The following is a 56,121-nucleotide window of genomic DNA, read 5'->3' as shown; positions in this document are numbered from 1 at the left end:
TGCATCACCACCAACCGCTCGAGCGGAAATCTGAAATCCGTCATCGTGGCCGCGAAGCATCCCTTCCCGCCGTCAAGCCGCTGGCGGGGCGTCAGAGCGCGGCTGGCAATGCGGCCGTGAGCGCGGTGCACGCTTGGTCGCGGCAGGCTGCCGGCACCTCCTCCGACGAGGAACCGGCGCAGCGATCGGTCACGCCGGTCGTCGTGCGGCGCACTGGTTGCTTCGACGGCCTCAGGGCGATCCTCCATCGGTGGTCGCGGCGTCCGGCGACCGGCGCGGGTCCCGCCGTCACGTCCCTGGAGGCGATCTGGCGCGAGTACGGCGACGCGATGCTGCCGAATCTGGAGCGGCATGTCCAGGAGCCGCTGACGGCGGAGCAGCGACAGTCGTTCCAGAAGCGCTGGGAGGAGATCAGGAAGCGGGCTGACCAGGTCGCGGAGCTCGACCCAGAACGGTTGGCGAGGGCGTTGGAGGAGATCAGGGACATCCGGCTGAACGGATCCTCGACGGTGGCCGGTGCGGGGACCGCTCCCGGGGAGGACGCCCGTCCTGCGACGATCCAGTGGGACAGGGCAGATCGGATGGTGCAGGAATGGGCTCAACGGCGTGAGCATCCGACGATGCGGCGGGTCGAGGAGCTCCATCGCGTCCTGGCCAGGGGGCAGGCCAACAACAACGGAGAGGCGGGCCGGTTGCGCGATGCTCCAAGTCCCCCCATGGGCACGAACGCGTACTTCATCCCCGGGACGCACGTCTCGGGGGCGATGAGCGAGTTCGTCCGCTGGTACAACGAGGAGGTCGCCAAACCGGAGGGCGAGCGGATGCCGCCGGTGGAGCTGGCCGCCAAGGTTTACCAGTACCTAGTGAGCATCCACCCATACCGCGACGGGAACGGGCGGCTCAGCCGACTCGTCATGGACTGGGTCTGTCGTCTGTACGGTCTGCCCGCGCCGGCTCTCGGCGCGCAGGACACCGGCAAGATCGCGGCGTTCGGGAGAACGGCACCCGGTGAAGGAGTAGATCTCCAGGACTCCGCATCGGCCCTGGAGGTGGTCGAGACGGTGACGAGCCGTCTGGAGGCGGCTCTCGACAGGCTGCTTCGCGAGGCACCGGTCACTGCCTGAGACCGCCGCGGCGCGCGCTCCCGCCCCCGGGCTGCTGTCAAAGGCAGGAACCCTATCACTGACCGCTGCAATTGCACCGAAAGTGGTAGCGTGAGGGCCATGACTCCCCGAGAGCGACGCCTTCGCGAGCAGGGCCAGCGCCGCCAGTTGATCCTCAGCTCGGCGCGCGAGATGGCCGAGGCCGAAGGCTGGGACTTCGTCACCACCCGGCGTCTCGCGGAGCGCATCGAGTACAGCCAGCCCGTGCTCTACCAGCACTTCAAGAACAAGGACGCGATCGTGCACGCCGTGGCCCTGGAGGGCTTCGGCGAGCTCGCGGGCGCCCTGCACGCCGCGCGCGTGCGGCACGCGGAGGCGGATCCGCTGGAGGCGCTGGACGCGGTGGCGCGCGCCTACCTGGCCTTCGCCGCCAAGGGGCCGGTCCTCTACCAGGCGATGCTCACCCTGGACGCGGGCCTCGGCGCCGACGCCGCCGACGCCGAACGGGCCGCCACCCCGCAGCCGGTGCTCGACGCCCTCGCGGAGATACGCCTCGCCGTCGAACCGGTGGCCCTGGGCCGCGATCCGGAGCTGCTGACCGAGGTGTTGTGGAGCGCCTGGCACGGCCTGGCCACCCTCACCCGGGGACGGCGGCTGCGCCCCGACCTGACGCAGGAGCGCCTCGCCGCCCTGACCGCCGTCCTGACGGGACCCGCGGCCCGGGTCGGCTGACCGCTCAGCCGCTCAGCCGTACAACCGCTCAGCCGGACACCTTCCCGGACTCCGCGGTGCCGGCGGCCTGCCCCGGCAGCGTGGCCTGCCCGGCCTGTGCCGCCTGACCCGCCTCCCCTTCCACGTGTTCCTTCACGCGCTTGCCCAGCAGCGTGAAGAGCAGGATCAGGCCGACCGTCAGGATGATGTGTCCCAGGCCGCCCACCAGCGAGAAGAGTTCGGGCACCTTGTGCCCGAGCACGGTCTGGGTGCCGCGGTAGGTCATGCTCGCGCAGGTGATGGCGATGCCCGCGTTGTAGAACCAGAAGAAGTAGTCGAAGTGCTTCGTCCCCGACAGCGAGAACACCTTGTCGAGGCCGAGGACGATCAGCAGGCCCAGCATGCCCAGGGCGAGCAGGTGGGTGTGCACCACCGCGAGCTGGGTCTCCCCGGTGAAGTCGTTGGCCTTGGTGAGTTCCCGGTAGTACAGGCCGGAGATCACTCCGATGATCATGTAGACGTGTGCCGCGTAGAACGTCTTCCGCATGCCTGTGCCCCGCTCCCCTGATGATCCCGTCGCCCCGACGGGATCATTCAAGCACTCGGCGCAAGCCTCTTCGTGGAATCGCCCAGATCGCTCAAGTCCGTTTCCAGCACGCCTCTACCGTCCCTCCACCAGGGCCCCCCGGCGGCGGCGGGCAGCGCCACCGGGACCGGAGCGAGCTGCTCCGGGGTCAGCTCCGGCAGGTCCACCAGGGCCCCGAACCGTCGCGCCACCTCCCCCGCCTCCGGGTCCCCGCCGCAGACGAACCGCGGGCGCGGCAGCCCCTTGGTCCCCTTCGCCCAGCGCAGGTAGCGGGCCGCCTCGTCCATCAGCGCCGCCCCCGGGTCGAGGGTGAAGGTGGGCACGTGCGCGGTGCGCCGCAGGTACGCCCGGCCCAGCGGCATCGAGTCCATCCGCAGCAGGACGACCTCCACCTCGCCGCGCCCCAGGACGCTCTCGGCGAAGGCGGTGCGCGGGCTCTCGGCAAGCAGGATCGCGTTCATCGTCGGTCTCCCAAAGGCTCGGTGGCGGGGGCGTGGTGCTACAGGTAGTCGTTGGTGCCGTTGGTGCCGTTGACGTCGTCCAGGTCGAGGTCGCCGGCGAGCTCGCCGAGGTGCTCCAGGCACAGCTCGTACACGTCCTCGGAGTGCGTCTCGTGCCATCCCCGCGGTACGGGCGCCCCCGCGGGCCACATCGCGCGGTGCCCGGCGCCGTCCGCGACGACGACGAAGGTCGCGAACGCGTCGGCGAACGGGTCGTCCGCCCAGGGGTGGTCGAGGATGTGCAGGCTGCCGTCGGTCTCCACCCGGGCCGCGTGCCCGGTCCGCCACATCCGGGCGGTGGCCCCCTGCGGCCCGCCGCCCAGCGGGTCGGGCAGGAAGCTCGCCCCGCTGGCACCCGGCAGGCCCGCGTAGCCCTGGGCCACGCCGACCCCCGCGACGTACAGCGAACCGGTGTTCCCGGTGGCCACCGGCCGCAGCCGCGCGTCCAGGACGTAGGCCCGGTAGCCCGGCGCGGGCCGGGTCCGCCCGTCCGGGGTCTGCTCTATGACCAGGCGGCCCTCGGCCCACCCGGCGCTGTAGGTGAGCGCGGTCCCCTCGGCCCGGGCCAGCGCCACGAGCGCGTCGTCGGCCCGGCCGAGGATCGTCGAGGCGCCGTGCTCGCGCAGCCAGCCCAGCACCTCGTAGGGGGTGCCCAGGTGCGCGAGGGCCGGATCCGGGACGTTCACGCGGGCCCCGGAGACGAAGGCGCCCAGCAGCCCGACCGCCGCGTCCGCGTCCGGATATCCGGTCACCAGCCAGGCGGCGTCGACCTGCCCGCCGTGCCCCAGGCTGGCGGCGGCCAGCGCTCCGGTGCCGATCGCGACGGTGGCCTGCGGGGTGCTCGCCAGCACCACCGGGGTGTCGGGGTCGAGAGGGCTCGTCCGGTCGGCCGAGCGCACCGGCCACTTCCCGTCGGCCGGCAGCAGGTCGGCGGCCGGGTCCCGGACCAGCCGGGCCGCCCGCGGCACCGGCGGCAGCAGCCGGTCGGCCGCCTCGTCCAGCAGCAGGACGACGGGCCACACCGCGGCCGGCAGGCCGCGCACCGGATCCACCGGCAGGCAGGCGGCCCCCGTCTTGGCGATGGCGAGCGCGGCCACCGCGAAGCCGGTCGGCGAGGCGATCGCGGTGACCACCGTGGTGCCCGGACCCGCCTGGTGCGCGATCAGGGCGTGGGCCAACAGGTCGGAGCGCGCGTCGAGTTCGGCGTATTCCATGCCCGGAGTGACCGCCGCGCCCGGCAGTCCCGGGACCCCGGAGCCGCCGCCGATGCCGGTCAGGCCCGCGATCCCCGCCAGGCCCGCGAGCCCGGCCGGACCGGCCAGCGGCGCGAGGCCGCTCAGGTCCGTCAGCCCGGCCGCGCCCCCCGTGGCGCCGCCGGACAGTGCCGGAGCGCCGGGTGCACGGGCCACCTGGGCCGCGAAAAGGGAGGCCACGCTGCGCACCGGCAGCTCCAGGTGCTCCCCGAGCCAGGGGCCGACGGTCTCCGCCGACACCTCGCCCGGCAGTGGCCGCAGCCGGCTCAGGGCGCTGTGCGGTGCCTCCAGGGCCGCTTCCAGCAGCGCGACCAACTGCCCGGTCAGATGCGCGGCCGCGGTCTCGCCGATCGCCTCGTGCTGGAAGACCGCGCTCAGCGCCAGCCCGCCGGGCGCCCCGGCCGGGGTCTGCCGCTCGGTCAGGGTCAAGGCCAAGGCGGCCGCCCGGTGCGGGAGTTGCGCGTCCTCGGCGGATACGGTCAAGCCGGCGCCCTCGAACTCGCCGCCCGTCTCCTGGAGCAGCCCGAGCGCGATCCCGCCCGGCAGGGCCAGCGCCGCGTCCCCGCGCCGGTAGGCCGCGAGGTCCGCCGTCCGCACCCGGGCCAGCAGTTCCGTGAAGGCCGGATCCCCCGAGGTCTCGACCGACAGGGCCAGCACCCGCCCGTACGGCCCCACCGCGCCCCGCAGGGCCGCGCCGTCCCGGGCGGGCACCGGAGCGGCCAGCGTGACGGGGGAGCGCGCCCCGAGCCGGGTCAGCAGCGCCGCGAGCGCCGCGTGGACCACCATGAACAGGGTGGCCCCGTGCTCGGCGGCCAACAGGGTCAGCCGCTCGTGCAGGGCCGGGCCCAGCTCGCTCGCCAGCGTGCCGAGCGTGGAGTCGGCCCGGTCGGGCCCGCTGCCCGGGGCCGAGGTGGGCTCCAGGTCCCCGTACATCGCCCGGGGCGCGCCCTGCGGCGCGGAGGTCGGCCAGCGCGGGACGTCCCCGGTGGCGCGGGCCCCGTAGGCCAGGGCCAGTTCGGCGGCCAGCGGCGTGTGCGACCACAGGTCCACCGACTCGCCCGGCAGGGTCAGCTCCAGCACGTGGTCGTCGGCGGCCAGGGCGCGCAGCCGGGTGCCCGCCGAGCCCAGGCGGCTGTTGCGCAGCGCCTCGTGCCGCCCGCCCAGGTCCCGCAGCGCCTCCTCCAGCGCGCGCACGCTCAGCGCCCCGCGCAGCCTCAGGGGCAGGACGGCGCTGCCGGTGGCGTTCCCGGCGGGGCCGGTGGCGGTGGCCGGGCTGTCCCCGACGAGCGCGGCGAACAGGGCCGGGGTCGGGGCGTCGTACAGGGCGCGCGGGCCCGGGTCGACGCCGAGCGCCTGCCGGGCGCGGGCCAGCAGCCGGGCCGAGGCCAGCGAGTGGCCGCCGAGGGCGAAGAAGTCGCAGTCCGCGCTGACCGCGCGCCGCGGCAGGCCGAGCACCTCGGCGAACAGGTCGCGGACGATCTCCTGGACGGGGGTGCCCGGTTGGGTGCCCGGCCGCTCCCCGCCGAAGGCCGGTGCGGGCAGCGCCGCCCGGTCGAGCTTGCCGCTGGGGGTGAGCGGCAGCGCGTCCAGGACGAGCAGGGCGGAGGGGGTCATGTAGTCGGGCAGCCGCTCCTGGAGGTGGGCGCGCAGCACCACCTCGACGTCGACGGCGTGGTCGAAGGCGGTCGGGGTGTTCGCCCCACTGGCCGCCGCCGCGGACGTCGCGGTGTCGGGCGCCGCCGTCGCGGGGCCCGGGTACGTCGCGTGCAGGGCGCCGTACGGGATCCGTGTGGGGTCGAGGAGGACCAGGTCAAGGCTGCCGTCGGGCCGCGCCGACCAGGTCGGCACGGCGCGGTAGCCCGCGCCCTCCGCCGCCGTGCACAGCTCCTCCGGGTCCGGCACGCCGCCCGGCTCGGCGAGCCGGGCCAGCGCCGCGGCCACGCTGCCCCCCGCCTCCAGGGTGCGCAGGGCCGCCCGCTCGCCGTGCAGCCGTGCGTTGGGGATCCCGGTCAGTCGCAGCACGGGCGGGCGGTGCTCCCCGAGGTGCGCGGCCAGCTCGGCGACCGTGCCCACCCCGTGCCCCCAGGGCCGTGCGGGGGCCGCCGCGAGGTCGGCGACGGGCTCGGCGGTGCTGAGGACGACGTCGTAGCGGTAGCGGGTCAGCTCGTTGTGGTCGGCGCCGCGCTTGGCCCGTACGTCGACCGCGCGGAGCTGCGGGAACTGCCCGGCCAGGTCGGTGAACAGGGCCGGGTCCAGGAGCAGTTCGGTCTCCAGGGCGACCCGCCGGTCGACGGCGCTCAGGACGGTGGCGCTCGCGGTCGCGGTGGCGCTCGCGTCGAGGTGGGCCAGTTCCACGCCCGTCCGCAGGACCCGGGCCAGGCCGAGGTGGCGCAGGTCGCCGAGCAGGATCGAGCCACCGGGGGCGAGCAGGGGCAGCACGCGGCCGATGACGGTGCGCAGCCGGTCCAGGTCCGGGAAGTACTGGGCGACGGAGTTGAGCACGACGGTGTCGAAGTGCCCGACGGGCAGCCCCGCGGTGTCCTCGGCCTCCCGGCAGCTGAGCCGCACCTTGCCGCGCAGCCGCCCGTCCGCCCGGGTCTGCGCGTACAGGGCGTCGATGACGGTGGGGGAGAAGTCGGTGGCCCAGTACTCCTCGCACTGCGCGGACCGGGCCAGTGGGGCCATCAGCAGTCCGGTGCCGACGCCGATCTCCAGGATCCGGCGCTGGCCGAGCTCGCGGATCCGCTCCAGCGTCGCCGCGCGCCAGGCGCGCATCTGGGCCAGTGGCATCGGCAGCGCGTCGTAACTGCTGTCCCAGCCCACGAAGTTCTCGCCGAGGCCGCCCGAGCGGGCGTCCTGGTGGAGGGTCTCGAAGATCTCCCGCCAGGCGGTGACCTGCCCGGCCGGGTCCGCGGCGGGCGGCGCGAGCGGGGCGGGCACCACGTGGGCGACCAGGCGGCGCTCGCCGTCCTCGGCCTCGTGCACCGAGACCACGGACTCGGCGACGGCCGGGTGGGCACCCAGCACCGCCTCGATCTCGCCGAGCTCGATCCGGTGTCCGCGCAGGGTGACCTGCTTGTCGACCCGGCCGAGGAACTCCAACTCGCCGTCCTCGCGCAGCCGTACGAGGTCACCCGTGCGGTAGAGGCGGCCGCCGCCGGGGGTGAAGCGGTCCTCGACGAAGCGCTCCGCCGTGAGCCGCCCGCGGGGGCCGGGCTCGCTCTGCGAGAGGTAGCCGGTGGCCAGCCCCGGCCCGCCCAGCAGCAGTTCGCCGGAGCCGCCCGGGCCCACCCGAACGCCGTCGCGGTCCACGACGACGGTGACGGTGGCCCCCAGCGGCCGCCCGATCGGGATGGTGCGGGCGTCCTCGGCGGGCTCGGTGACCTCATGCCAGGTGGCGAAGGCGGTGGCCTCGGTGGGCCCGTACATGTGCAGCAGCCGGTTCGGCGGCCCGGCCCGGAACACCTCGCGCACCCGGCGCGGGTCGCAGGGCTCGCCGCCGAAGAGCAGCGCGCGCAGCGGGGCGAAGGCGGCCGGGCGCTCGCGGGCGATCCGGTGGAAGAGCGGGGTGGTCAGGAAGGCGACGGTGACGCCCTGGTCGCGGACCGCCCGCTCGAAGCGGGCCGGGTCGGTGACGGTGTCCCGGGTCAGCCCGGCGAGGCGGGCCCCGGCGGCGAGGGTCGACCAGATCTCGAAGGTGACCGCGTCGAAGGCGGGGCTGGCGGCCTGCGCGACCACGTCCCGCGGGCCGAGGCGCAGGAAGTCCCCCGAGCCGACGAGGTCGAGCACGGCGCGGTGCGGGACGACGACCCCCTTGGGGGTGCCGCTCGTACCGGAGGTGTAGCAGACGTACGCCGCGTCCTCGGGGCCCGGCACCGGCGCGCGCAGCGCGGCGAGTTCGGAGGGGCGCTCCGAGATGGAGGTGGCGTCGCCGTCCACGGCGATGACGACCGCGCCCAGGTCCGCGTAGTCGGCGGCGAAGGCGCCCTCGGTGACCACGGCGCGCGCCGCGCTGTCCTCGACGATCAGGCGCCGGCGCTCGCCGGGGTGCGCCGGGTCGACGGGCACGTACGCCGCGCCCGCGCGGACGATGGCGAGGAAGGCGGTCACCAGGTCCGGCCCCGGCCGCAGCGCGGTCACCACCCGGTCGCCGGGGCGTACGCCGAGGGCGCCGAGGTGGGCGGCGAGCCGGTTGGCCGCGAGGCTCAACTCGCGGTAGGAGAGCGAGACTTCGTCGCCCCCGCCGGCCGGGTGGGTGACGGCGGTCGCCTCGGGCCGCGCGAGCACGTGCTGTTCGATGAGGCCGGAGAGTGACATCAAGGCTGTAGCTCCTTCGACAGCGGCGACCGGACTGGCGGCGACCGGGCTGTGGGGCGACCGGGCTGTGCGCGACTGGGCTGTGGGGCTTGGCAAAATCTTGCCTCGATGTTGGCAAGCGGATCCTGAGCCTCTGTCCAAGAACGCATGAAGACTGGTGGAACCACAGGTGGGAGGGGGTGTCGCGGCGCCCTTGTACGATCACCACATGGCAGAGGATGGGTTGTCAGAAGCGCACGCCGTGGTGCTGCGGCCGGTGACGGCGGCGGATCTGGACCGGTTCGAGGCGGAGTTCGCCGGACCGGACGGCCCCGGGCCCTACCAGTGGTACGGCCACACGCCGGCCCTGCGCGCGCGGCAGGCGCTCGCGGACCGGGGGCTGCTGGGCGGCGACGAGAACATGCTGTCCGTCGCCGTCGGCGACACCCTCGTCGGGCGCGTCGAATGGCTGCGGCGGGCCTGGGGACGGGCGGACACCTCGTCCTGCTGGGAGATCGCGATCGGACTGTTCGCCGCGCACCGCGGCCGGGGCATCGGCACCCGGGCGCAACGGCAGCTCGTCGAGTACCTCTTCGAGCACACCCGGGCCGAACGCGTCCAGGTGTGCACCGACGTCGACAACATCGCGGAACAACGGGCCGTCGTGAAGGCCGGCTTCGAACTGGAGGGCCGCATCCGCCGCGCCCAATGGCGCGCGGGCGCCTGGCACGACCAGTTGATCTACTCGGTCCTGCGTACGCCCTGACCGGCCGAAGCCCACCGCCCCGAGACGCAGCCCCAGGTCCCTGACCTGGGGCTGCGTCGTCTTCCTGGACCTTGGAGCGCGCCCGGGGGGAGGTGATCGGCCGGTTGGTGTTCGGTTAGAGGCGCGTTGGTGGAGCACGACACGCTCGGGCCTGTCAAAGATCACGTTCCACACAGGGGAGACGCAATGACCAAGACCGTGCTGTCGATGGGTTCGAGGATCGCCGGGTCGCTGCTGCCGAAGAAGACGGCCTCGGCGGGGTGCGCTCCCACCTGCTGGCAGCAGCCCAAGTGCGGCGAGCGGAACCAGTGCGGCTACATCGAGTGCTGCTACACGCTGTCCTGCGGCTACAAGTGCTCCGTCTGATCACATGACCTCGTGCCGGTCGGCCGCAGCAACGGGTCGACCGGCACGGCCGTGCCCGAGAGGCATCCGATGGCCCTGTTCCTCTTCTCCGGACGAGTGCTCTTCTTCGCGGTCTTCGCCCTGTCCACCGCACTCAAAGTGCGCAACTTCGCCTCGTTCCAACGCCATGTGACCGCCACGCTGACGGGAGCCGGGCCCTGGGCATCCGCCGCCGCCCGGGCAGCCGTGGGCGCGGAGGTGGTCGCGTTCTGCTCCATGCTCCTGCCGGGGTCCCTCGTGTGGTGCGGCTTCCTCTGGACCGCCGCTCTCCTGAGCGTCTTCACGGCGTACCTGATCGCCCTCCTGCGCAGCGGCGGCGGCAGCTCCTGCGGCTGCATGGGGGAGTCGGACCGACCGGCTTCCTGGCCGCACGTCGTGCGCAACGCCCTGCTGGCCCTCGTGGCAGCGGGACTGCTGACGACGTGCCTGCTCACCGGGGGCGGGGGCACGGGAGCGCGGGCGGAGGAACTGCTCGCGGGGGCACTGCCGGCCCTCGCCGCGGCCGCGCTCGTCGTGTGGTTCGACGACGTCCTCACCTTCTTCCACGCACCCCTACCGGAGGCCAAGCGATGAACACCACCCTCTCCCTCCTGGCCCTGGCTTTCGCCAGCGTCGCCCTCCTGCTGTCCGTGGCCGTCGCCCGCAGGACGAAGCAGGTGCTCGACCAGCAACACGACGACACGGACGCGCGGCCCGTGGTTCCGGTCGGCAAGCAGTTCCCCCGGGACACGCCCCTGACGGGGCTGCGGGGAGAAGCCGTGCCGCTCGGTGCGGATCAGCGGGACCCGGTCCTGCTGGGCGTCTTCTCCGCGGGCTGCGCGGGCTGCGCCGATCAACTGCCGGTCTTCAAGGAGCGGATCCGGCGCCACCACGTGGACCGGAGCAGGGTCGTCTCCCTCGTCGTCGGCGAGGGGCCGCTGGCCGACGGGTTCGTGCGGGAACTGGACGATGTCGGCAGCGTCGTGCGCCAGGACGTCGACGGTCCGGTGCTCGAACCGCTCGGTGTCAGGAACTTCCCCGCCTTCGGCGTGGTGGACGCGAGCGGCCAGGTGGTCTTCTGGGCCAACCAGGCGCCGTCCCTGGACGACGTCCTCGACCAGTTCGCGAGTGACCCCGAGGTCGCGAGGTGAAACTGCGCGAAACCGGGCGCAACTGCCTGGCCGTGTCGGGCGTCGTCTTCCGCCACGGCGGGCCCCATCCCTACGTCCTTCTGGTGGCGAGCCTGCTGGCAGGGCTCGTACCCCCCGCCGCGGCCTGGGGGATGGCGCACCTCCTGGAGGGTCTGGCCGCGCCGGATACGACGGCGGCCCCCACCGCGGCGGTCGCCGTGATCGCGGCGGCGGGCGCCGGGGGACTGTTCGTGCCCCACGTCCTCCAGTACGCGCAGTCCTGCTTGAACCGATCCGTCGAGATGCACATGCAGAACGAGATCTTCGGCAAGCTCGGACGTCTCCCGTACCTGTCGTCGTTCGAAGACCCCACCCTGCTCAACCGCGTCAACCTCGCTCAGGAGACGGCGCACGCGGTACCGGGCCAGATCGCGGGCGGTGCCTTCAGCTCCCTCCAGTCGCTCACCACGATCATCGGATTCTCCGCCGCCCTCGCGGCCGTCGAGCCCCTGCTCCTCCTCGCGGTGCTCGCGGTCGCCGTCCACGTGCTGTTCGTCGAGATCGCCATGTCCCGGCTCGGCGCCGAGGCCATGCGGGAGACCATGACCGCAGCCCGCAGACAGACCTTCTACCGCGTGATGCTGACCGGTGCGAGCACGATGCAGGAGGCCATGATGCTGGGCCTCGGTAGGTTCTGGCTGGGCCGACTGCGGGCGGACCTGTCGCAGTCGCACCGGGCCCTCGGGGCGGTGGACCGCACGTCGCTCGCCCGGCAGGTACCGGTCCTCGTGGCGAACGCACTGGTGGTGGCGGGAGCCATGTACTGGGTCGCCACCGAAGTCGCGAAGGACCGGCTGTCCATCGGCGACGTGACCATCGTCCTGTCCGGCATCGCGGCTCTGACGGCCGGCTTCGCGGCCATGGCCAGTACCGCGGGCGGTACGGTCAAGGGACTGCTCCTCTTCGACGACTACCGCTCGCTCATGGCCCTCCCCGAACGCCGAGCGGCCGGCGCGCACCGCGCCGCTCCGCCGTTGACGGACCGCATCAGCATCCGCGACCTGTGGTTCCGGTACGCGGACGACTCCGACTGGGTGCTGCGCGGTGTGTCCTTCGACCTGGTGCCGGGGACGACGACGGCCCTCGTGGGTGTGAACGGAGCGGGGAAGAGCACCCTGGTCAAGCTGCTCTGCGGGCTGTACGAGCCGACGCGAGGAGCCGTCCGCTGGGACGGGACCGACATCCGCGCATTCGGTGCCGAGGGGTTCCGGGACCGCATCGCCACCGTCTTCCAGGATTTCGTGGCCCATGACCTGACGGTCGCGCAGAACATCGGCATAGGCGACCTGCCGCACGCGACCGACCGCGGGCGGGTCCGCGACGCGGCGCGGGCAGCCGACGTCGACCGCATCATCGACGCTCTTCCCCGGGGCTACGACACCTACTTGAGCAGGGCCTTCCTCTCCAATCCGTCCGGCGACCAGCAGTCGCCCGTCTCGCTGTCCGGCGGACAGTGGCAACGTCTGGCGATCGGGCGGGCGTTCATGAGGGCCGACCGGGACCTGGTGATCCTGGACGAGCCGGGGTCGGGCATGGACGCCGGAGCCGAGGCGGACATGGGACGCCGACTGGGCGAGTTCGCGCCGCAGGCCGCGAAAGTGCTCGTCTCCCATCGGATGAACGCCGTGCGCGCGGCCGACCACATCGTCGTCATCAAGGACGGGCTGGTCTCGGAGGCCGGTTCGCACGAGGCGCTGATGCGGTTGGGCGGCGAGTACCACCGGCTCTTCGAATCGCAGGCCAGCGGCTACCGGAGCGGCCCGGCCGAATCTCCGCGGGCCGAGACGCTGTCCGGGAGCGCCTCGTGATCGCACTCGCCGTCGCGGGTGCCACCGGCGCGTTGCTGGTCGCGCTCTGGGCGGTGTACAGGTACGAGCTCGTATCCCTCGTCGAGGTGAGCGGGTCCAGCATGGCACCCGACTTCCAGCCGGGGGACCGGGTCCTGGCCGTGCGGAAGGGGACGTGGGTACCCCTGCGCCGGGGCTGCGCCGTGATCGTGGACCGGACCGATCCGGACGGTGGACGGGGGGAACGCCCGCCCAGCCTCTTCCTCAAGCGCGTGGTCGCGGTACCGGGCGATCCCGTGCCGGCCCCGTTCGTGGACCTGCCCGGCTTCGGGCCGGGCGAACGGGTGCCCCCGGGGCGGTTCCTGGTCCTCGGCCGACACCACGCCAGCATCGACTCCAAGCAGTGGGGGTACCTGCGCCGCAGCGACGTCCGGGCGGTCGTCATCGGACGACTCTGACCCCTTCGCCCCCCCCGCATGACCGAAGCCCCCGTCGCGGTCGGATGACCGGCGGGGGCTTCGCGGTGGTTGGTCAGGCTACGGCCCAGGGGCCGAGGTCGCGGGTGTGGTGGCCTGCCGCGACGGGGCGCTCCTGGTCCCAGGAGGGCTGGAGCGCGGCGGAGAGTATGCCCCACAGCTGGCCGGCGGTGAGGGAGTGCACGGGGACGACGACCTGTCCGGCGAGGCTGGTGCGGAAGGCCCGCTCCAGAGCGCTGACGATGCCGATGAGGGCCATCGAGTCCAGCCCGTACGCGTCCATCGGGACGTCGGCCGCGGGCTGCTTGTCCTTGCCGAGCCCGGGCAGGCCCTGACGCAGGACGGTCTCGAACTTCGCGTTCCACGGTGCGTGGGCGATCTGGGCCATCGGGGACTTCCTTCCGGGCGGCAGTGCTGGTGCTCCTCGCAGCACCGTGCCGCATCCGGCTAGAGCCGCCGTGGAGGTTACGGCCAGCCGATGTTGGTGGTGGGGGCCGGGGTCGGCGCCGGGGTGGTGGGGGCCGGGGTGGTGGGCGGGGCGACCGGCCAGCCGATGTCGGTGCCGCCGTCGGCGACGGCCGTGACCCCGGTGGGCGGGGCGACCGGCCAGCCGATGTCGGTGCCGCCGTCGGCGTTGGCGATCCCACCGGCGGTGAGGAGGGCGGCGGCGGCGAGGGCGGCGGTGGCGATGAGGCGGGCGATGTTCTTCATGGTGTCCTCCGTGGCAATTGTTTGATCCGGCTTGGCAACCTCTCTGCCAAGAAGATTGGCAACACCCACTGGAAAACCGCTCGGAATGCGGTGGAGAAGGGGTGGAGAACCCCAGAAAAGGGCCCGTATTTGCCACTCCAGCTCGTGCTGTGTGCCTTGATGCACGGCTCTGACCTGCATGAATGAGGGTTCGGCAAGAGGAGCGGTGAATGTTGCCAAGAGTTGCCAAGGGGGGGTGGGCAAGGGTTGCCGGACTCGTTTCCTAGAGTCCTGCCTGAGCGGGTGTTGCCAAGCATTGCCAAGCTGGCTCGTTGGTGGGCAACATGTTGCCAAGTTAGTTGGCAAGTCTTGGTACACCCCAACTGTGGGGGGAGGCCCCTGAAATGAACACGGCTCACCTCAACACGGCGGGCACCGGCCGGATGCCGGCCGCCGTGCGCGCCGTACTCGCCGACGCCACCGCCCGCGACGACCTCTACGGCCCCTACGACCTGGAGGAGCGCCTCGGCGCCGTCCTGCACACCGAGGTCTACGCCCGACTCGGCGGCCTCCTCGGCGTCCCGGCCGCGCACACCGCGCTGTTCAAGGGCGCGGCCGCCGCCTTCGAGTTCTGCCTCTCGGGCCTCGCCCTGACCCCCGGCGACCGGATCTGGACCACCCCGTACGAGGGCGTGGCCCAGCTGACCGCCCTCCACGCCCTGCGCGACCGTACGCACTGCGCGCTGGAGGTCGTCCCGCTGCGTGCGGACGGGCAGCTCGACCTGGAGTGGATGGCCGCGCACCTCGACGAGGACGTCGCCCTGGTCTCCGTCACCCACGTCGCCGCCACCCTCGGCACGGTCAGCCCGGTCGAGGCCGTCGGTCGGCTGCTGGCCGGCCACCGGGCCCGGTACGCGGTCGACGCCTCGCACTCCGTCGGGCGGCTGCCCGTCGACGCCGCGGCCATCGGCTGCGACCTGCTCACCGCCGACGGTTGGCGCTTCCTCCGCGGCCCCGACGCGATCGGCTTCGCCTACGTCGCCCCCGCACTGCGGTCGCTGCTCGGCGGCCGGGCGCACCCGCGGCCCGCCCCGGCAGCCGTCGCCGCACTGCACGAGGCCCTGGCCCACCACGCGGCGGCCGCGCTGCTGCCCTGGCGCGACCTGGAGGCCGACCTGCGCGCGGTCCTGGAGCGCACCCCCGGCATCGAACTGCTCACCGCGGGCGCGGAAGGATCCGGCATCCTCGCCTTCCGGCACGCCGAACTGCCCGCCGCGCTGATCCGGCGCGCACTGGCGCGGCGCGGGGTCGTGGTGTGGAAGACGGTGGCGCAGGAGACGCCCCTCCACCTTCCGGGTCGGGGCGTCACCACCGCGTTGCGGGCCTCGGTCCACTATGACAACACCCCCGAGGACGTCACCCGCTTCGACGAGGCCCTCCAGGACGTGCTCCGGGAACTGCGGGAGGACCTGCGCAAGGAGGACCTCCGCACGCGGGAACCGCGCGCACGCGAACAGGGCTCCCCCGTCCGCCAACTCGCCGCGGCGTCCGGACCGGTCGCCGGGACCCGCACCCCGGCCCGCCGCGGCCACCTGACCCTCCTCCAGGGCGCGGCGAGCTGACCCGGAACCGTCGATTCGGCCGAGCGGTACCTACTGCTTGCCCAGCTCTTCGAGCATCTGCTGTTGGTGGCGGTGGCCGATCGTCTCGTAGCCGATCACGGTGACGAAGGGCGCGAGCATGACCACGAGCAGGCACACCGCGATGGCCACGCCGGCGGCGGCCAGGAGGATGGCCGTGAGCAGTACGGCGATGGTGAGCGCGACCAGAAGGATGTGGAAGCGGTCGGCCGTGGACAGCAGCAGGCTGTGCAGGAGGTAGATCATCAGCATGTAGAGGCCGACGGGCAGAGCGAGGGCCAGGACGACGGCGGTGCCGGAGATCTTGGCGTGGTGTTCCATGTACAGGCCCGCCACGTGCAGCCCGGCGCCGGCTCCGGCGACGCCGATGAACAGGGGGATGTGGCCGTAGCCGAAGAGGTATCCGCGGCCGCGGCGGTGCACCAGGATGTCGCCGAACGGCGTCAGGAAGTACATCCACCACATGCCGAAGGTCAGGCCCACGCCGGCGATGACCACGGCGATCGCGTTCCAGGTCCAGTGCGTGCCGTCCCCGCCGCCCAGGAGGTCGCCGGAGGACGCGACCGTACCGACGACGCCCTCACCGAGGACGATGATCGCGAAGAGTCCGTACCGCTCGGCGACGTGGTGCGGGTGCCAGGGCGTGCCGCCCGCGGAACCCTGCGTCAGTACCGGCAGGACGAGTTCGAGGGCGCCCAGGACACCGAACGCGACGAATACGACGCTGATGGGCATGTGCACGAAGGCCACGACGATCCAGCCGGCCTGGACGATCACCGTCCAGCGGATGTTGGCCATGCCCACGTCGTGGAACGACGGGGACTGCCGGGCGGCGCGCCGCCACTGGAGCACCATCGCGATCCGCATGACGACGTAGCCGATGACCATGGCACGCAGTTCGAGATGGCCGCCCTCCTCGACGGAGTGGAACATCGCCGGCAGGCCGAGCGAGAACACGACGACGCCGATCATCTGCAGCATCGTCATGGCCCGGTAGAGCCAGTCGTCGGTGGCGAAGGCGGACGCGAACCAGCTGAAGCTGATCCAGGCGATGCTGATCGCGAACATCGCCAGGACGAAGGCGATGACCGCCTGGCCGGCATGCCCCTCGGCGAGCATCTCGGCGAACTGGAACGCCGCCGTGCCGACGGCGACCACGAAGGTCAGGTCGAACAACAGCTCCAGCGGCGAGGACGTCCGGCCGTGCTCTTCCGGGTCACGCCCGGTCATGGGGACCAGCCGTCGCGACAGGCCGGGCCCGCCGGACGTACCGGTGGGTGGGGAATCGTTCATGTGCAGCAGTATTTCTGACATTGCCCGGCCCGCCCGGACGCACTGCCGACGCGGAGTCCTGCGGCGACAGCGACGAACGGGCGCGGGGCCAGGCGTCGCGGGCCCGGCAGGATCCGAAAGGGCGCCCTAACCCTCTCGGCGCTTCAGTCGCGCCGAGAGGTGGTGCTGGAGGGGTTGGCCGACCGCCGCGAGGTCGTGGACGAAGGTGAGCGTGCCGTCCTCGGCCAGGGTGTAGCGCCGGCGGGTGGCGTTGACCTCCTTGGCCGTGGGCGCGAGGGCCACCTCGTGGGTGGCCAGGTCGACCTCGGTGCCGTCCGCGCGGCCGACCAGGATCTCCGCGATGCCCGTCGGCTGGGTGATCAGCGCCTCCACCCGACCCTCGGGCTGGAGCCGCCACCAGCCGCTCTCGCGGGCCGATGGCCGCAGCGGCGCGTCGTCGGCGTCCAGCAGCCAGGCCCGGGTCTCGTAGTGGAGGAAGGGCCGGCCGTCGTGGCTGAAGGTGACCTCCTGCGCGTACGTGAACTCCCCGCCGAGCGTGGGGTAGCCGCCCCGCCCCCGCCCGTGCCAGGTGCCCAGGAACCCGAGCACCGGCCCCAACAACGGGTGCGGCGCGGGGGCCGCGTCCGGGTGGTGGGCGTCGGGGTACGGGTGCCCTGCTGCGGGGTCGAACACGGTGTGCGCTCCTGGTATCGGTGCCGGGTGGTGCGGTGTGGTGCCGCCGGAAGCCTAGGGGGTCGCGTGCCGGTTCGCGTGCCGGTTCGCGTGCCGGTTCGCGTGCCGGTTCGCGTGCCCTCCGGGGGCGCCTCAAACGCCGGCGGGGCTGGATCTGGCTCCGTGCGGGGCGCCTCAAACGCCGGCGGGGTTGGATCTGGCTTCGTGCGGGGTGCCTTTAACGTCGGCGGGGTTGGATCTGGCTTCGCGCGGGGTGCCTTTAACGTCGGCGGGGCTGGATTCGGTGATCGTGTCCAGTGCCGCGCTGAGCCGACGTAGTGCCCGTACCGTTTCGTCGAAGGCGTCCTGGCCGCCCAGTGCGTGTAGCAGCCGCGCCGCCAGGTCCGCGTGGCCCGGATCGATCCTGGAGATCGCCGCGCGTCCCTCGGCCGTGGGGCAGAGGAGTTTGGCGCGCCGGTGCGCCGGGTTGGGTGCGTAGGCGGCGAGGCCCTGGCCCACCAGGAGGTCGGCGATGCGCTGGACGCTCTGGCGGGTGATGCCCATGGCCCGGGCGATGCCGGCGACCGGCAGTGGTTCGTGGAGTACGGCGCCCAGGACCTGCCACCAAGCGGCGGTGAGACCGGCGGGCGCGGCCAATTCCTCCGAGACGGCGAGGAATTGGCCGTTCAGCCGGAAGACCGACAGCGCGGCGCCCGACAGCGCGTCCTGCGCGGCCCGGCTCACGCGTTGAGCTCCGCGTAGGCGGCCGGGTCGGAGTGGTGGAAGAGCCGGTACCAGGCGTCGAGCGCGGAGCCCTCGAACGCGCCCAGCCGGCCGAGGACTTCGCGGGCGAAGGCGACCGGCTCGGTCGGTCCCGCGGTGATGAGGTCGCCCGCGGTGACGGCGTCGGCGTCGGCGTAGTGGGCGGCGCCCCGGTAGCCGGTCGCGGCGAGGTACTCGGGCGCGGCGCTGGTGTGCGCGCGGTCGTCGAGCAGCCCCTCGCGGGCGAGGCCCGCCGTGGCTCCGCAGATGGCGGCGACGGGGACGCCCGCGCCCAGGAAGGTCCGGGCGGCCCCGGCGAAGGCGGCCAGATCGTCGCCCGAGTCCCACAGGTCGGCTCCGGGCAGCAGGAGCAGGGCGCTGTCCTCGGGGCGCAGCTCGTCGAGCGCGAGGTCGGGGGTGATCCGCAGGCCGCCCATGCTGCGGACGGGGTCCGTGGAGAGGCCGACCGTGCGCACGTCGTAGCCGGTGCGGGCGAGCCAGGCGGTGGCGTGCCCGGTCTCCCAGTCGGCCAGGGTGTCGTAGACGGCGAGGTGCACGGTGCGGGGCGTGGGGTTCACGGGATTCATGGGGTCCTCCGGGTCGCTGCCGGCCTGCGTATGGCAGCATTCTGTCAATTCGACAGTGTGCTGTCAATCTGCTGTGGCTTCCGTAGTGCCGTGGCCGGGGAGGTTTGCCGGGTCGCGGTGTCCGGTGCCCTGGGGCCTCCCCAGGCCCGCAGGGCCGAGGGGACGCATCGCAAGGCGGAGGACCGCGACTCGTACTGGACGTACCGTCGTGGTCCGACAACGCGGCGAGGTGCCGTGCCGGGCGCCGCGACACGGTGAACCTCCCCGGCCACGGCACTAGGTACCGCACCCCCTCGAGATGAGCACGATCGCTCAGGACGGGGCCGGGGCGCCGGCCGGACGATGGTGATCACGCACCGCTCCCCCCGTCCCGGAGGCTCCCTTGCTCAGCCGCACCGCCGCATCGCTGGTCCCCCTCTTCGGCAGGCTGTCCGTGACCGGGACGATCGCGGACGCAGGGGGGCAGGGCACGGTCCTCGTCGCCAATCACACCTCGCTCACCGACCCGGCGGTGGTGCTCGCCGCGCTGCACCGGCTCGGGGTCCGGCCGGTCGTCATGGCGACCGCGGGCCTGTGGCGCGTGCCGCTGCTCGGGCGCGCCCTCACCGCGGAAGGACACCTGCCGGTCGCCCGCGGCACGGCCCGCGCCTCGGCCGCGCTCGACGCGGCCGCCGAAGCGCTCGCGCGGGGGCGGGTGTTGCTGATGTACGCCGAGGGGTGCCTGCCCGCGCGCAGGGACGCGGCGGAGTCGGCTCCCGGCCCGTTCCGCAGCGGACTGGCCCGGCTCACCGAACGCACCGGCGCCCTCGTCGTACCGATCGGCCAGGCGGGCTCGCGCCGGCTCTCGTCCGGGAGCACCGCCAAGCAACTGGCCGGAGTGGCCACCGCGCCCCTGCGCCGCCCGTCGCTGCACGTCCACGTGGGCGCTCCCGTGCGGCTGACCGGCGACGTCGCGGCGCGCACCGCCCGGGCCCGCGCCGCGGTCACCGATGCCTGGCGCACGGCGGCCGAGCGGGTACGGGAGCCCGCTCCCTGCTCGTCCGCGAGCGCCCGGTAGCACCGCGCCCGTACCCGGCCGCGGCACCCGGTCAGTCGGCCGTCACGACCTCCAGCAGGTAGGGGCCGGTGGAGGCCAACGCGGCTTCCAGGCTGGGCGCGAGCTGCTCCGGACGGTCCACCCGGGCCGCGGCACAGCCCTGGGACCGGGCCAGGGAGGCGAAGTCGAGGTGGGGGAGCGCGGTGCCCACGGGCTTGCCCATCCCGAAGCGTTCGGCGAAGCGGTCCACCGTCGCGTACCCGCCGTTGTTCACCACGACGACGGTGATCGGCAGGTTCAGCTCGGCCGCGGACCACAGCGCTTGGACGGAGTACATCGCGGAGCCGTCCCCGACCACCGCGACGATCCGCTCCGTCGGACGCCCCAGGGCCATGCCGACAGCAGCGGGCAAGGAGTGCCCGAGGGAACCGCTGGCACACGTGTAGAAGCTCTCGGGTCGGGTGTTGGGCAGGTACGAGCACATCACCGGCCTACTGCTCGGCGCCTCCTCGACGATCACGCTGTTCGCCGGGCGCAGTTCGGCGAGCGTGCGCATGAGGAACGGCTGGGTGATCACGGAGGACCCGGCCACCGGGGCGGGTAGGGGCCGGGCGGGCGGCATCGGCCGCTCCCGCAACGGGGCGTGGCCCAGCAACTCGTCCACTGCGGGGCCGAGGCTGGTGACCACGGAGGTGCCCACCGGGGTCCAGGCCGCCGTCCGGGGGTCGTCCGTCAGCTGGTACAGGGCGGTGCCCGGCGGCACGTACGGACCCGTGCCCGCCACGTGGTACGTGAAGACCGGCGCGCCCAGCGAGAGCACCACGTCGTGCCCCGCGAGCTCCGCCACGATGCCCTCGCGCAGCGGTGGGAGGAAGCCGGCGAACAACGGATGGTCCTCGGGGAAGCTGCACCGGGACGACATCGGAGCCGCCCAGACCCTGGCGCGGTGGAGCTCGGCGAGCGCGACCACCTCGGCGAACGCCCGCTCCTGGTCCACTCCGGCGCCCACCACGAACGCCGGTCGGGCCGCGCCGGCCAGCGCCCGTGCCACCTCGTCGATCAGGACGGCGTCGGGGCGCAGGGTCCGGCTCACCCGGCGCGGGGACACGGGCTCGCAGACCACGTCCCAGTCGTCGGCCGGGACCGACACCAGGGTGGGGCCCGTCGGCGGCGTCATGGCGAGGTGGTACGCGCGGGCGATCGCCGCCGGAACGTCCTGCGGCCGGGCCGGTTCCCGGCTCCACTTGACGTACGGCCGGGGCAGTTGGGCGGCCTCGTCGTTGAACAGGTACGGCTCGCCCGCCAACAGCGACCGGGCCTGCTGCCCGGCCACGATGACCAGGGGGGTGCGGTTGCGGTACGCGGTGAAGAGGTTCCCCATGGCGTGCCCGACCCCCGCCGCCGAGTGCAGGCTGACCAGCGCCGCGTTGTGGGTGGCCTGCGCGTGGCCGTCAGCCATGCCGAGCACCACGGATTCCTGGAGCCCCAGCACGTAGTGGAAGTCCGGCGGGAAGTCGCGGAGCATGGGCAGCTCCGTCGAGCCGGGATTGCCGAAGACGGTGTTCACGCCGAGCTCCCGCAGCAGGGCGAAGGTCGCTTCCCGGACGGTCGGGCCCGTGCCCTGGTTCATCGTGGCTCCTCGGGGGTGACGTCGGAATCGGTCTTGGCGGCGGTGAGGGCGGCCCAGACGACCGCCGGAGACAGCGGGGACGCCGTCAACCGCTCCGCGATCTCGGGCACCGCGCGCGCGAGGGCGTTCGCGATGGTCGCGGGTGGCGGGATGGTGCCGCTCTCCCCGAGCCCTTTGAAGCCTCCGGGGATCACGGTGCTCGGCGTCACCCGGTCCTCGATGACCACCGCGGGCACGTCTCCCGCGGACGGCAGCGCGTAGTCCGCGTAGCCCGTGCTCAGCGGTCGCCCGGTTTCCGGGTCGTGCACGGACTCCTCCAACAGCGCGATGCCGATGCCCTGCGCGATCCCGCCGGTGATCTGTCCGGTCGCGATCAGCGGATTCACCAGCACCCCGCTGTCGTTGACCGCCCAGTAGTCCTCGACCCGGGTTTCGCCGGTCTCCAGGTCGAGGGCGATGGCCGCGCCGTGGGCGCAGTAGGAGTAGGTCAGGGCGGGCGGGTCGAACTCCACCTCCGCCTCCAGCCTGATGGGATCGCCGTCGTCGCGGCCCCAGCCCTTCCAGGCCCGGGAGGCCACCTCGCGCCAGGAGATCCCCGCCGGCCGCTCCGCGGCGCGGAACACCGCACCGTCCGCGGTGACGTCCTGCAGGGTCACGTCCGCCACGGGGGCGTCGAGGTAGTGGGCAGCAAGCCGGTGCATCCGTTCCCGCATCGACTCCCCCGCCTTCATGAGCGCACCGCCCGCGAGCGTGAGCGAGCGGCTGGCCTGTGAGGAAAGGTCCGAGTACGGGGAGGTGGCGGTGTCGCCCAGCTCTACCGCGACCCACTCCAGCGGTACGCCCAGCCGGTCGGCGACGATCTGCGCCAGCGTCGTCTCGATGCCCTGGCCGACCGGGATCACGCCGGAGAACACCGTGACCGTGCCGTCGTGGTTGATCCGCAGCCGCGCGCCTTCCCAGCCGCTCCACGCGATGCCGAAGGCCTCCAGCAGCACCGAGGGCGCGAAGCCGGTGATCTCGACGCTGGAGGTCACGGCGGTGCCGCGCCGCACGGTGTCCGTGGAGGGCCTGCGCCGCTGTTCGGCGAGTTCGGCGGCGCGCCGCAGAACCGCCGGGTAGTCCCCGTTGTCGTAGGTCAGCCCGGAGCGGGTGGCGAAGGGCATCTCCTCGGGGCGGATCATGTTCCGCAGCCGCAGTTCGGTCGGGTCCAGGTCCAGTTCGCGGGCCGCCTCGTCGATCAGGCGCTCACGGATCCACGCGGCCTCCTGCATCCCGTACCCGCGGTAGGCACCGGTGGGGACCGTCGTGGTGTAGACGGCGGTGACCGTCGTGCCCGCCCGTCCGAAGCGGTAGGGACCTTCCAGCGCCAGACCGGCGACCTGGAACGGGCCGGCTCCCGCCTGGATGGCGAAGGCACCCAGATCGCCCTCGATGTGGGCGCTGAGCGCGAGGAAGCGGCCCTCCCCGTCCAGGGCGAGCCGCGCCCTCGCCTGCTGGCCGCGCCCCTGGTAGCTCGCCGTCAGGTTCTCGGTGCGGTCTTCCGTCCACTTCACCCGCCGGCCCAGCGCGATCGCCGCCGCGCAGACCAGGGCCTCGTCGACGTACAGGGTGACCTTGCCGCCGAAGGAGCCGCCCACGTCGGGTGCGACCACCCGGATCTGGTCGACCCGCAACCGCAGCGCGGCGGCCAGCTCCTGGCGCACCGCGTGGGGCGACTGCGTGCTGCTGTGGACGGTCATCCGTCGGGTGGCCGGGATCCACTCGGCGAGGACGCCGCGGGGTTCCATGGGACTGTGGTTGATCCGCTGGATCCGCGACCGCCGTTCGACGACGTGCGGCGCCGCGGCGATGATCCGTTCCAGCTCGTCGACGGGGTCCCCGAAGTGGATCTCCCCGGCCACGTTGCCCGGTGCGTCCGGATACAGCAGGGGCGCGCCCTCGGCGCGCGCGGCGTCGATGCCGACGACCGCGGGCAGCGGCTCGATGTCGACCCGGACGGCTTCGGCGAGGTCCTCCGCGAGGGCGCGGCCGGCCGCCACCACGAGGCCGATGGGCTGGCCGACGTAGCGCACGACGCGCGCCTGCGGATCGATGTGGTGGGCGCCCTGCCCGGGCAGCCGCCACGAGGTGGGCAGCGGATCGAGCAGCTCCTCGATCTCCTCGGGTCCGAGCACCAGCCGCGCCCCGCGCCCCGCCAGCGCGGTGGCGTCGAAGCGGGTGACCCGGCCGTGCGCCACGTGACTGCGCACGACGACGGCGTGGAGGACGCCCGTCTCGTCGATGTCGTCGACGAAGCGGCTCTCGCCCCGCAGCATGCGCGGGTCGTGGGTGCGGGGGACCGAGCGCCCGATCACGGGGTCGCGCGGGCTCACCGTGCCTGCTCCTTCCGCTGCCAGTGGGCCTCGACGGCCGCGCGGATGCCCCCGTAGCCCGTACAGCGGCAGACGTGGCCCCCGACCACGCACTCGACGGCGTCGGCGGCGGTCAGTCCGGACCGGTCGGCGTACTCCAGGCCCATCAACAGACCGGGCGTGCAGAAGCCGCACTGGAGACCGTGCTCCTCCATCAACGCCCGCTGCATGCCGGTCAGTTCGCCGTTCGCTGCCAGGCCTTCCACGGTCTCCACCCGCCGGCCCTCGGTCTGTACGGCCAGCATCAGGCAGGAGCGTACGGGCTCTCCGTCGACGAGTACCGTGCAGGACCCGCAGACCCCCTGCTCGCAGCCGACGTGCGTGCCGGTCAGGCCGAGTCCGTGGCGTAGGAAGTCGCTCAGTAGGGTGCGGGACTCCGCCGACGCGGACCGTGCGGTCCCGTTGACGGTGACGGTGATCTCCCCGGTTCTCATCGACCACTCCTGTGTGCGGAAAGCCGGGCCGCTGCCCGGCGGAACACGGTGCGCAGCATGTCGCTGCGGTAGGCGCCGCTCCCGTGGAGATCCGACGGCGGATCCGCCGCGGCCACCGCGGCGTCCAGGGCGGTGGCGAGGGACACGTCGAGCGGCATACCGGTGAGGGCGGCCTCCGCCTCGCGCAGTCGCAGCGGTCGGTCGGAGATCCCCGTGGCGGCCAGCCTGGCCCCGCTGACCACCGGACCGTCGAAGGAGAGGCCGAAGCACAGGGACACCAGGGGCCGGCCCGCGCTGCCGCGCCGGTTGACCACCTCGAACCGGAAGGCCATCGACCGGTGGCGGGGGAACTCGATGCCGGTGAGGAGTTCGTCCGGGCGCCGGGCCGTGGCGTGGGCGCCGCGGAAGAAGTCCTCGGCGTCGACCACGCGCGCCCCGCCGCTACGGCGCAGGGTCAGCCGGGCGCCGAGCGCGACGGCCGTGGCGGGCAGTTGGGCGGCGGGGTCGGCGTGGCACAGCGATCCGCCGAGCGTGCCGCGGTGGCGGATCTGGAGGTGTGCCACGTGCGCGACCGTCTCGGGGAGGACGGGTAGCGCTTCGCGCACGGCGGCGTCGATCTCGATGGCGCGCAGACGGGTCAGCGCGCCGATCTCCACGGACCGCTCCGTGCACCGGATGCCCGCGAGGGCCGTGAGCCGGTTGAGGTCGACGAGGGTGTCGGGCCTGATGCGCCGCAGGTTCAGCAGCGGCACCAGGCTCTGCCCTCCGGCGAGCGGGACGGCGGCGGTGTCGGCCCCGTTGCCGGTCCCTCCCGCGAGCAGTGCGAGCGCCTCCTCGACGGAGTCCGGCGCCGCGTAGTCGAAGGCGGCGGGTTTCATGACGCGCCCTCGGGCGCGCCGCGCAGCGCACCCTGTTCGGTGCGTTCGCGCACGAGCTCCGCCGCTCGCCCCGGGGTGAGGTGGCACAGCGCTTCCAGCACGGTCGCGTCGAGCAGGGCGAAGACGCCCGAGCGCTCCGACTCCAGCCTCAGCCGCACCCCGTTGCCCGTGGGGTACGACGACACGCGCACGGCGGCCGATTCGCAGACGATCCTGCACAGTTCCGTTTCCTGGGCTTCCTGGATGCTCCAGGCGAGTCCGCTCATGACGCTACCTGCCGCCGATCGCTAGAAGATGATGGACAGTTGCTCGTGCGTGGGCACCTCGGTGTCCAGCAGGACCCGGCGCCGCAACAGGCTCCAGCGGCCCGCTCCGAGGTCCCGGACCACGTCCTGCCTGCTCACCGTGGCCAGGGCGCCCTCGCCGAACCCTCGGCTCCACGTGGCCAGCAGGCCGCTGTCGACGCGCCACGTACCGGGCGCGTCCGACGCGAACACGCGGACGGACCCGACGAAGTGCCGCAAGGTACCGCCGGGCCGGTCCGACCAGGCGTGGCGCAGCCCCACCCGGCCGAACTTCATGGCGAAGACCTGCTTGGTCGCCTCGAAGAGCATCGCCCGGTCGCTGTGCCGGGCCAGGCCGGCGTCCTCGCGCAGCAGCGGCACCGGAACCTGGTACAGGAAGAGCGGGTCGAGCAGGTCGAGCCACTCCTGGTACTCGCAGTCGTCCAGCAGCGCCGATTCTTCGGTGAGGAAGGCGCGCAGCGCGCCGTCCAGGTCGCGCTGCCGGGCGCGCCGCTCGGGGAAGGGCTGGTTCTCGGGCAGCGGGGTGGGAACCACTCCGTCCCGCCCCGGCCGCACGGGGTCAGGCACCGGGCTCCTCCATCAGCTCTGACCAACGTCGGTAGAACCCGCGCTGGTTGTGTTCGGACAGGGTGATGTGCTCGGCGCGACCGGGGCCGGGGAAGCCGGGAAGGTGCTCTCCGAGGCCCAGGCCGAGCGAGAGGTCGGCGGGCGCGTCGTCGGCGGTGCTTCCGCTGATGGCCGCGTCGATGCGGGCGAAGTTCTCGAAGTCGTCCATCTCGAAGAGGATCCCGCCCGCGGACTGGGACCTGGCCTGGAAACCGTAGGAGCGGCGCTTCCATTCCTCGCTCATCCCCTTGGGCACCAGGGTCCAGTACGTGCACTCCGTGCGGCGCGCGTCGATGGGGGTGTGCACCCGCCAGACGAAGTACCGGGTGAGGGGGTCGTCCTCGCGGCCGATCGCGCGGTCGTGGGAGACGCTGAGGAAGGCCGCGTTGGGGAAGACGCAGCCGTGCACGACCTCGCAGTGGGAGTTGAACCGCACCTGTTCCCCGGTCTGGGCGGCCGTGAAGCGCGGCCAGTCCTCGCGCGGATACCCGAGGTAGGCGGGCTCCGCGAGGTCGCGATCGAGGGTGGGATCCGCCTTCTCGACCACGTAACCGGCGCGGACCGCGTGCCCCTGCGGCGTGCTGATGTTGACGGCCATGAGATCGAGCTCGCCCTTGCCCAGCGTGCCGTCCGCCAGGCTGCTGCCGTAGATGCCCTGCTCGAAGGCGACCTGGTGGGTGGTCTGCATGTGGTAGCCGTCGCCGGCGAAGTTGTCGGTGGCGACCTTCCAGTTGCCCTTGACCACGGAGCGCTGCGGCGGGCCGTACACCTCCCAGTCGCCGCCCGTCAGGTCGAGGAGGGCGTCCAGGTACCACCGGAAGTCGCCGAGGTAGCCCTCCAGCTCGGGCGCCTCGTCGCTCCAGGTGGCGAAGACGAAGCCGCGGTACACGGTCGTCCGGGCCGCGGCCAGTGCGTGGGCGTCCTTGTCGAAGCCCTTCGGGTAGTTGCTCCTGAGGCTGGGCACGCCGACCAGCCGGCCGTCGTTCGCGTACGTCCAACCGTGGTAGCTGCAGCGGAAGTGCGCGGCGTTGCCGAAGGTGGCGCGGCACAGCTGGGTGCCGCGGTGGCTGCACGAGTTCAGGACCACGCCGATGCGGCCGCTCTCGTCGCGGGCGACGATCACGCTGTCGTTCCCGAGCCGGCGCACCACGTAGTCGCCGGCATCCGGCAATTCGGACTCGAAGCCCAACAGCTGCCACGTCGGACGGAACACCCGGTCGAACTCTTTTTTCAGTGTGTCTTCGTCGAAGAATGCGCGGCGGTCGAGCCGGTACGTCTGCTCGTCGCCCGGAGTCTGCGCTGCTTCAGTCATCTCCTGGTCCGCCTTTTCTCATCCAGCGGTAGGTCCCTCGGGGTTGTCGGCGGGAATGCTAGGACGTCCCGCTCCTGTCTGACCAGGTTCCGCGTCTTCGTGAACACCCTGCCTGTTCAACCGCGTCAAACCGGCGTTGTGGGGTCATCGCGAGTTTGGTCTAGTGAGGCTCCGCGGCACCTTCTCCGCCGCATCCCGCATTGCACGTATCCGGTTTGGAGGAAGTCCGTGACGACGCAGGAACTTTCGGCTGAAGAATTCACGCACAATGATCTGGAATACATTCCGGATCCCTTTCCGTTCTACGCGAGGATGCGTGCGCAGACCCCCGCCTACCGGTCGGAGCGCATATTCGGCGGTGCCTGGCTCTTCTTCGGATACGAGGACTGCCTGCGGCTCATGAAGGACGAGCGGCTGTCCAACGCCCGGGCCGCGGTGCCGCTGTGGTTCCTGCCCGAATCACAGCGGACCGAGTTCGCCGACATGCTCGGCGTGTACGAGCGCTGGCTGGCCTTCCACGACGGGAAGGAGCACACGAAGAACCGCCGGCAGGCGAACCGCAGCTACTCGCCCTTCACCGACGAACTGCTGGAGCCGCGCATCCAGCGCCTGGTGGACCGCCTGCTCGACGGCGTGGACCCCGCGGGCTTCGACCTGATGTCGGACTTCGCCTTCCCCCTGCCGGCCATGGTGATCGCCGACGTCCTGGGCGTTCCGGTCGAGGCGCACGCCGACCTGACGCGGTGGACCGACGACATCGCGCACCTCTTCGGCTCGACGCAGGTCACGGTCGAACACCTCAAGCGCACCCAGGCCAGCACCCGGGAACTGGCCGACTTCCTCGCCTCCCCCGAGTGCGCCGAGAGCTCCGAGCGGCAGGGCGGCCTGCTGCACCAACTGCGCACGATGGAGGTGCACGGCCACCGGTTCTCGGACGAGGACGTGGTGGCCCAGGCGTCCCTGCTGCTGTTCGCGGGCGTCGCCTCCATCCGCTACCTGATCGGCAACAGCGTGGACGTCCTGGACCGGCAGCCCGTGGCGGACCGACAGTTGCTGCTGGACCCCGAAACGGTCCCGGAGGCCATCGAGGAGCTGTTGCGCTTCTGCACCCCGGTCCAGTTCGTCGGCCGGGTGGCCCGCGAGGACTTCGCGTACACCACCGCGGCCGGACAGGACATCGTGCTGCCCGCCAACCGGCCGATGATGCTGTACGTGGCGTCGGCCAACCGCGACTCCGAGGCGTTCGGGCAGGCCGACGAGCTGGTGCTGAGGCGGCCCGCGCCCAACAAGCACCTCACCTTCGGCGCCGGTCGGCACCTGTGCTTCGGCGACCCGCTGGTCCGCCAGACGATGCGCATCGCCCTGGCCACGCTGTACCGGCGGATGCCGAACCTGCGCGTGGTCGCCCACACGCCCGACTACAACAACAACCTCGGCTTCCACGGATTCACCTCGCTGCCCGTGGCCGCGTGACGTACCACCGACCCAGGAGACCGTGATGTCACAGCCCAGACTGTCCAACTTCGTGGACGGCAAGCGAACGGATCCCGCCGAGGGCGGCTACCGCGACCTGCTCGACCCGTGCACCGGAGGGGTGTACGCGAGCGCGCCGGTGAGCGGCCCGCAGGACGTCGACGGCGCGATGCGGGCCGCCGCGACCGCCTTCGAGCAGTGGCGCGGTACGACCCCTGCCGAGCGCCAGAAGGCCCTGCTGCGCATCGCCGACGGGCTGGAGTCGCGCATCGGGGAGTTCGCCGCGGCCGAGGCCCGCGACACGGGGAGCGCGGCCGCGGCGGGCGAGGCCCCGCTGATGGTCGACCAGCTGCGCTTCTTCGCGGGCGCGGCCAGGATCCTGGAGGGCCGCTCCGCGGGCGAGTACGCGAGCGGGCACACCTCCTACGTGCGCAGGGAGCCCCTCGGGGTCTGCGCCCAGCTCGCACCGTGGAACTTCCCGCTGCTGATGGCGGTGCTGAAGAGCGCACCCGCCATCGCGGCGGGCAACACGGTGGTCCTGAAGCCGGCGCAGACCACGCCGACGACGGCCCTGATGCTCGCCGAGCTGGCCGCGGAGCACCTGCCCGCGGGCGTCCTCAACGTGGTCTGCGGCGGACCGTCGACCGGCCGCCTGATGGTGGAGCACCCGACGCCTTCGCTGGTCTCGCTGACCGGGTCCGTGGCGGCGGGCATGGACGTCGCCCGCACGGCGTCGACCGACCTGAAACGGCTCCACCTCGAGCTCGGCGGCAAGACCCCGGTGATCGTGTTCGCCGACGCCGACCTGGAAGCGGCGACGAAGAAGATCATCGATGGTGCGCTGGGCAATGCGGGGCAGGACTGCACCGCGGCGAGCCGGGTGCTGGTCGCGCGGGAGGTGCACGACGCGTTGGTCGCGTCGTTGGTCGCAGCGGCGCGGGCCTGCCGGCCGGGACCGCCCTCGGACGACGCGGCGTTCTACGGTCCGCTCAACAACGCCGACCAGTTGGCCCGGGTGTCCGGGTTCATCGACCGGCTGCCGGCACACGCCCGCATCGAGACGGGCGGCGAGCAGGTCGGAACGGCGGGCTACTACTTCGCTCCGACCGTGATCACCGGGGTCCGCCAGGACGACGAGATCAGCCAGGGCGAGGTGTTCGGCCCGGTCATCACCGTGCAGCCCTTCACCACCGAGGACGAGGCGGTCGCGCTGGCCAACGGCGTGGCACAGGGACTCGCGTCGGCGGTCTGGACGACGGACCACGCGCGCGCCATGCGCATGACGACGCGCCTCGACTTCGGCTGCGTGTGGGTCAACACCCACCTGGGCTTCCCGTCCGAGATGCCGCACGGCGGCTTCAAGCACTCCGGCTACGGCAAGGACCTCTCCGTCTACGGGTTCGACGCCTACACCCGGATCAAGCACGTGATGCACCACGTGGCGGGATGACGCGGCGCCGTACGACCGTACGGCCAGCACGCGGGAACCCGTGGCGCCGGAGGCGAGGGCCTCCGGCGCCGGCGCGTTCAACCGCTGCAATGCGGTGGTTGCCTGCGCGAGCGGGCTCAGCGAACGGCGAGGCCGCCGTCCGGACGCAGCACCTCGCCGGTCATGCCGGCCGACTCGGGGGACGCCAAGAACCGGTACAGCGGCGCCAACTGCTCCGGTTCCATGACGACGCCGAGCGGGTTGTACCGCCGGATCGTGTCGGCGATGCGCTCCGCGTCGTCGAAGACGCGCCGGGTGCTGCCGTCGGATCCGGTGACGGCCCGCAGTCCGGTCACGACTCCTCCCGGGGCCACCGCGTTGACCCGGATCCGGGGCGCGAGGTCCGCCGCGAGATGGCGTACGACGCCGAGCGCGGCGTGCTTGGCCGCGGCGTAGGCGATCCCCGCGCCGTTGCCGCTCACCAGGAACGAAGCGTCGGAGAGGGTGAACACCATGCAGCCGGCGGTCCGTTCCAGTGCCGGGACGGCGGCACTGGCGCCCAGCAGGTAGCCGACCACGTCGACGTCCAGCACCCGGCGGGCCACTGCGGCGAGGTCGGCCGCGGGCACGTCGCGCAGCCGTACGCCGGCGTCGTGGATCCCCGCGTTGCCGACGAACACGTCGAGCCTGCCGTGCGCCGCGAGCGCGGTGGCCACGGCCGCCGCGTTGTCCTCGGCACTGCACACGTCACCCCGCACGAGCGTCACCGACGCGGGCAGCGGGCGGTCCGGGGCCCGGCCGTCGAGCACGACGACCCGGTGGCCGTGCGCGGCGAAGTCCTCGGCGACGGCCCGCCCGATCCCGGAGGCGCCACCGGTGACCAGCGCCACCGGGGACGCGTCCGGGCCGAGCGCGCCGAGCGGTTGGGCCCTCATACCGGCGGGGCCGTCCACAGGCCCGGGTCCGGCCGACCGCACAAGGCGGTGGACACCAGCTCGTCACGGGCATTGGCGGTGCCCCACACGTCCGTTGTCTGGGCGTTCGCCGGGTACACCTTCGGGGTCCAGCCGTGCTCGTCGTCGATCGTCTGGGCGGCGGTGGTGTACTCCAGCACGAAACCGGACGAGGGGTCCTGGAAGTACGAGAAGGTGTTCTGACCGACCCCGTGCCGGCCGGGACCCCACAGGGGAGCCCGCCCGCCGCGCATCATCGCGCCCGTGGCCCGCATGAACTCGTCGAGGCCGCGCACCTCGAACGCCACGTGGTTGAGGGAGGCGTGCGGGGCGCGCGTGAAGGCGATGACGTGGTGCGCGGGGCCCGTCCGCATGAAGCACATGATGTCCTCGACCCAGTCCGACACCCGGAAGCCGAGCACCGTCTCGTAGAACGCCCGGGCGGCCTGCAGGTCCGGGGTGTTGAGCACCACGTGGCTGATGCCGATCGGCCGGGTCTCCTGCGCCTCCACGGGCCGGAACACCCGCCCGGCCACGTCCGCGGACACCTCCACCGTCCGCCCGTCGCAGTCCAGGAACCAGACCGCGTACCCGCCGCCGAGATCGTGCCGTTCGCCCGGTTCCCGGAGCACCTTGGCCCGGGGGTGGCGGGCGACCCGCTCGGTCACTTCGTCCACCTCCGTGCGCGACGAGGCCGCCAGGGAGATCAGGTCCACCCGAGGCTCGGGGGCCTGCCGCAACCGCAGGACGTGGCTCTCCGGGCAGCCCGCACCCAGGTAGAGCCGGTCGCCGTCGGTGTCGACGGCTTCCAGCTGCCAGCGCCGCTCGTAGAACTCCCGCGCCGCGGCGAGGTCGGGGACGCCGAACCCGACGTGTCTGATGTGCGTGACCATGCTGTTCCTCCGGTCTCCAGTGGGAAGGGCGGTGCCGTTCGGCATCACCCGTTGCCGAACACCGCGACGGCGGGCGGCGGGCCGCCGTCCCGGGCCAGCGCGGCCACCATCCCGTCCGGTGCCGCCAGATCGGTCAGGTGCACCGACCGGTCGCGGTCGGGCGTGCCCGGGCGCCCGGCCGAGGTGCGGTCGGACAGGACGCAGACCCGGCTCAGCGGCACCGTCAGCCCGACGCCGGTCGCCTTCACCGCGGCCTCCTTGCGCGTCCAACAGCGCGTCATCCACTGCTCGCGCCGGTCGGGGGGCAGCGCGGCGAACACGGGTCGCTCCGCGGTGGACAGGGACATCGACGCCAGTGCGCGCCAGTCCGTGCGCGGCCCCGGCCGCTCCGCGTCCACGCCGATCGGCCGACCCCTGCTCAGCGCCACCACGACCCAACGGTCGGAGTGCGCCAGCGAGAAGTGCACGTCCGCACCGCCCGGCAGCCTGGGTTTGCCGTGCGGCAGCGGGCACCGGGGGCAGGTGCGGTCCAGGTGGAGACGGTGCGGAGCCTGACCGAGGGCCGCCCCGAGGAGCAGCCGCGCCAGCCCGTGGGCCGCCAGGTAGCGGGAGCGGTCGGCCGCCGTGGGCAGCCGCCGCAACCGCGCCTCCTCGGCGCCGTCGAGCAGCCGCCTCCAGGAGGCGTCGGCCCGGTCCGCGCGCAACCACCACGCACCACATCCGCCGGCCCGCAGCGCCGGGCCGACCGATGCCGTGTCCACCACGGCGGTCACGGGCGGACCCCTGCTCCCGCGGTGGCCTCCTTGTGGTGGAAGGCCAGCCCCGACAGCTCGACCAGCGCCCGGCCGTCCGCTCCCGCCGCCGTCAGCCGGTGGACCGTACCGCCCGGGCCGGTGGCGTGGGCGTACAGGTCGATGCGGCGGTGCCGCAGCGCCAGATCGGCGTCGCCCCCCGGCTCGAACAGGCGCAGCCTGCGGATGCCGGTCGGTGCCAGCACGGTCGGCGGAGCATCGGCGCACGCCGTCGGGACGGCGGCGATCGCGGTCCGGGCGAGGCCGTCGATCAGCAAGGTGGGGGTGCGCAGCCCCGCGGGCCATCCGGGGCCGCTGGCGGCGTCCTGCACGTACCGGGCGTGACCGCCGCCGTCGAGGGTCCGCACGAGGCCCTCGGTACTGACGAACGGGCCGGTGAGCAGGATCGGCGAACCCGGTACGTAGTACGGATCGGTGAGCGGAGTGGGCGACTCGGCGACCCGTGGCTGGACCATCGGCGCGGGCGGGCGCCGGTGCGCGAGACGGACCGTCGTGGAGAAGTGCGGCCGGTCCGCCCGCAGCAGTTGCCCGGCCGGTGAACGCAGGTCGGACACCACCCGCATCCGCAGGGCGGCCCGCGGTCCGTCCTCCTCGATCAACTCGGCGTGGATGCGCACGGGGAGGGGACCGCGGCCGGGAAGCACCCGCAGGAACCGGGAGAAGACCATGTCCTCGCAGGCGGTCATCACCAAGTCGGGGCACAGCGCCGCCGCGGCCTCGGCCGCCATCTCGGCCACGAGGGCTCCGGGGAAGGTGGGGATGCCGTCCACGAGGTGGTGGCGCAGGTAGCCGTCCCGCTCCAGGTCCAGCTCGCAGCCGAACACGGCGTGTCCGGACCCGCGGGAGAGCTCCGTGCGCAGGAAGAACGGTGCGCGGCCGGTCCTCGCGGCCGTCGTGGCGGTGGCCGGGGCGACGGTGGCCGGGGCGGTGGGGGTGGCGGCCTCCGGCGCGAATCCGGGCCAGAGGGTGCGGGCCGTCTCCGTCTCCGCCTCGCCGAGGTGCACCATCGCACCCGCCGGGGAGCGGTGGGCGAGTTCGTCGACGAAGTGGCGGACGCCCTCGGCGACCGACATGGCCGTGTAGTTGCGCCCGCGCCGGAAGTGCTCGCGGGCCACGGGGTCGGCCGCCAGCCCCGTCTCCGCCCACCAGGTCCAGCCGAGCGTGCGCTCGTGGTCGTGACCGGCGGCGACCGCGGACGACCCCGCACTGGCCAGGAAGTCGTTGCCGCTGGCGTAGTCCGCCTCGCCCCGCTGGCCGAAGAAGCCCAGCAGCGAACCGAAGTTGAGCCAGGTGCGTACGGGCGGGGCGGCGCGCAGCGCGGACTTGAGGTTGAGGTAGCCGCGGACCTTCACGTCACGGATCGCCCGGAACTCGGCCGGATCCTTGGCCGACAGCGGGGCGGAGCGGTTCTGCCCCGCGGCGTGGACCACGACGTCGACCCGCCCGGCCACCCGGAGCACGTGGGAGACGGCCCGTTCCACCGCCCGGGCGTCACTGACGTCGCACGCCAGATAGGTGACCCGGTCCTCGCCGCAGTGCCGCCGCAGGAAGCGCAGCGTCTCGCGGGCCTCCCCGGCCGCCGCCTCGCGACCGAAGGCCGCGGCGATGTCGCGGACGCTGCGCGCGGGGTCGAGCCGCTTGTGGTGCGCGATGTAGCCCGCGCGGTCCGAAGGCGCCCGGTCGACCGCTGCCCCCTTCGCACCGGGGTCCTGCGGCGCACCGGGGTCCTCCAACCGGGTGCGGCCGAGCACGAAGAGCCGTGGTGCGCGCGCGGCCGCGAGGTGGCGCAGGACCTCGGCGGTGATGCCGCGCGCTCCTCCGGTGGCCAGCACCACGCTGTCGGTGTCCACCGGGGGCGCCGCGGCCGACGGCAGCGGGGCCGGTGTCAGCGCCGGCTCCAACCGTCGCCCACGGTGGTGGTGCACCACCGGCATCACGTGCGGGGCGGACTGCTCCGCACAGACCTCGGGGAGGCAGTCGCGCAGCGAAGCGGAGGTGGTGAAGACCGCGAGCGCCTGCGACCGGGGACGCTCCAGGCCCAGCACCTTGAACAGGCCGCCGTAGAGGCCCGTCCAGAGGTCGGGTGCGTACGTCACCGGATCGTCGGGGGCGTTCGGCGCGGCGCCGTCCGCGGGTCGGGTGTCCGACCCCGCGGACAGGAAGGCGCCCAGGACCGTGCGCGGCTCCGGGAGCCGCTGCAGGGCGGCGAAGAGCAACTCGTGCAACCGCAGACGCCGATCGACGTCGGCCAACTGCTCCTCGACCGGGTGCCCGCCGCCGAGTGCGCTGACCACGCGCAGGTGCTCGGGTGCGGGGCGCCGGGCCAGCAGCCGCTCCAGGTCGGCGGCGCCGGCCCGCACGGTCTCGGTAGCGGGGCCGGGACCTTCCCAGGGCTCGGTGGACACCACGAGCGCGTCGCGCGGCAGGTCCACGCCGTGCAGCAAGGCGACGTCGTCGGTGAGGACGAGGGTGCCCGCGGGGAACAGCTGGCCGTGCGGTGCCCGGCCCACGGTCCCCACCGGGCGGAAGGTCACCGCGTGGCGCCGTACGGCGTCGCTGCGCTCCTCCACCTCCACCCGTGCGTGCTCCGGCGCCGCGTGCTCCACCCGCGTGTGCTCCGGCGGCGACGCCGCCGTCCCGATGACGACGTCGGTGCCGTCGGCGCGGACCACCGCCCGCAGGGCCGAGACGGCACCGGACGCGCCGAGGTAGCGGCCGTCCGCAGCGCGGTCCGCCGCCGTGGCCGGTGTCGTACCCGACCCGATGCGGGCCAGGACCGGCAAGCCGTACTCCGCCGCGGTCCGCGCCCGCATGACCGCGAACATCACGCAGCCCTCCGCCAGGCCGGCGGGATCCGCACCGCCACCGACGAGCCCGCGGAACTCCGGCAGGACGTTGCCGTTCGCCCCGCCCACCAGGGCGAGGTCCACTTCGTCGAAGCGCAGGTAGCGGGCGGCCGCTTCGAGGGCGGAGGAGAACGAGTCGGGGCCGGAGTCCAGCGTCATGTTCGGGCCGTGCAGGTCGAACAGGTTCGCCACCCGCGCCGAGACGATGTTGGGCATGATGCCCGGGAAGGAGTCCTCGCAGGAAGCGGGGACCTCCTCGCGCACCCGCCGTGCCAGTCCCGCCAGCACCGCCTCACGGTGCTCCGGGGGCAGTGACGGGCGCAGGGCGGCGCTCAGATCGTCCAGGTAACAGCGCGTCGCGTAGGACATCCCGGCGCGCGTGGGACCCATGTGTCCGAGGAACACCCCGCTGGTCGCGGAGAGTTCCTGCCAGGCCGCGCCGAGCTCCTCGCTGAGCTGGCGGGCCGATTCGAAGGCCATCAGCTGGCAGCGGTCGATCGCCCGCAGCGTGCGCGGCGGGAGGCGCAGTTGCTGGAACGGCGGGGCCGGGTAGGAGGCGCCGTAGCTGCTGGCGGGGGCGTCGCCGTCACCGGTGAGCCAGGCCGCGGTCGCCTTCCGGTCGCTCATCCCGGGGAAGGCGGCTCCCCAGCCGACGACGACGAGTGGTGCGTCGGCCGGCGGTGCGCCCAGCTGCGGTTCCCTCCTGGTGGGGCGGGCCGCCCGGTCCTCCCGGTACTCCTCGACGAGCAGGTGCGCGTTCGTACCGCCGAACCCGAAGCCGGAAACGGCGGCGACGCGCGGCCGGTCGGGGGTGACGGGCCAGGGCGTGGGCGTGCGCGGGACGTGGAGTCCGGTGCCGGACAGGTCCGCGCCGGGAACCAGTTCGGTGAACCGGTGCTGCTGCGGGATCGTGCCGTGCCGCAGGGCCAACAGCACCTCGATGAGGGACACCACCCCGGCGGCCCATCCCGTGTGCCCGAACAGGGACTTGTTGGAGGTCACCGGCTTGGGGCGGCCGTCCCGGTACCGCCGGCTCAGGGCGGTGAGCTCGGCCAGGTCTCCTGCGGGGGTGCCGGTGGCGTGCGCGACGATCCAGTCCACGTCCGCGGAGGTGAGCCCGGCGGCGGTCAGCGCCCGGTCGACGGCCAGCTCCTGACCGGCCGAGCTGGGCGCGTAGATGGCCTTGCCCCGGCCGTCCGAGGACCCGCCGAAGCCGCGCAGCACCCCGAGGATCCGGTCCCCGTCCGCCCGGGCCCGGCTCAGCCGCTTCAACACGACCACGCCGGCGCCGTCGGCGAACAGCACACCGTCGGCCTGATGGTCGAGGGAGTGCACCCGGCCGGTCCGGGAGAGGCCGTTGAGCTGGGAGAACAGCACTGCGCTGCGCGGCGTGAGACCGAACGCACCGCCACAGACCGCCATGTCGTACTCGCCCAGGGCCAGCCCCTTCGCCGCGATGTCGACGGCGTACAGCGAAGAGGAGCAGGCGGTGTCCACGACGCGCACGTCCGTGTCCTGCGGCACGAGTCCGTCGCTCGCCGCCCGACCGATGCGGTGCGGCAGCAGTTCCTCGGGCGGGACGGCCGACACACCACCGAAGCGGATCCGCAGCGCCTCCTCCGCGCCGTCGAGGATCTGCCGGCGCGGCAGCCCCGCGAGTCCGGGCAGCTCCAGCGCTTCGCGCAGGTGTCGGCGCGCCGAACCCGCGACGCCCGCCTCCTCCAGGTGCGGTCCGCCGTCGGGCGTGTAGCCGAGCACGAACGCGCACCGGTCACCGGCCCGTTGCGCCACCCCCTCCACCGCCTCGCGCAGCGCACGGCGGAGCCACCGGGTGGTCGGTTCGGCCGGCTCCTGGGACGCGTGCGGCGCCCCGTCCGCATCCGGGGCCGCTCCGTCGGTGTCGATGTAGACGGCCGTGCTCTGGTACGCCTTGTCCTCGTCCGAGCTTGCCGACGCCTCGAAGTGCTCCCGGGTCCAGCGCCCCGCCGGCGTGGGGCGGAAGAGGTCGGGCCCCTCGCACCGGGCCTTCCAGTACGCGGCGGTGCCGTCCGCGCCGCCGACCACGACCCCCGTGCCGACGACCACCACCGGATCGTCCTCGGGCGGCGGCGCCGGGGTGGCTTCCCGCTCCGGGACCGGGGCCTCGGCGGGCGCCGGACCGGCGCTCCCCGCGGTCTGCGTGTCGTGCGGCGCGGGCGGCGAGAGCAGTGGCACGCCGAGGCTCAGGCCACCGTCGGCGAGCAGCATCTGGCCGGTGACCCAGCTCGCGCGGGGGGAGGCGAGGAAGAGCACGAGCGCCGCGAGTTCCTCGGGGCGACCCAGCCGGCCGAGCGGGGTGGCCCGCCTGACGGCCTCCTGCATGGCTTCGGCATCGGGGAACTTGTCCGCGACGACGGATTCCAGCATCCCCGCGGAAGCGGTGTTGACGCGGATGCCGTGGGCGGCGTACTCGGCCGCGAGATAGCGGGTCAGCGCCTCCAGCCCGGCCTTGGCCGGCGCGCAGGCCGCGTAGTTGGCCATCACGAAACGTGAGCTGCCGATGGACGAGACGTTGACGATGTTGCCGCCGGGGCGCCGGGCCAGGAGGGGTTCGGCGAGGCGCGCACAGTGCAGGGCGCCCTTGACCACGGTGTCCCACGCCCGGTCGAGGTCGCGGTCGGACACCTGCGGCAGGGGTACGAGCGCTCCGTCGGCGGCGTTGTTGACCAACACGTCCAGCGACCCGTACCGCTCGCGCACCAGGTCGAACATGCCCTCGACCTGGTCGCTGCGGGCGACCGAGGCCCGCAGCAGGTCGACCTCGGCCCCCAGGGCGCGCAGCTCCTCGGCGGTCTGCTTCGCCCGGTCGTGGGAGTGGAAGTAGTTGAGCAGGATGTGGGCGCCCTGCCGGGCGAAGCCCGTGGCGACCGCCCGTCCCACCCCGTGGGCACCACCCGTGATCAGCACCCGGCGGTCGGTGAACTCCCTGTCGTTCATCGCCGGGCCCGTACGGCTTCGAAGGGGTCCCCGGCCGTTGCGGCCGTTCCCGTTCCCGCCCCCGTGCCCCGGAGGCGGTCGCGGACCAGGTCGGCGACCTTTCCGAGGGTGTCGTAGTCGGCCACCGCGAGGTCGTCGCGGGCGTGCAGGTCGAAGTGTTCGGAGACACGGGCGAGGAGCTCCGTCTGCTTGACCGAGTCGATGCCCAGCTCCGCCTCCAGCAGGACGTCGTCGTTGAACACGTCCTCCGGGTACTCCAGCGCCTGCGCGTACAGCGCCCGGATCTGGCCGACGAGGGCGTCGTCCGGGACCTGGGGCGGCTCCTGGGCCGTGACGGCGGCAGTGTCCGGGGCCGCGGCGCTCGGGGCGGGGGCGGCCGGCGGCAGGTCGGGCCCGGCGGGAGCGGTCTGCTCTTCGAGGAAGTCGGCGTACAGGCCGCGCAGGTGCGCCGTGATCTCGGCGCGGTGGCGCGTCCAGAACCGCTCGACGCCCACGTCGTCGAGCGTCGGCAGCAGCGTGCGCAGATCGGTGCCGGAGGTGCCGGAGCCCCGTGCGGGCAGGACCCCCGCGTCGCGCAGTGCCCCGGCCATCGAGTCCAGGAGCCCGCCCGCCCGCTCGTGGCCCGCTCCGGCGCACAGCGCCCGGGCCTGCGGCTCGTCGGCGAGGGAGCGGCGGACGGCGCCGGTCAGCACCGGTTTGCCCGAGCATTCGAGGAAGGTCCGCGCCCCCTCCCCGTAGAGCCGGCGCAGTGCGGGCGGCAGGTCCAGGGGCTTCACCAGGTGGTCGGCGAGCAGGTCGTCCAGCGGGGCGTCGGCGCGGTAGTAGTCGTGCGTGATCGGCGAATAGACCGCGGTCCCGGGCTCCCGCCCGCGCAGCGGTCCGACGGCGTCGCGGAAGCGTTCGCGCGCCGGCGCGACGACGGGGGAGTGGAAGGCGTACGGCGAGGCGACGGCGTGCACGCCGACGCCGACGACCGCGCAGAGCTGCTCCAGCCGGGCCACGGACGGCTCGGGTCCCGACACCACGGCCTGCTGACCGTGGTTGACGACGGCCACCGTCGTCCGCGGATCCGCGACGGCGTCGACGAGCGCGCGGGCCCGGTGCGCACCGGTGCTCAGGGCCAGCATGACGCCCGGCTCCGGCACGGACGCGGAGAGCGCGTCCACGCGCGCGCACACCACGTCGAGGGCCTCGTCGAGGGTGATCGCGCCGGCGCAGCAGAGGGCGGCGATCTCCCCGAAGCTGTGGCCCAACAACACGTCGGCGACCAGGCCCTCCTCGGTGAGCCACTGGTACGTGCAGACCGCACCGGCGAACAGGCCGAGCTGCAGGGCCCAAGGAGGAGGCGGCGCCGCTCCCTCCCGGGCGGAGCCCCCGGCGAACAGGACGCTGCTCAGCGGTCGCCCGTACCGCCGCTCGCTGATCCGGTCGGCGGCCGCGAAGACCCGGCGGCCCGCGGCGCTCTCGCGCCACAGCGCTTCCGCGAGACGGGGCTCGTACGACCCCTGCCCCGGAAACATGACGACTGTCTTTCCGGAATACATGCATTCCTCCATGCGTGAAAGCGGCAACGAGCGACCGGGGAAGAGCCGTCAAGGGTGGATTACCGGTCGGCCTGCCGCCGCACCGTAATGTTCTCCAGTCGGAGCTGTCCCAGTGCGATGAGTGTTCCGGTATCCGAATGCGTGAGACGCACTTGCCACAACTGGTGGCGGCCGCCCTGCTGAACCGCGACGGCATCGACATGAACGGTGCCGTCCACCACCGGGCTGAGGAAGTCGGTCGAGTTGCTCACGCCCACCGCCACTTGTCCGCGCGGGGCGACGGCGGCCGTCGCCCCCAGGCTCGCGGCGCTCTCCACGGCGGATGCGAAGACCCCGCCGTGGACGATTCCCCAGGGCGTGTGCTGCGCTGCTCCCACCTGGAGGAATCCGCGCACGCGCTCGCCGCTCACCTGGGTGGGGCGGAACCCGGAAATTCGAATGTACGGACTGACGGCCTTCGGGTCGAAAAGGCCGCCGCTGTCGAAATCGGTCACATGCGGTCGCCCGCCAACCGGTACGAATTGGTGTCCCGCACCCGGAACCCCATGCGCTCGTAGAGGCGGTGGGCGGACCTCGTCGGCCGTGAGGTGAAGTCGACGGAGCGCGCCCCCGCCTTCCTGGCGATGAGCACGCCCGCGTCGCCCAGCATCTCGCCGATGCCCTGCTCGCGCACGGAGGTGTCGACGACGATGTCCTCGAAGCGGCACCGGACGCCCGTGACCGTGGGGTACACGAGGACGATCATCATGCCGACGATCTTCCCGTCGAGGCGTGCCAGCAGGACCGTGTTGGTGGGGGACTCCAGGACGCTGCGCGCCAGCTCGTCCTGGAGCGCTCCGGCGCTGGAGGAGAGTTGGGGAAGGAGCGAACGGAATGCCTCGGCAGTCTCGTCGTCCAAGTCGACGACGGTCTCAATCTGAATTCCCATGACCGGCGATGCTAGGGCGGCACCTGGAGAATGGCCAGTGCCGCGATGCCGATCAATTGGACAGTCGTCGGTGTTCGACTGCGGGAGGGCGATGGTTGAACACCCGCGAAATCTGATATCTCTCTATCGGTCGAGTGCGTGCTCGCCGCGTCCGGCGACGAGCCGGGCGAGGGCATCGACGTCCTCGGCCAGAATCGTCTCCGAGACATCGATGGAGATTCGGCACTCCTCCGCTATCAAGGAGGTTATCTGGAGAATCTTGAGCGATGTCGCACCCAACTCGAAGAGGCCGGACGCCATATCGACGTCATCGCATTCGAGAACGGACCCGACGATGCGGACCACCTGGCTGTAAAGATCGTTCTTCATGGCTCTCCCGGGGACGGGCAGGGGGCTTTCACCGCTGCACTGACGGCAAGTTAGCGAGGGGTAATGCAGTAATCAACCGGCGATGGTCGAGCAGACGAAGCGGCGCGTTCAGAGGGGAATTCGTGGTGCCCGGATCCGAGAAGCGGTTTGCGTTGAACCCGACCCAGCGGACGAATCTCGACCACTGGGGCGACCAGGCGCCGCAGGTGGTCCTCAAGGTCTTCGAACCGGCTCCGCCCGGCGTCCGCACGGGCGACGTGCGCACGGCCGTGGCGGAACTGGTGGCACGGCACGAGGGGCTGCGCAGCGTCCTCGTGCGCGACGGCTCGTGCCCCGCCGAGCAGCTGGTGCGGCCCGCGCGCGCGGCCGCCGCCGCGGTCCGCCACGTCGAGGCGGAGCTGCCGCAGGACGCGGACGTCGAGCAGTACGTCGATGCGCAGCGTGCCGAGCCCGTCGACCCCGACGAGGGCGCGCTGTGCTGCGTCACCTACCTGCGCGACGGCCGGGTCGCGGCGGTCGTGCTCTGGATATCGCACGCCTTCGTCGACGGCCTCGGCGCGCAGACGGTGGCCCGGGACCTGGCCCTGTTGCTCGCCCGCGAGCGGCCCCCCGAGGTACCGGAGCGCGCACAGGCCAGCGCCCTCGCGGCCGAGGGGGCGGACGCGCGCCCCGCGGCCAATGCGGCCCACTGGCTGGCCCACTTGGCCGGGGCCCCGAGGTCCTGCACCTACTCCGGCGCCGTCAAGGAGCCGGTCGAAACCGTGCGGAAGTACAAGCGCGTGGTGGCCCCGGACGAAGCCGAGGAGGTCGCGCGCGCGTGCCGCGAGCTGCGGGTGACGCCCGAGACCGTGTGGACGGCCGCGCTGAACGTCCTGGTGTCAGCCGTGACCGGAACGCACGACCACGTCTTCCGGTCGACGACCGCGAACCGTTCGCACCCCGCCGACATGAGCGCCGTGGCCCACCTGGCGAACGGCCTCTTCATCCGCGTCCCCGGCGATCCGGGCGACGCGCTGCGGGACCGGCTGGCGCGGGTCTTCAAGGCGAAGCTCGCAGCCTGGGGGAAGGGCGTCTACGACCCGGGAGAGCTGCTGGACCGGCTGGACGATCCGGCGGTCCGTGCCGGAGCGGCCTTCCAGCCGGCCTTCGAGATCAACTACATCCCTTCGCTGTACGGGGGGCGCGAGGACTACGTCCGACCCGTCGCGTCCGAACGGGAGCTGGAGGAGCGGGTGCGCGCCATCCCCTCCCGCGCCAAGTCGGACCTCGCCGTGCAGGTCGTGGAGGGACCGGGCGTGCTGTCCGTCGTCCTGTCCGCGCGGCGGCCCGTATGGCAGGAGCGGCCGGTCCGGGACCTCGTGGACGAGCTCTTCGGCATCGTCCGGGCGTTCTGTACGGACCCGGACGCGCAGGTGTCCGACGTGCCGGTCCGACGGTTCCCGGGGGCGGGCGCGCTGGTGGCGGGGCACCACAGCGGAGTCGCCTACGACGCCTCGCTGACCCGGGAGATGGTGATGGCGACGGCGGGCGTGCGCGACTGCGCGCTGGAGCTGCGCTCCGGGTCCGGGCGGGCCCGGCTCGTGGCCACCGTCGAGGTGGACGGCCACCTGTCCGTGGACGCGCTCGCGCAGCAGTGCGCGGAACGGCAGCGCTGGCTGTCCGGCGCCGTCGTGCCCGACGAATTCGTCCTGTGCGGGAGGCCCTGATGGCGGACGACATGCCCACGGCGCGGGTGACGTGCGCCTCGGAGCCGGGAGCACCGGACCGTCCCAACGAGGACTTCGCCGGCTCGTGCCTCGGCGGACCCGGCCAAGGCGGTGCGTTCGTCGTCCTCGACGGGGTGACCGCTCCGGAGACCGACGCGGGATGTTCGCACGGCGTCGCCTGGTACGTGGCCCGGATCGGCGGGGCGTTCCTCCAGCGCGCCGTCGCCCCGGGCGGTCAGGCACTCGCCGACTGCCTCGCCGACGCCGTACGGTGGACGGCCGGCCTGCACGCCGACACCTGCGACCTGACGCACCCCCGAACCCCCCAGGCGACCCTGGTCGCGGGCCGGTGGACCCGGACGGGCCCGGAACCGGAACTGGAGTACCTCGTCCTCGCCGACGCCGTCCTGCTGGCGGTGACCGACGACGCCGTGCAGGTGATCCGTGACCCCCGCGCGGACTGCCAGGGGGGAGAGGAGAACCGCAACGTCGAAGGCGGGTTCTACTGCCTGGCCGCCGATCCCGAGGTGGCGCACAAGACCGGCTCGGGCCGGCTGCCGCTGCGCGGGGTGCGCGCCGTCGCCGCGCTGACCGACGGGGCCACCCGCCTGGTCGAGGTCTTCCACCGGGCCTCGTGGGAGGAGTTGGCGGCCGTACTGACCGACGGCGGCCCCGGTGGGCTCATCGGCCTCGTGCGCGCCCTCGAGGCATCGGACGAGGAGTGCGAGGTCCACCCGCGCGTGAAGGTGCGCGACGACGCCACGGCCCTGCTCCTGGAATTCACGAGGAGCCCCGGTGTTGAGCGTTGAAAGCCCCTTCGTCCGCCGGTCCCGGCGGGCCGACCCGAAGGTCCGTCTCATCTGCTTCCCCAACGCGGGAGCGGGCGCCTCGCTCTTCACCGGATGGGCCGCGTCGCTGCCCGAGGAGATCGAGGTCCTCGCGGTCCAGCCGCCCGGGCGCGAGGACCGGTTGGCGGAGCCGCCCGCGACCGGCCACGTGGAGTTCGTCGAGACCGTGACGCGCGAGCTCGGGGACTTCCTCGACCTGCCCTTCGCGCTCTTCGGCTACTGCGTGGGTGCCGTCGCCGCCTTCGAGGTGGCACGGCGGATGCGTGACCGACTCGGGCTGGCACCGAACTGGTTGTTCGTCGCCGGCCAGAACGCGCCGCAGGTGCCCGCGCGCGAACCGCAGGCCCACCTCCTGCCGGACGACCAGTTCCTGGCGAGCCTCGGCGGCCTCGACGGCACCCCTGCGGCGATCCTCGCGAACCCCCAGATCATGCGGATGGTCCTGGCCGCCCTGCGCGCCGACTTCGCCCTGTGGGAGGAGTACCGCTGGACCCCGGCGCCGGCGCTGCCCTGCCCGGTGACCGCCTTCACGGGGTCGGTGGACGGCCGGGCCACGCCCGGGGGAATGGCGGGCTGGCGCGAGCACACCGGCGCCGCCTTCGAAACGAGGACGTACGAGGGCGGGCACGCCTTCGTCAAGCAGCACGAGGGGGACGTCCTGCTCACCGTCGCCTCGTCGCTCGGATTCGGACCGCACCAGCCCAGACCGAAGGAGGCGAAGCATGATTGACCGGATGCTGCGGGCGAGCGCCGCCGCCCACCCGCACCGCACGGCCGTCATCAGCGGTGAACGACGCATCAGCTACGCGGAGTTGTCCCGCACGGTGGAGAGGTACGCCCGGGCGCTGCGGCACCTCGGGGTGTCCGAGGGCGAGACCGTCATGCTGGCCCTGCGCAACCGGCCGGAGTTCCTCTTCGCCCACTTCGCGACGGCCCTGCTGCGCGCCAGGGTCCACGCGGTCGATCCGCAGTCGACCACGGCCGAGTTCGAACGCTTCCTGCGGCACGGCGGAGCGGGGATCGTGGTCACCGATGCGTCCAGCGCGCCGGCGCTCGGCCGGGCCGAGCACCCCCCGGGGCAGCGCGTGGACCTGGTCGCCCTGGAGGAACTGCGCGCCGCGGCGGAAGGAGCCGACGGGCCGGGCCCCGGCCTGCTGCCGCCGCACCGCCTGCCCGACGGCGAGTACGGAGGCCCCTGGACCCTGGCGAACTCCTCGGGCTCCACCGGGACGCCCAAGATCGTGTGCCGCACCCAGGCGAACCAGGCCGCCGAGGCGCGGAACATCACGGCGAGCGCCGGGATCGGCCCGGCGGACGTCGTCCTCTGCGTCGTCCCGTTGCACCACGCCCTGGGCCAGTTCTGCTGCATGATCGTGTCCGTACGGGCCGGTGCGACCTTGGTGCTGATGGACCCGGACGAGGATCGCGCACCGGCGGGGCTGCCCTTCGCCGCGCAGGCGGCCGAGGTGCTGGAGCTCATCGGCGAGCACCGGGTGACGGTCATGCCGGCCGTCCCGCACGTCTACGAGGCCCTGGCCGACGTGGACCCGGACGTCCCCTGCGACGTGTCGTCCCTGCGGCTGTGCCTGTCGGGGAGCAACTTCCTCGCCCCTGCGACCGCCGAGAAGTTCTCGCGGCGCTTCGGGATCCCACTGCGCCAGACGTACGGCAGTTCGGAGGCGGGCAGCGTCTCCTGGGACTGCAGGGGTGAGGAAGCGGTGCCGGGAACCGTCGGCCACCCGCTGGACCACGTGCGGGTCCGGATCGTCGACGGCTCCGGCCGGGAGGTCCCCGCCGGCACGGTCGGCGAGATCGTGGTCGCGGGCGAGTCGGTGATGCGGGGGTACGTGGACCGGCCGGAGCTGGACCCCCGGGCACCGGACGGCGGGTCCTACCGCACCGGCGACCTCGGCAGGGTGGACCGGGACGGACGGCTCTCCGTCACCGGCCGCATCCAACTGCTCATCGACACGGGGGGCCGCAAGGTCAACCCGTTGGAGGTGGAGTCGGTCCTGGAGGCACACCCCGGCGTGTCCGAAGCGGCCGTCGTCGGCCTGCCGGTGTCCGGCGGCGAGCACGTCCTGGCAGCGCTCGTCGTGGCGCACGGCGCGACCGGAAGGGCGGAGGTCGAGCGGTACTGCCGGTCCCGGATGGCGGCGCACAAGGTGCCGCGCCACATCCTCCTCTGCGGGGGCCTGCCCCGCGGTCCCCTGGGCAAGGTGCTGCGGGGCGAGGTCACCGACGTGCTGACCGCCGACTACTTCGCGGCACCCGCCCCGGACGAGAGCGATCCGCTCGCCTTCCTCACCGGCGAGGTCGCGGCCCTGTTCGGCGTCCGCCCGCAGGAGATCGACGCGTCGGCGCCCTTGAACGCCCTCGGCCTGAGTTCGATCATGGCGGTACAGCTCAAGGAAGTGATCGACCGTCAATTCGGTTCCGACGTCGGCCTGGTGGCGCTGCTCGGCGGCGCGTCCACGAGCGAACTGGCTGCGGGACTGGACCGTCCGGCCGTCGACTGAACGACCCCTCCCCCTACGAAGGAACATCACACATGGACAGTCCGGCCGCGGCGCACGTCAGCCTGAGGCGCAACCGGGACTTCAAGCTGCTCCTGAGCGGACAGGTGGTCTCCCGGATCGGCGACCAGGCACAGGACTTCGCCCTACCCCTGGTGGTGCTGGCCGTCACCGGGTCCGCGGTGCACGCCGGCCTCGTGCTCGCCCTGCGCACGATGTCGTTCCTCGTCTTCGGCCTGGTCGCCGGTGCGCTCGTCGACAAGTGGAACCGGCGGACCATCATGATCTGGTGCGAGGTCGGCAGGGCGCTGCTCATCGGCGGACTGGTGGTGGCGCTGTGGCTGGGCCACATCACGCTGGCGCAGTTCTACGTCACCTCCGCACTGTCCGGGGTCCTGAGCACGCTCTTCCAGGTGGCCAACACGGCCTCGCTGCCCAGCGTCGTCGGGCCGGGTCAGCTCTCCACCGCGATCGGCTACACGCAGTCCGCGCTGAACGCCGTCGGCATCGCCGGCTCGGCGCTCTCCGGCGCCCTCTACGCGGTGGGCCGCGCGGTCCCGTTCCTCGTCGACTCCGTCTCGTTCCTGCTGTCCGCGGTCTCGCTGCGGTTCATGCGCTGCGACTTCCAGGAGAAGCGCGCCGAGCGCCCCGCTGCGCTCGGCCAGGAGATCCGCGAAGGGATGCGCTGGCTGTGGGGCCAGCCGGTGATCCGTTTCCTCACCGTCATCTCGGCGGCCGACAAGCTCCGCTTCGGCGCGGGCTTCCTGGTCATCATCACGCTCGCCCAGAACATCGGGGCGACGCCCCTGGGCATCGGGCTGATCTTCAGCGGGGCCGCGGTCGGCGGGATGCTGGGTTCGCTCCTCTCCGATCGTGCGACCCGGAAGTATCCGTTGGGCAGGATCGCCCTGGTCATGTTCTGGCTGGAGGCGTTGACGTTCCCGCTCTACGCCTTCGCGCCGAGTCCCCTCCTGCTGGGCGTGATCGCCGCGGCCGAGTCGCTCATCGCGCCCGTCTACTCCGTGGCCATCACCACCCACCGGCTCGCCATCACCCCGGACGAGCTGCGGGGCCGCATCGTCAGCGCGGACACGACGCTGACGACCGGTGCGCTGTCCGTGGGCACGATCCTGGGCGGGTTGCTGATCAGCTGGTTCGGCGCACACGACACGGTGCTGCTCCTCGGGGCCTGGCTGCTCGCGCTCGCCCTGATCACCACGGCGAACCGCGCGGTGCGCCACGCTCCGGTCGCGGGCACCTTGGTGCCCCGGCAGGCGGGAGCCGCCGAACGCGGTGGGGACGCGCCGGCGGACAGCCGCCCCGGCGGCGCCGGGAGCAGGTGAGTCAGGAATCGGCCGGCGGCCGGCCCCCCAGCTCCTCGGCGAACGTCCGCCAGATCTCGGCGTAGCCGTGGGCCAGCTCCGACATCTGCCCCACGCAGTGCGGGGGCAGGCTGGCGGCGATCTTCTGCCGGTCCTTGGCGACGAGGGCGCAGGCGTCGAGCATCCGCAGGACGTGGCGTCCCGCCTCGTTCAGCCGCATCGAAGGGTCCCGGCGCAAGGCGTCGAAGATGCTGAGCACCTCGGCGGGCGACCTGTTCTCGCGCAGGTGGACGTCCGCGCCCCGGCGCGTCCCCCGCCGTCCCGCCCCGCGCCCGCGCTGCCTGAGCGGCACCGGGTCGTCCCCGCGCAGCACCCGGTTGCGCACGTCGGCCACCGTGGCGGGGGAGATGCCGGCCTGCCGGGCGATGGTGCGCAGCGAGGCGTCGGGATCCCTCCTGATCAGCTCGCTGGCGAGCTCCCGCCCGTGCGCGGAGTTGAGCGGCCTGGCCCGGCCGTCGAGCCCGATCCGGCGATCGGACTGCGCGGCCGCCCCGGCCGTCCGCTGGCGTATCTCCGACACCCTGCGCGCGGACAGTCCGGCGACGGCTGCCACCGCCCGGTCCGACCACTGCGCGTGGGAGGTGAAGATGCGTTCTGCGGCGGCGGTCCGCTCGCCCAGGGAGAGCGGGCGGCCGTGGGCCACGTTCATGGCGACCGCGAGCAGGTCGGCGTCCGACGCGTCCCCGTCGAAGAACCGGACGGGGATGTGTTGCTCTCCCTTGCTCTGGGCGGCCCGCAGCCGGTGGATGCCGTCGACGACGCGCATCGTCTGGCGGTGCACCAGGATGGGCGGGAGTTCCGCATCGAGTTCCGCGAGGGTGCGGGTGTACTCGGTGTCCTCGCCGGTCGCCCGCGGGGTGTACGCCACCGACAGCCGGCCGAGGGGGACCAGTTCGACGGGGGCGTTGCGGAGCCTCTTGTCCCGCAGGGCGAGCAGGTAGTCCGACGATTCGTGGGGGTGGGGGGCGTGCTCCATCAGTTCTGCGGTCACAGCGGCAACTCCTGGCGGTGGGGGGCGGTGGGGGGCACGGAGGGACCCCTACTGCCAGCCGGCGTCGCCCTCGGTGCTCGTTCCGGACGCCCGTACGGTCTGCACGCCGTGCACGACCTGGCCGGCGGAGGTGCCGGCCGGTTCCATCGACGGCCCGGCACCGAGACCCAGTGCGAGGACGCCCGCTGCACACCCGAGGATTGCCTTGCGGATCATTGTGATTCTCCGGTTCCTGTCTGAAATCTGGCGGCAGACAGGAGTGTTCTTCGGACCCGGGTTGAAACTGAAGGGGCTGAAGGGCAGGCAAACCGGCCATGGCAGGTTTTGTCCACGGACCGCTGTTCAGCTGTCGAAGTCCAGCCGCAGCAGGGGCACTTGAGTGGACATCAGCTTCCATTCCCGCAGCAGCGGTTCGGTCGCCACGGCCTGCTCCCAGGCCTTCTCGGCCAGGTCCTCCGCGGCTTCCAGCTCGGCGGCGAGGACGTAGAGGCCGATCACCGGGCAGGGTGCGGCGTGCGGGTGCAGGCTGACGTGAACCACCCTGGTCGCGCCGATGGCGAAAGAGCTCATGAGCGTTGCCGTGTGGTCCGGCAGTCGGTCCCCGCGGGGGTGTGGGCGGAGACCAAGGTGGACGAGATACACAATAGGACCTTGCCGCCCGAAAATAGGTCTTAACCTGCGTATGAGGATATGGAGTCCGTAAGCCCCGTCACGATAGCCGGGGCTGCAGAATCGGGAAATTTTGTCTAGACCACGGCGGTGTCAAATTTTCTGCTTCAGCCGCCTTTCAGTGGTTACTCTGGTAAGTGCTGACCGAACGTGCGCGCGACTCGTTCGGTGCTCAGTTGTGTGTGCCTGCTGGGAGTACTCAACAGAGATGGACGCCGGATGCTGATCAATCTGGGACTCGACGCCGTCGCGGAGTCCGTCTACCGGGAGATGCTCGCTCACCCCGGTGCGGACCCGGAGGAACTGCAGGCCCGGTTGGTCATCTCGGAAGCGGAGCTGCGGGGAGCCCTGGACAGACTTAGTGAACTCGCCCTCGTGAGGGAGTCCGCCGAGGAGTCCGCGGAGGTGTACGCGGTGGACCCGCACCTCGGCATGGAGATGCTGCTCGCCCGCCAGCAGGCCGAGCTCGCGTCCCAGCAGCAGCGCGTCGAGGAGAGCCGCGCGGCGGCCGCCCGGTTGATCTCGGAGTTCGCTTACGAACAGACATCGGCCTCCTCGGCGGGGGCGCGTTATCTCAAAGGTGTCGACTCAATTCGCGACTATCTCGCATACGTACACAATCAGGTCGAGGATGAGTTTCTGACATTTGCTCCCGGGGGTGCTCAGACTCGCGCCAACATGCAGGCATCGCGGCCATTGAACCGCCAGCTGCTCGAACGGGGTATCAGGATGCGTACGATATACCTCGACAGTATTCGCCGCGACCAAGCCAGCGTTGAGCACGCGGAATGGCTGGTTTCCCACGGAGCCCTGGTGCGGACCGCCCCGTCGCTCCCCAACCGCATGATCATCTGTGACCGCAAAGTGGCGATCATAGCGACCGACAGCGACGATACGTCCGTGGGCGCCTCCGTCATCAATTCGCCCGGCCTGATCGCCGCATTGTGCGCCCTGTTCGAACGGGAATGGCGGGCCGCGGCGCCGCTCGGCGCCGCCCCCAGCCCCACGCCGGAAGGGCTCACGCGGCAGGAACTCGAGGCCCTGCACCTGCTGGCCCAGGGCTGCACCGACGAATCGATCGCGAAGCGGCTGGGCGTCTCGTCCCGGACCGCGCGGCGCATCGCGACCTCCCTCCTGTCGCGCCTCAACGCGGGCAGTCGCTTCCAAGCCGGGGTCCACGCCGTCCAGGCGGGCTACCTGCCCTCTTCCCCGGAGTGACGGACAGCCGTCCGACCGGGACAAACCACTGGCCCCACAGGGGCTGACGGGTATCCTGGACCCATGTCTTCGCCCCGGGTCTCCTAGCTCCGACACACGCTTCCACGCCACCCGTGTGTCCTTTTTCGCTAGCCCGGAGCTGACTTTCCATGATCACCGCCACGTCCGTCGACGTGCGCGTGGGCGCCCGCCTGCTGCTCACCGACGTCTCCTTCACCATCTCCCCCGGCGACCGGATCGGCCTGGTCGGCCGCAACGGCGCGGGCAAGACCACCCTGACGAAGATCCTCGCCGGCGAGGCCCCGCCCACCGCCGGCGCCGTCGCCCGCACCGGGTCCGTCGGCTACCTGCCGCAGGACCCCGCCTCCGCGGAGGCCGGCCGCACCGCCCTCGAGCACGTGCTGTCCGCCCGCGGCCTGGACCGGGCCCTGCACGACCTGCGCGCCGCGGAGACGGCGATGGCCGCGCCCGACGCCACCGCGGCGGCGCTGGAGCGGGCCATGAACGCCTACGCCCGCGCCGACGCCCTCTTCCAGGCCCGCGGCGGCTACTCCGCCGAGGCCGAGGCGGCCCGGGTCGCCGCCGGCGTCGGGCTGGGCCGGCGCGAGCTGACCCAACGGCTCGGCACCCTCTCGGGCGGGCAGCGCCGCAGGGTCGAGCTGGCCCGCATCCTCTTCGCCGACCACGACACCCTGCTGCTCGACGAACCCACCAACCACCTCGACGCCGACTCGATCGCCTGGCTGCGCACCTTCTTGACCGGCTACCGCGGCGGCCTCGTCGTGATCAGCCACGACACCGGCCTCGTCGCCGACATCGTCAACAGGGTGTTCCACCTCGACGCCAACCGCGCCACGATCGACATCCACAACACCGGCTGGCACACCTACCTCACCCAGCGCGCCGCCGACGAGCGGCGCCGGGTCCGCGAGCGGGCCGGAGCCGAGCGCAAGGCCGCCGCCCTGCACGCCCAGGCGGACAAGATGCGCGCCCGGGTGGCCACCGCGGTGATGGCCAAGAGCATGGCCCGGCGGGCCGACCGGATGCTCGCGGACCTGGAACCGGTGCGGCGGGCGGACCGGACCGCGCGCTTCAGGTTGCCCGAACCCGCCCCCTGCGGCCGGGTACCGCTCGCCGCGGTCGGCCTGTCCAAGGCCTACGGGTCACTGGAGGTGCTCTCCGGCGTGGACCTCGCCCTCGACCGGGGCAGCCGCACGGTGGTCCTCGGGCTCAACGGCGCCGGAAAGACCACCCTGTTGCGGATCCTCGCGGGGCAGCAGCGCCCCGACTCCGGACGGGTCGTGCACGGACACGGCCTGCGGCTCGGCTACTTCGCCCAGGAGCACGAGACCCTGGACCCCGCCCGCACGGTCCGGGAGAACCTGGCCGCCGCCGCCCCGGGGCTCAGCGACGGCGAAGCCCGTAGCCTGCTGGGCTCCTTCCTCTTCACCGGCGACGACACCGACAAGCCGGTCGGCGTCCTGTCCGGCGGCGAGAAGACCCGGCTCGCCCTGGCCACCCTGGTCAGCTCCGGCGCGAACGTCCTGCTGCTCGACGAACCCACCAACAACCTCGACCCCGTCTCCCGCGGCGAAGTCCTCGCCGCGGTCGGCACCTACCCGGGCGCGGTGGTCATGGTCAGCCACGACGAGGAGGCCGTCGAGGCCCTGCGGCCGGAGCGCGTCCTGCTCCTCCCGGACGCCGCCGAGGACTACTGGAGCCCCGACTACGCCGACCTCGTCACCCTGGCCTGAGACGCGCGGGGGCCGGGGACCGCGTCCGAGCGGTCCCCGGCCCGTCCCGCCCCGGAGGCGGCGGCGTGCAGGGCCTACCAGCGCACGGGCAGGTTCCGCACGCCCCGCATCAACAGTCCCGGAAGCCAATCGAGTGCGTCGGTATCGGCGTCGAGGGCCAGTCCCGGGCAGCGGTCCAGCAGCGTACCGATGGCGATGCGGCCCTCCAGCCGGGCGAGGGGGGCGCCCAGGCAGTAGTGGATGCCGTGGCCGAAGGCCAGGTGCCCCTGCGTGCTGCGCGTGATGTCGAAGCGGTGCGGGCGGGGGAAGCGGCCCGGATCGCGGTCTCCCGCCGCGAGACCGGCCAGGACCAGCGCGCCCTGCGGTATCACGGTTCCGGCGATCTCCACGGGCTCGGTCGCGAAGCGGTAGGTGGCCGCCTCGACCGGGCTGTCGAACCGCAGCACCTCCTCGACCGCATTGTCGATCAGGCTGCCGTCGGCCCGCAGGGCCGCCAACTGCTCCGGATGCGAGAGCAACGAACGCACCCCGCTGGTGATGAGGTTGACCGTGGTCTCGTGCCCCGCCACCAGCAGCAGGAAGGCCATGCCGATGAGCTCCTGCGTCGACAGCCGGTCGCCGTCCTCGGCGGTGGCGTGCACGAGGGCACTGAGCAGGTCGTCACCGGGGCGCGAGCCGCGCCGGTCCTCGACGAGCGCGCCCAGATAGGCGCTCACCGAGGCGAGGGCCTCGCTGTGCGCGGCAGCGCTCGTGGGCGCGACGATGGTGTTCGACCACGTACGGAACAGCTCGCGGTCCAGCATCGGCACGCCGAGCAGCTCGCAGATGACCGTCATGGGCAGCGGAAAGGCCAAGGAGCCCACCAGGTCGGCCCTGCGCCCGGGCTCGGAGAGCATCGCGTCGACGAGCTCGTCCGTGATCTGGTGGACGCGCGGCCGCAGGGCCTCCACCCGGCGCGCCGTGAACTCGCGGGCGACCAGCTTGCGCAGCCGGGTGTGCTGCGGCGGATCGGCTTCCAGCATGTTGATGCTGACCGCGGGCGTCTCCGCCTGCTCGTGGCCGTCGAACCCGATGTGCACGTTCTTGCTGAACCTGGCGTCCGCGAGGACGGCGCGCGCCTCCTCGTAGCCGACGACCAGCCACAGCTCGCCCGAGTCGCTGGTGAGCACCTTGTGCACCGGTCCCCGGGCCCGCAGTTCGTCGTACACCGGGTACGGGTCGGCGACGAACGCCTTTCCGTAAGCCGTCAGATCCACCGTCCCGGCTGCGGAGGTCTTGCCCTCGGTCATCGTGAACACGCCCTTACGAGAACTCGCATCGGATTGGCACTCTGAATCACCCGCGCACCGTAACCGCAAGGACAGGGGTTCACAACGATCGCCTGTTCAACTGCGGTGAACCGCTGGTTGAACGGTCCGTTCGTGATAATCGGTCACCGTTTACAGGGTCGCCCGGTAGCTGTTATCAATGCGTCCTGTGGCCCGAACAGGCGGCATTCAGTCCGGGAGGATCGAGTCAGTCGATGGATAACACGGTATTGATCACCGGTGGCGGGGGATATCTCGGCTCGTGCCTGGTGGACCATTTGACGGCCAGGGGAGATTCCGTCGTTTCGGTGGACAACCGGCTGGTGCCGAACCACCGATTCGACCGCGACAACGTCACCTACGTCGACGCCGACGTCCGGGACGTAGCCGAATGGGAGGCGCTGCTGCGCGGAGTGGACAGCGTCGTCCACCTCGCGGGCATCGTGGGGGACCCCGCGTGCGGCGTCGACCACGACCTCACCTGGGAGACCAACTACCTGGGCACGGTGCACTTGGCGCAGGCGGCCCGCAAGGCGGGCGTCGGGCGCTTCGTCTTCGCGTCGACCTGCAGCAACTACGGCGTTTCGTTCGGCAGGGAGGTCGACACCCGGTCCCCGCTGTTCCCGCAGTCCGTCTACGCGGAGAGCAAGATCCACGCCGAGCACTACCTGCTGAGCACGCGCGGCCACGACTTCAATCCCACGATCCTGCGCTTCGCCACCCTCTTCGGCCTCTCGCCCCGGATGCGCTTCGACCTGGCCGTCAACGTGATGACGGCCAGGGGCGTCACGGAGGGCCGGGTCACGGTGTTCAACGGCAGCCAGTGGCGCCCGTTCCTGCACGTCAGGGACGCGGCCGCGGCAGTGGCCACGGTCCTCGCCGAACCGTCCTCGCCCGGCGACCCCGCGATCTACAACTGCGGGTCGCCCGAGAACAACCATTCCATGGACCGGATAGCGGAGATGATCCGCGACGAGGTGCCGGGCTCCGTCATAGAAACCCGCGCGACGGACGGTGACGTCCGCGACTACCGCGTCAATTTCGACCTCTTCCAAGAGGCCACCGGCTTTTCGGCCCGCCGCACGGTGGTCGACGGCATCCGCGAGATGAGGGACGCCTTTTCCACGGACGCCTTCGGGGCGTACGGCGCCGAGGAGTACAGCAACCACCTGCTGCAACTGAGCCGGGTCGACGCCTTCCACGACTCCGTCGCGCTGCGGAACCCGCGACCGTGGCCGCACATCGAACACCTGGTGGCGTGAACCCGCTCGGACACCTCCTGCAGAGTGCCGTGCAAGGACCGAAAAAAGGGGTCAGGGGAAATGGACTACATAAAAGAGATGCGCGCGCTCGTGGGAACGCGCCCGCTGCTGCTGCCGGGATCGCTGGTCATCATCCGTGACCGGTCCGGTCGGATACTGCTGACCCGCCGGACCGACACCCGGGAATGGTCCTTGCCCGGCGGGCACATGGAACCGGGGGAGACCCTGCACGACACGGCGCGCCGCGAGGTGCTGGAGGAGACCGGGCTGCGGATCGACGACGTCGAACTCTTCGGGATCTATTCCGGACCCCAGCTCTACTTCAAGTACCCGAACGGCGACGAGATCTTCAAGGTCACCGTCGTCTTCACGGCGGTCACCGCCGACAGCGAATGGCACCTCGACCGCAACGAGGTGACCGAGGCCGAGTTCTTCGCACCGACGGACCTTCCCGCCGATCTCTTCGACCAGGAGCGTCCCATGCTGGACCAGTACGCCCGGGAGTTCGCCGGGAGCGGCCGGCGATGACCGCGCCGCCCGTGCGGGTGTCCACCGCAGAACGCGTCGGGTCCGGCGCCGTGACCGAGGACCGGGTCTTCGTGACGGACCGAGCGGTCGTCCTCCTCGACGGAGCCCGCTCCGCCGTACCGCAGCGCCTGACCGGGGGCTGGTACGCACAGGAGCTGGGGCAGCGGATCGCCGAGCGCCTGACCGGATCCCCGCACGAGGACCTCACCCGCACGCTGCGGGACGCCATAGCCCAGGTGGCCGGGGAGCACTCCCTGACGCCGGGCCGGTCCCCGTCCAGCACCGTGTCCATCGTCCGATGGGACGCCGAGCACGTCGAAGCCCTGGTGCTCGGTGACAGCCCCGTCCACCGTCAGGACGACGAAGGAGTCGTCGAGGCCCTGCGGGACGACCGTCTCGCCCACGCCGCCCCTTTTCAGGACGTGCTCTG

50 protein-coding genes (2 of these 50 running past the window's edge) are annotated in these 56,121 nt (G+C 72.6%); 22 read left to right on the top strand and 28 right to left on the bottom strand.

The genetic code is table 11. The features are described 5' to 3' along the window. On the top strand, positions 1-1,124 hold the 3' portion of the coding sequence (locus ACZ4UB_RS24215) for a Fic family protein (protein ID WP_468073059.1). The gene continues 1 nt to the left of window position 1, outside the view; only the last 1,124 of its 1,125 coding nucleotides appear in the window; only part of the start codon is in view: it crosses the left edge, with 2 bases visible at positions 1-2; its stop codon occupies positions 1,122-1,124. 99 nt (positions 1,125-1,223) lie between these two features. After that, positions 1,224-1,835 carry a TetR/AcrR family transcriptional regulator gene (locus tag ACZ4UB_RS24210; RefSeq protein ID WP_468073057.1) on the top strand — a complete coding sequence of 204 codons (612 nt, stop codon included), beginning with the start codon at positions 1,224-1,226 and terminating at the stop codon, positions 1,833-1,835. Between the two features lie 28 nt (positions 1,836-1,863). Here ACZ4UB_RS24210 and ACZ4UB_RS24205 read toward each other — a convergent pair whose 3' ends face one another. The 3 genes from ACZ4UB_RS24205 to ACZ4UB_RS24195 are packed head-to-tail and all read right to left on the bottom strand — an operon-like array spanning position 1,864 to position 8,470. Continuing rightward, positions 1,864-2,361, bottom strand: coding sequence for a DUF2871 domain-containing protein (locus ACZ4UB_RS24205; protein WP_468073055.1), 498 nt, complete (start codon positions 2,359-2,361; stop codon positions 1,864-1,866). A gap of 47 nt (positions 2,362-2,408) precedes the next feature. Then, the gene (locus ACZ4UB_RS24200; RefSeq protein WP_468073053.1) at positions 2,409-2,861 is read right to left on the bottom strand and encodes a hypothetical protein; all 453 of its coding nucleotides are present in this window, start codon (positions 2,859-2,861) and stop codon (positions 2,409-2,411) included. A 38-nt stretch (positions 2,862-2,899) separates the two neighbouring features. After that, positions 2,900-8,470: an amino acid adenylation domain-containing protein gene (locus ACZ4UB_RS24195; RefSeq protein WP_468073051.1), complete on the bottom strand. Its 5,571-nt coding sequence runs from the start codon at positions 8,468-8,470 to the stop codon at positions 2,900-2,902. Positions 8,471-8,678: 208 nt separating this feature from the next. Here ACZ4UB_RS24195 and ACZ4UB_RS24190 point away from each other — a divergent pair, with 208 nt between their 5' ends. The 6 genes from ACZ4UB_RS24190 (at position 8,679) to ACZ4UB_RS24165 (ending at position 13,034) form a co-directional block, all read left to right on the top strand. After that, complete coding sequence (locus tag ACZ4UB_RS24190) at positions 8,679-9,215, top strand: GNAT family N-acetyltransferase (protein WP_468073049.1); 537 nt, start codon at positions 8,679-8,681, stop codon at positions 9,213-9,215. A gap of 186 nt (positions 9,216-9,401) precedes the next feature. Further along, entirely contained in the window at positions 9,402-9,581 is a 180-nt protein-coding gene (locus ACZ4UB_RS24185) for a hypothetical protein (RefSeq protein ID WP_468073047.1), read from the top strand. Positions 9,582-9,593: 12 nt separating this feature from the next. Next, positions 9,594-10,193, top strand: coding sequence for a MauE/DoxX family redox-associated membrane protein (locus tag ACZ4UB_RS24180; RefSeq protein WP_468073045.1), 600 nt, complete (start codon positions 9,594-9,596; stop codon positions 10,191-10,193). After that, positions 10,190-10,750 carry a TlpA family protein disulfide reductase gene (locus tag ACZ4UB_RS24175; RefSeq protein ID WP_468073043.1) on the top strand — a complete coding sequence of 187 codons (561 nt, stop codon included), beginning with the start codon at positions 10,190-10,192 and terminating at the stop codon, positions 10,748-10,750. The genes ACZ4UB_RS24180 and ACZ4UB_RS24175 overlap by 4 nt, the downstream gene beginning before the upstream one ends. Then, positions 10,747-12,597 carry an ABC transporter ATP-binding protein gene (locus ACZ4UB_RS24170; RefSeq protein WP_468073041.1) on the top strand — a complete coding sequence of 617 codons (1,851 nt, stop codon included), beginning with the start codon at positions 10,747-10,749 and terminating at the stop codon, positions 12,595-12,597. Before ACZ4UB_RS24175 ends, ACZ4UB_RS24170 begins: the two co-directional genes overlap by 4 nt. Next, positions 12,594-13,034, top strand: a complete 441-nt coding sequence (locus ACZ4UB_RS24165; protein ID WP_468073039.1) for a S26 family signal peptidase — start codon at positions 12,594-12,596, stop codon at positions 13,032-13,034. Before ACZ4UB_RS24170 ends, ACZ4UB_RS24165 begins: the two co-directional genes overlap by 4 nt. A 73-nt stretch (positions 13,035-13,107) precedes the next feature. On the opposite strand, the gene ACZ4UB_RS24160 is transcribed toward ACZ4UB_RS24165, so the two are convergent. Next, the gene (locus tag ACZ4UB_RS24160) at positions 13,108-13,440 is read right to left on the bottom strand and encodes an acyl carrier protein (protein WP_468073037.1); all 333 of its coding nucleotides are present in this window, start codon (positions 13,438-13,440) and stop codon (positions 13,108-13,110) included. 77 nt (positions 13,441-13,517) lie between these two features. Next, positions 13,518-13,763, bottom strand: coding sequence for a hypothetical protein (locus tag ACZ4UB_RS24155; protein WP_468073035.1), 246 nt, complete (start codon positions 13,761-13,763; stop codon positions 13,518-13,520). Positions 13,764-14,146: 383 nt separating this feature from the next. Between ACZ4UB_RS24155 and ACZ4UB_RS24150 the strand changes: the two genes are divergently transcribed. Further along, a complete protein-coding gene (locus ACZ4UB_RS24150; RefSeq protein WP_468073033.1) occupies positions 14,147-15,364 on the top strand; it encodes an aminotransferase class V-fold PLP-dependent enzyme in 1,218 nt (405 codons plus the stop codon). Between the two features lie 30 nt (positions 15,365-15,394). Here the strand turns inward: ACZ4UB_RS24150 and ACZ4UB_RS24145 are convergent, their stop codons facing one another. From ACZ4UB_RS24145 to ACZ4UB_RS24130, 4 genes are all read right to left on the bottom strand, one after another. Further along, positions 15,395-16,675, bottom strand: coding sequence for a low temperature requirement protein A (locus ACZ4UB_RS24145; protein ID WP_468073031.1), 1,281 nt, complete (start codon positions 16,673-16,675; stop codon positions 15,395-15,397). Between the two features lie 126 nt (positions 16,676-16,801). Further along, on the bottom strand, positions 16,802-17,347 hold the full coding sequence (locus ACZ4UB_RS24140) for a nitrobindin family protein (RefSeq protein WP_468073029.1): 546 nt from the start codon (positions 17,345-17,347) through the stop codon (positions 16,802-16,804). A gap of 174 nt (positions 17,348-17,521) precedes the next feature. After that, positions 17,522-18,070: a MarR family winged helix-turn-helix transcriptional regulator gene (locus tag ACZ4UB_RS24135; protein ID WP_468073028.1), complete on the bottom strand. Its 549-nt coding sequence runs from the start codon at positions 18,068-18,070 to the stop codon at positions 17,522-17,524. Further along, entirely contained in the window at positions 18,067-18,675 is a 609-nt protein-coding gene (locus ACZ4UB_RS24130; RefSeq protein WP_468073026.1) for a DJ-1/PfpI family protein, read from the bottom strand. Before ACZ4UB_RS24130 ends, ACZ4UB_RS24135 begins: the two co-directional genes overlap by 4 nt. A gap of 382 nt (positions 18,676-19,057) precedes the next feature. Between ACZ4UB_RS24130 and ACZ4UB_RS24125 the strand changes: the two genes are divergently transcribed. Next, entirely contained in the window at positions 19,058-19,732 is a 675-nt protein-coding gene (locus ACZ4UB_RS24125; protein ID WP_468073024.1) for a lysophospholipid acyltransferase family protein, read from the top strand. A 31-nt stretch (positions 19,733-19,763) separates the two neighbouring features. On the opposite strand, the gene mdlC is transcribed toward ACZ4UB_RS24125, so the two are convergent. From mdlC to ACZ4UB_RS24090, 7 genes are read right to left on the bottom strand one after another with little or no spacing between them, the layout of a single operon-like run. Beyond that, positions 19,764-21,341: a benzoylformate decarboxylase gene (mdlC, locus tag ACZ4UB_RS24120; protein ID WP_468073022.1), complete on the bottom strand. Its 1,578-nt coding sequence runs from the start codon at positions 21,339-21,341 to the stop codon at positions 19,764-19,766. Continuing rightward, the gene (locus tag ACZ4UB_RS24115; protein ID WP_468073020.1) at positions 21,338-23,713 is read right to left on the bottom strand and encodes a xanthine dehydrogenase family protein molybdopterin-binding subunit; all 2,376 of its coding nucleotides are present in this window, start codon (positions 23,711-23,713) and stop codon (positions 21,338-21,340) included. The genes mdlC and ACZ4UB_RS24115 overlap by 4 nt, the downstream gene beginning before the upstream one ends. Next, complete coding sequence (locus ACZ4UB_RS24110; RefSeq protein ID WP_468073018.1) at positions 23,710-24,186, bottom strand: (2Fe-2S)-binding protein; 477 nt, start codon at positions 24,184-24,186, stop codon at positions 23,710-23,712. Before ACZ4UB_RS24110 ends, ACZ4UB_RS24115 begins: the two co-directional genes overlap by 4 nt. Further along, the gene (locus ACZ4UB_RS24105; RefSeq protein WP_468073016.1) at positions 24,183-25,064 is read right to left on the bottom strand and encodes an FAD binding domain-containing protein; all 882 of its coding nucleotides are present in this window, start codon (positions 25,062-25,064) and stop codon (positions 24,183-24,185) included. Before ACZ4UB_RS24105 ends, ACZ4UB_RS24110 begins: the two co-directional genes overlap by 4 nt. Then, positions 25,061-25,330: a hypothetical protein gene (locus ACZ4UB_RS24100; RefSeq protein WP_468073014.1), complete on the bottom strand. Its 270-nt coding sequence runs from the start codon at positions 25,328-25,330 to the stop codon at positions 25,061-25,063. The genes ACZ4UB_RS24105 and ACZ4UB_RS24100 overlap by 4 nt, the downstream gene beginning before the upstream one ends. Before the next feature lie 21 nt (positions 25,331-25,351). Next, on the bottom strand, positions 25,352-25,936 hold the full coding sequence (locus ACZ4UB_RS24095; RefSeq protein ID WP_468073012.1) for an aromatic-ring-hydroxylating dioxygenase subunit beta: 585 nt from the start codon (positions 25,934-25,936) through the stop codon (positions 25,352-25,354). Next, positions 25,929-27,287 carry an aromatic ring-hydroxylating oxygenase subunit alpha gene (locus ACZ4UB_RS24090; protein WP_468073010.1) on the bottom strand — a complete coding sequence of 453 codons (1,359 nt, stop codon included), beginning with the start codon at positions 27,285-27,287 and terminating at the stop codon, positions 25,929-25,931. The genes ACZ4UB_RS24095 and ACZ4UB_RS24090 overlap by 8 nt, the downstream gene beginning before the upstream one ends. 312 nt (positions 27,288-27,599) lie before the next feature. Here ACZ4UB_RS24090 and ACZ4UB_RS24085 point away from each other — a divergent pair, with 312 nt between their 5' ends. Then, positions 27,600-28,760 carry a cytochrome P450 gene (locus ACZ4UB_RS24085; RefSeq protein ID WP_468073008.1) on the top strand — a complete coding sequence of 387 codons (1,161 nt, stop codon included), beginning with the start codon at positions 27,600-27,602 and terminating at the stop codon, positions 28,758-28,760. Between the two features lie 25 nt (positions 28,761-28,785). After that, the gene (locus ACZ4UB_RS24080) at positions 28,786-30,210 is read left to right on the top strand and encodes a gamma-aminobutyraldehyde dehydrogenase (protein ID WP_468073006.1); all 1,425 of its coding nucleotides are present in this window, start codon (positions 28,786-28,788) and stop codon (positions 30,208-30,210) included. Positions 30,211-30,326: 116 nt separating this feature from the next. Here the strand turns inward: ACZ4UB_RS24080 and ACZ4UB_RS24075 are convergent, their stop codons facing one another. The 8 genes from ACZ4UB_RS24075 to ACZ4UB_RS24040 form a co-directional block, all read right to left on the bottom strand. Beyond that, complete coding sequence (locus ACZ4UB_RS24075) at positions 30,327-31,124, bottom strand: SDR family oxidoreductase (protein ID WP_468073004.1); 798 nt, start codon at positions 31,122-31,124, stop codon at positions 30,327-30,329. Continuing rightward, positions 31,121-32,035 carry a VOC family protein gene (locus ACZ4UB_RS24070; protein WP_468073002.1) on the bottom strand — a complete coding sequence of 305 codons (915 nt, stop codon included), beginning with the start codon at positions 32,033-32,035 and terminating at the stop codon, positions 31,121-31,123. Before ACZ4UB_RS24070 ends, ACZ4UB_RS24075 begins: the two co-directional genes overlap by 4 nt. A 44-nt stretch (positions 32,036-32,079) precedes the next feature. Further along, positions 32,080-32,808: a 4'-phosphopantetheinyl transferase family protein gene (locus ACZ4UB_RS24065; RefSeq protein ID WP_468073000.1), complete on the bottom strand. Its 729-nt coding sequence runs from the start codon at positions 32,806-32,808 to the stop codon at positions 32,080-32,082. Beyond that, positions 32,805-38,669: an SDR family oxidoreductase gene (locus ACZ4UB_RS24060; protein ID WP_468072998.1), complete on the bottom strand. Its 5,865-nt coding sequence runs from the start codon at positions 38,667-38,669 to the stop codon at positions 32,805-32,807. Before ACZ4UB_RS24060 ends, ACZ4UB_RS24065 begins: the two co-directional genes overlap by 4 nt. Then, positions 38,666-40,189 carry an acyltransferase domain-containing protein gene (locus ACZ4UB_RS24055; protein WP_468072996.1) on the bottom strand — a complete coding sequence of 508 codons (1,524 nt, stop codon included), beginning with the start codon at positions 40,187-40,189 and terminating at the stop codon, positions 38,666-38,668. Before ACZ4UB_RS24055 ends, ACZ4UB_RS24060 begins: the two co-directional genes overlap by 4 nt. Positions 40,190-40,272: 83 nt before the next feature. After that, positions 40,273-40,707: a PaaI family thioesterase gene (locus ACZ4UB_RS24050; protein ID WP_468072994.1), complete on the bottom strand. Its 435-nt coding sequence runs from the start codon at positions 40,705-40,707 to the stop codon at positions 40,273-40,275. Continuing rightward, positions 40,704-41,141, bottom strand: coding sequence for a GNAT family N-acetyltransferase (locus tag ACZ4UB_RS24045; protein WP_468072992.1), 438 nt, complete (start codon positions 41,139-41,141; stop codon positions 40,704-40,706). The genes ACZ4UB_RS24050 and ACZ4UB_RS24045 overlap by 4 nt, the downstream gene beginning before the upstream one ends. Before the next feature lie 123 nt (positions 41,142-41,264). Next, positions 41,265-41,510, bottom strand: coding sequence for a phosphopantetheine-binding protein (locus tag ACZ4UB_RS24040; RefSeq protein WP_468072990.1), 246 nt, complete (start codon positions 41,508-41,510; stop codon positions 41,265-41,267). Positions 41,511-41,662: 152 nt separating this feature from the next. Between ACZ4UB_RS24040 and ACZ4UB_RS24035 the strand changes: the two genes are divergently transcribed. Genes ACZ4UB_RS24035 through ACZ4UB_RS24015 form a run of 5 tightly spaced genes read left to right on the top strand, consistent with a single transcriptional unit; the run spans position 41,663 to position 47,923 of the window. After that, positions 41,663-43,216: a condensation domain-containing protein gene (locus tag ACZ4UB_RS24035; RefSeq protein ID WP_468072988.1), complete on the top strand. Its 1,554-nt coding sequence runs from the start codon at positions 41,663-41,665 to the stop codon at positions 43,214-43,216. After that, on the top strand, positions 43,216-44,025 hold the full coding sequence (locus tag ACZ4UB_RS24030; protein WP_468072986.1) for a hypothetical protein: 810 nt from the start codon (positions 43,216-43,218) through the stop codon (positions 44,023-44,025). The genes ACZ4UB_RS24035 and ACZ4UB_RS24030 overlap by 1 nt, the downstream gene beginning before the upstream one ends. Beyond that, positions 44,015-44,794: a thioesterase II family protein gene (locus tag ACZ4UB_RS24025; protein ID WP_468072984.1), complete on the top strand. Its 780-nt coding sequence runs from the start codon at positions 44,015-44,017 to the stop codon at positions 44,792-44,794. Before ACZ4UB_RS24030 ends, ACZ4UB_RS24025 begins: the two co-directional genes overlap by 11 nt. Further along, the gene (locus tag ACZ4UB_RS24020) at positions 44,787-46,583 is read left to right on the top strand and encodes an AMP-binding protein (RefSeq protein WP_468072982.1); all 1,797 of its coding nucleotides are present in this window, start codon (positions 44,787-44,789) and stop codon (positions 46,581-46,583) included. The genes ACZ4UB_RS24025 and ACZ4UB_RS24020 overlap by 8 nt, the downstream gene beginning before the upstream one ends. A 32-nt stretch (positions 46,584-46,615) precedes the next feature. Further along, positions 46,616-47,923: an MFS transporter gene (locus ACZ4UB_RS24015; RefSeq protein WP_468072980.1), complete on the top strand. Its 1,308-nt coding sequence runs from the start codon at positions 46,616-46,618 to the stop codon at positions 47,921-47,923. A 1-nt stretch (position 47,924) separates the two neighbouring features. Here ACZ4UB_RS24015 and ACZ4UB_RS24010 read toward each other — a convergent pair whose 3' ends face one another. The 3 genes from ACZ4UB_RS24010 to ACZ4UB_RS24000 form a co-directional block, all read right to left on the bottom strand. After that, on the bottom strand, positions 47,925-48,953 hold the full coding sequence (locus tag ACZ4UB_RS24010; RefSeq protein WP_468072978.1) for a hypothetical protein: 1,029 nt from the start codon (positions 48,951-48,953) through the stop codon (positions 47,925-47,927). A gap of 48 nt (positions 48,954-49,001) precedes the next feature. After that, positions 49,002-49,169, bottom strand: coding sequence for a hypothetical protein (locus ACZ4UB_RS24005; protein ID WP_468072976.1), 168 nt, complete (start codon positions 49,167-49,169; stop codon positions 49,002-49,004). Positions 49,170-49,295: 126 nt separating this feature from the next. Then, positions 49,296-49,523, bottom strand: a complete 228-nt coding sequence (locus ACZ4UB_RS24000) for a hypothetical protein (protein WP_468072974.1) — start codon at positions 49,521-49,523, stop codon at positions 49,296-49,298. Positions 49,524-49,841: 318 nt separating this feature from the next. Between ACZ4UB_RS24000 and ACZ4UB_RS23995 the strand changes: the two genes are divergently transcribed. Then, positions 49,842-50,840 (top strand): LuxR C-terminal-related transcriptional regulator, encoded by a 999-nt coding sequence (locus ACZ4UB_RS23995; protein WP_468072972.1) that lies wholly within the window; start codon positions 49,842-49,844, stop codon positions 50,838-50,840. A 149-nt stretch (positions 50,841-50,989) separates the two neighbouring features. Further along, on the top strand, positions 50,990-52,594 hold the full coding sequence (locus ACZ4UB_RS23990) for an ABC-F family ATP-binding cassette domain-containing protein (protein WP_468072970.1): 1,605 nt from the start codon (positions 50,990-50,992) through the stop codon (positions 52,592-52,594). Positions 52,595-52,668: 74 nt separating this feature from the next. Here the strand turns inward: ACZ4UB_RS23990 and ACZ4UB_RS23985 are convergent, their stop codons facing one another. Next, positions 52,669-53,883: a cytochrome P450 family protein gene (locus ACZ4UB_RS23985; RefSeq protein WP_468073148.1), complete on the bottom strand. Its 1,215-nt coding sequence runs from the start codon at positions 53,881-53,883 to the stop codon at positions 52,669-52,671. 233 nt (positions 53,884-54,116) lie between these two features. On the opposite strand from ACZ4UB_RS23985, the gene ACZ4UB_RS23980 reads away from it, so the two are divergent. The 3 genes in view from ACZ4UB_RS23980 to ACZ4UB_RS23970 are tightly spaced (at most 60 nt apart) and all read left to right on the top strand, a layout consistent with a single transcriptional unit that may run on beyond the window. Further along, on the top strand, positions 54,117-55,163 hold the full coding sequence (locus tag ACZ4UB_RS23980) for an NAD-dependent epimerase/dehydratase family protein (RefSeq protein ID WP_468072968.1): 1,047 nt from the start codon (positions 54,117-54,119) through the stop codon (positions 55,161-55,163). A 60-nt stretch (positions 55,164-55,223) separates the two neighbouring features. After that, on the top strand, positions 55,224-55,691 hold the full coding sequence (locus ACZ4UB_RS23975) for an NUDIX hydrolase (protein ID WP_468072966.1): 468 nt from the start codon (positions 55,224-55,226) through the stop codon (positions 55,689-55,691). Continuing rightward, positions 55,688-56,121: the 5' portion of a hypothetical protein gene (locus ACZ4UB_RS23970; protein WP_468072964.1), read on the top strand. Its footprint extends 424 nt past the window's final position; only the first 434 of its 858 coding nucleotides appear in the window; the start codon lies at positions 55,688-55,690; its stop codon lies beyond the right edge, outside the window. The genes ACZ4UB_RS23975 and ACZ4UB_RS23970 overlap by 4 nt, the downstream gene beginning before the upstream one ends.

This window comes from Streptomyces sp. NPDC028419 (assembly GCF_055565515.1).
The sequence above is the reverse complement of the archived record's forward strand: the minus strand, read 5'-3'. Positions and strand labels throughout refer to the sequence as shown.

Coding starts and splice junctions, on each gene's coding strand:
- ACZ4UB_RS24210 (WP_468073057.1), top strand. CDS start 1,224: ATGACTCCCCGAGAGCGACGCCTTCGCGAGCAGGGCCAGCGCCGCCAG.
- ACZ4UB_RS24205 (WP_468073055.1), bottom strand. CDS start 2,361: ATGCGGAAGACGTTCTACGCGGCACACGTCTACATGATCATCGGAGTG.
- ACZ4UB_RS24200 (WP_468073053.1), bottom strand. CDS start 2,861: ATGAACGCGATCCTGCTTGCCGAGAGCCCGCGCACCGCCTTCGCCGAG.
- ACZ4UB_RS24195 (WP_468073051.1), bottom strand. CDS start 8,470: ATGTCACTCTCCGGCCTCATCGAACAGCACGTGCTCGCGCGGCCCGAG.
- ACZ4UB_RS24190 (WP_468073049.1), top strand. CDS start 8,679: ATGGCAGAGGATGGGTTGTCAGAAGCGCACGCCGTGGTGCTGCGGCCG.
- ACZ4UB_RS24185 (WP_468073047.1), top strand. CDS start 9,402: ATGACCAAGACCGTGCTGTCGATGGGTTCGAGGATCGCCGGGTCGCTG.
- ACZ4UB_RS24175 (WP_468073043.1), top strand. CDS start 10,190: ATGAACACCACCCTCTCCCTCCTGGCCCTGGCTTTCGCCAGCGTCGCC.
- ACZ4UB_RS24160 (WP_468073037.1), bottom strand. CDS start 13,440: ATGGCCCAGATCGCCCACGCACCGTGGAACGCGAAGTTCGAGACCGTC.
- ACZ4UB_RS24155 (WP_468073035.1), bottom strand. CDS start 13,763: ATGAAGAACATCGCCCGCCTCATCGCCACCGCCGCCCTCGCCGCCGCC.
- ACZ4UB_RS24150 (WP_468073033.1), top strand. CDS start 14,147: ATGAACACGGCTCACCTCAACACGGCGGGCACCGGCCGGATGCCGGCC.
- ACZ4UB_RS24145 (WP_468073031.1), bottom strand. CDS start 16,675: ATGAACGATTCCCCACCCACCGGTACGTCCGGCGGGCCCGGCCTGTCG.
- ACZ4UB_RS24130 (WP_468073026.1), bottom strand. CDS start 18,675: ATGAATCCCGTGAACCCCACGCCCCGCACCGTGCACCTCGCCGTCTAC.
- mdlC (WP_468073022.1), bottom strand. CDS start 21,341: ATGAACCAGGGCACGGGCCCGACCGTCCGGGAAGCGACCTTCGCCCTG.
- ACZ4UB_RS24110 (WP_468073018.1), bottom strand. CDS start 24,186: ATGAGAACCGGGGAGATCACCGTCACCGTCAACGGGACCGCACGGTCC.
- ACZ4UB_RS24105 (WP_468073016.1), bottom strand. CDS start 25,064: ATGAAACCCGCCGCCTTCGACTACGCGGCGCCGGACTCCGTCGAGGAG.
- ACZ4UB_RS24100 (WP_468073014.1), bottom strand. CDS start 25,330: ATGAGCGGACTCGCCTGGAGCATCCAGGAAGCCCAGGAAACGGAACTG.
- ACZ4UB_RS24090 (WP_468073010.1), bottom strand. CDS start 27,287: ATGACTGAAGCAGCGCAGACTCCGGGCGACGAGCAGACGTACCGGCTC.
- ACZ4UB_RS24085 (WP_468073008.1), top strand. CDS start 27,600: ATGCGTGCGCAGACCCCCGCCTACCGGTCGGAGCGCATATTCGGCGGT.
- ACZ4UB_RS24080 (WP_468073006.1), top strand. CDS start 28,786: ATGTCACAGCCCAGACTGTCCAACTTCGTGGACGGCAAGCGAACGGAT.
- ACZ4UB_RS24075 (WP_468073004.1), bottom strand. CDS start 31,124: ATGAGGGCCCAACCGCTCGGCGCGCTCGGCCCGGACGCGTCCCCGGTG.
- ACZ4UB_RS24070 (WP_468073002.1), bottom strand. CDS start 32,035: ATGGTCACGCACATCAGACACGTCGGGTTCGGCGTCCCCGACCTCGCC.
- ACZ4UB_RS24060 (WP_468072998.1), bottom strand. CDS start 38,669: ATGAACGACAGGGAGTTCACCGACCGCCGGGTGCTGATCACGGGTGGT.
- ACZ4UB_RS24055 (WP_468072996.1), bottom strand. CDS start 40,189: ATGTTTCCGGGGCAGGGGTCGTACGAGCCCCGTCTCGCGGAAGCGCTG.
- ACZ4UB_RS24045 (WP_468072992.1), bottom strand. CDS start 41,141: ATGGGAATTCAGATTGAGACCGTCGTCGACTTGGACGACGAGACTGCC.
- ACZ4UB_RS24040 (WP_468072990.1), bottom strand. CDS start 41,510: ATGAAGAACGATCTTTACAGCCAGGTGGTCCGCATCGTCGGGTCCGTT.
- ACZ4UB_RS24030 (WP_468072986.1), top strand. CDS start 43,216: ATGGCGGACGACATGCCCACGGCGCGGGTGACGTGCGCCTCGGAGCCG.
- ACZ4UB_RS24020 (WP_468072982.1), top strand. CDS start 44,787: ATGATTGACCGGATGCTGCGGGCGAGCGCCGCCGCCCACCCGCACCGC.
- ACZ4UB_RS24015 (WP_468072980.1), top strand. CDS start 46,616: ATGGACAGTCCGGCCGCGGCGCACGTCAGCCTGAGGCGCAACCGGGAC.
- ACZ4UB_RS24005 (WP_468072976.1), bottom strand. CDS start 49,169: ATGATCCGCAAGGCAATCCTCGGGTGTGCAGCGGGCGTCCTCGCACTG.
- ACZ4UB_RS24000 (WP_468072974.1), bottom strand. CDS start 49,523: ATGAGCTCTTTCGCCATCGGCGCGACCAGGGTGGTTCACGTCAGCCTG.
- ACZ4UB_RS23995 (WP_468072972.1), top strand. CDS start 49,842: ATGCTGATCAATCTGGGACTCGACGCCGTCGCGGAGTCCGTCTACCGG.
- ACZ4UB_RS23990 (WP_468072970.1), top strand. CDS start 50,990: ATGATCACCGCCACGTCCGTCGACGTGCGCGTGGGCGCCCGCCTGCTG.
- ACZ4UB_RS23985 (WP_468073148.1), bottom strand. CDS start 53,883: ATGACCGAGGGCAAGACCTCCGCAGCCGGGACGGTGGATCTGACGGCT.
- ACZ4UB_RS23980 (WP_468072968.1), top strand. CDS start 54,117: ATGGATAACACGGTATTGATCACCGGTGGCGGGGGATATCTCGGCTCG.
- ACZ4UB_RS23975 (WP_468072966.1), top strand. CDS start 55,224: ATGGACTACATAAAAGAGATGCGCGCGCTCGTGGGAACGCGCCCGCTG.